At 72.2% G+C, this 57194-nt stretch carries 52 protein-coding genes (2 of these 52 cut by a window edge); 37 read left to right on the top strand and 15 right to left on the bottom strand.

What is annotated here, in order from left to right; all coding sequences use genetic code 11:
• On the bottom strand, positions 1-1239 hold the 5' portion of the coding sequence (locus AB0B02_RS26995) for an AAA family ATPase (protein WP_357304853.1). It extends 690 nt beyond the left edge of the window; the window shows 1239 of its 1929 coding nt (coding positions 1-1239); the start codon lies at positions 1237-1239; its stop codon lies off the left edge, out of view.
• A gap of 283 nt (positions 1240-1522) precedes the next feature.
• Positions 1523-2812 carry a hypothetical protein gene (locus tag AB0B02_RS27000; RefSeq protein ID WP_357304856.1) on the bottom strand — a complete coding sequence of 430 codons (1290 nt, stop codon included), beginning with the start codon at positions 2810-2812 and terminating at the stop codon, positions 1523-1525.
• Positions 2813-3059: 247 nt separating this feature from the next.
• Between AB0B02_RS27000 and AB0B02_RS27005 the strand changes: the two genes are divergently transcribed.
• From AB0B02_RS27005 to AB0B02_RS27015, 3 genes are all read left to right on the top strand, one after another.
• Positions 3060-3641 carry a helix-turn-helix domain-containing protein gene (locus tag AB0B02_RS27005; RefSeq protein WP_357304859.1) on the top strand — a complete coding sequence of 194 codons (582 nt, stop codon included), beginning with the start codon at positions 3060-3062 and terminating at the stop codon, positions 3639-3641.
• Positions 3642-3684: 43 nt separating this feature from the next.
• Positions 3685-4932 (top strand): MFS transporter, encoded by a 1248-nt coding sequence (locus AB0B02_RS27010; RefSeq protein WP_357304862.1) that lies wholly within the window; start codon positions 3685-3687, stop codon positions 4930-4932.
• Positions 4933-5054: 122 nt separating this feature from the next.
• Complete coding sequence (locus AB0B02_RS27015) at positions 5055-5906, top strand: menaquinone biosynthesis protein (RefSeq protein ID WP_107154657.1); 852 nt, start codon at positions 5055-5057, stop codon at positions 5904-5906.
• A 33-nt stretch (positions 5907-5939) separates the two neighbouring features.
• Here the strand turns inward: AB0B02_RS27015 and AB0B02_RS27020 are convergent, their stop codons facing one another.
• Positions 5940-6875 carry a hypothetical protein gene (locus AB0B02_RS27020; RefSeq protein ID WP_357304866.1) on the bottom strand — a complete coding sequence of 312 codons (936 nt, stop codon included), beginning with the start codon at positions 6873-6875 and terminating at the stop codon, positions 5940-5942.
• Positions 6875-7867: a hypothetical protein gene (locus AB0B02_RS27025; protein ID WP_281943630.1), complete on the bottom strand. Its 993-nt coding sequence runs from the start codon at positions 7865-7867 to the stop codon at positions 6875-6877. Before AB0B02_RS27025 ends, AB0B02_RS27020 begins: the two co-directional genes overlap by 1 nt.
• 369 nt (positions 7868-8236) lie before the next feature.
• On the opposite strand from AB0B02_RS27025, the gene paaA reads away from it, so the two are divergent.
• From paaA to AB0B02_RS27160, 27 genes are all read left to right on the top strand, one after another.
• On the top strand, positions 8237-9304 hold the full coding sequence (gene paaA, locus AB0B02_RS27030) for a 1,2-phenylacetyl-CoA epoxidase subunit PaaA (protein WP_281943628.1): 1068 nt from the start codon (positions 8237-8239) through the stop codon (positions 9302-9304).
• Between the two features lie 53 nt (positions 9305-9357).
• Positions 9358-9645 carry a 1,2-phenylacetyl-CoA epoxidase subunit PaaB gene (gene paaB / locus AB0B02_RS27035; RefSeq protein WP_281943822.1) on the top strand — a complete coding sequence of 96 codons (288 nt, stop codon included), beginning with the start codon at positions 9358-9360 and terminating at the stop codon, positions 9643-9645.
• 80 nt (positions 9646-9725) lie between these two features.
• Positions 9726-10487 carry a 1,2-phenylacetyl-CoA epoxidase subunit PaaC gene (gene paaC / locus AB0B02_RS27040; RefSeq protein ID WP_281943821.1) on the top strand — a complete coding sequence of 254 codons (762 nt, stop codon included), beginning with the start codon at positions 9726-9728 and terminating at the stop codon, positions 10485-10487.
• Between the two features lie 55 nt (positions 10488-10542).
• Complete coding sequence (gene paaD / locus AB0B02_RS27045; protein ID WP_357304870.1) at positions 10543-11019, top strand: 1,2-phenylacetyl-CoA epoxidase subunit PaaD; 477 nt, start codon at positions 10543-10545, stop codon at positions 11017-11019.
• Positions 11016-12137 carry a 1,2-phenylacetyl-CoA epoxidase subunit PaaE gene (paaE, locus tag AB0B02_RS27050; protein ID WP_357304873.1) on the top strand — a complete coding sequence of 374 codons (1122 nt, stop codon included), beginning with the start codon at positions 11016-11018 and terminating at the stop codon, positions 12135-12137. Before paaD ends, paaE begins: the two co-directional genes overlap by 4 nt.
• An 81-nt stretch (positions 12138-12218) precedes the next feature.
• Positions 12219-12497, top strand: a complete 279-nt coding sequence (locus AB0B02_RS27055; protein ID WP_357304876.1) for a type II toxin-antitoxin system prevent-host-death family antitoxin — start codon at positions 12219-12221, stop codon at positions 12495-12497.
• The gene (locus AB0B02_RS27060) at positions 12494-12904 is read left to right on the top strand and encodes a PIN domain-containing protein (RefSeq protein WP_281943620.1); all 411 of its coding nucleotides are present in this window, start codon (positions 12494-12496) and stop codon (positions 12902-12904) included. The genes AB0B02_RS27055 and AB0B02_RS27060 overlap by 4 nt, the downstream gene beginning before the upstream one ends.
• A 76-nt stretch (positions 12905-12980) precedes the next feature.
• Positions 12981-14171 (top strand): cyclic dehypoxanthinyl futalosine synthase, encoded by a 1191-nt coding sequence (gene mqnC / locus AB0B02_RS27065; protein ID WP_281943618.1) that lies wholly within the window; start codon positions 12981-12983, stop codon positions 14169-14171.
• A 424-nt stretch (positions 14172-14595) separates the two neighbouring features.
• Positions 14596-15849, top strand: a complete 1254-nt coding sequence (locus AB0B02_RS27070; protein ID WP_357304881.1) for a cell wall anchor protein — start codon at positions 14596-14598, stop codon at positions 15847-15849.
• A 90-nt stretch (positions 15850-15939) separates the two neighbouring features.
• Positions 15940-16650, top strand: a complete 711-nt coding sequence (locus AB0B02_RS27075; RefSeq protein WP_357304884.1) for a demethylmenaquinone methyltransferase — start codon at positions 15940-15942, stop codon at positions 16648-16650.
• Positions 16651-16722: 72 nt separating this feature from the next.
• Positions 16723-16944: a hypothetical protein gene (locus AB0B02_RS27080; protein ID WP_281943613.1), complete on the top strand. Its 222-nt coding sequence runs from the start codon at positions 16723-16725 to the stop codon at positions 16942-16944.
• A gap of 134 nt (positions 16945-17078) precedes the next feature.
• Positions 17079-18353, top strand: coding sequence for a geranylgeranyl reductase family protein (locus AB0B02_RS27085; RefSeq protein WP_357304889.1), 1275 nt, complete (start codon positions 17079-17081; stop codon positions 18351-18353).
• Positions 18354-18486: 133 nt separating this feature from the next.
• Positions 18487-18852 (top strand): NADH-quinone oxidoreductase subunit A, encoded by a 366-nt coding sequence (locus AB0B02_RS27090; RefSeq protein ID WP_089154551.1) that lies wholly within the window; start codon positions 18487-18489, stop codon positions 18850-18852.
• An 11-nt stretch (positions 18853-18863) separates the two neighbouring features.
• Positions 18864-19541, top strand: a complete 678-nt coding sequence (locus AB0B02_RS27095) for an NADH-quinone oxidoreductase subunit B family protein (protein WP_343443986.1) — start codon at positions 18864-18866, stop codon at positions 19539-19541.
• Positions 19538-20275, top strand: coding sequence for an NADH-quinone oxidoreductase subunit C (locus AB0B02_RS27100; RefSeq protein WP_357304894.1), 738 nt, complete (start codon positions 19538-19540; stop codon positions 20273-20275). Before AB0B02_RS27095 ends, AB0B02_RS27100 begins: the two co-directional genes overlap by 4 nt.
• Positions 20272-21597 (top strand): NADH-quinone oxidoreductase subunit D, encoded by a 1326-nt coding sequence (locus AB0B02_RS27105; RefSeq protein ID WP_357304897.1) that lies wholly within the window; start codon positions 20272-20274, stop codon positions 21595-21597. Before AB0B02_RS27100 ends, AB0B02_RS27105 begins: the two co-directional genes overlap by 4 nt.
• A complete protein-coding gene (nuoE, locus tag AB0B02_RS27110) occupies positions 21594-22754 on the top strand; it encodes an NADH-quinone oxidoreductase subunit NuoE (protein WP_357304900.1) in 1161 nt (386 codons plus the stop codon). Before AB0B02_RS27105 ends, nuoE begins: the two co-directional genes overlap by 4 nt.
• A complete protein-coding gene (gene nuoF / locus AB0B02_RS27115; RefSeq protein WP_281943604.1) occupies positions 22751-24067 on the top strand; it encodes an NADH-quinone oxidoreductase subunit NuoF in 1317 nt (438 codons plus the stop codon). Before nuoE ends, nuoF begins: the two co-directional genes overlap by 4 nt.
• Complete coding sequence (locus AB0B02_RS27120) at positions 24067-26580, top strand: NADH-quinone oxidoreductase subunit G (protein WP_281943603.1); 2514 nt, start codon at positions 24067-24069, stop codon at positions 26578-26580. The genes nuoF and AB0B02_RS27120 overlap by 1 nt, the downstream gene beginning before the upstream one ends.
• On the top strand, positions 26577-27932 hold the full coding sequence (gene nuoH / locus AB0B02_RS27125) for an NADH-quinone oxidoreductase subunit NuoH (protein ID WP_281943601.1): 1356 nt from the start codon (positions 26577-26579) through the stop codon (positions 27930-27932). Before AB0B02_RS27120 ends, nuoH begins: the two co-directional genes overlap by 4 nt.
• A 1-nt stretch (position 27933) precedes the next feature.
• Positions 27934-28572 (top strand): NADH-quinone oxidoreductase subunit NuoI, encoded by a 639-nt coding sequence (gene nuoI, locus AB0B02_RS27130; RefSeq protein ID WP_281943599.1) that lies wholly within the window; start codon positions 27934-27936, stop codon positions 28570-28572.
• Complete coding sequence (locus tag AB0B02_RS27135) at positions 28569-29339, top strand: NADH-quinone oxidoreductase subunit J (protein WP_281943597.1); 771 nt, start codon at positions 28569-28571, stop codon at positions 29337-29339. Before nuoI ends, AB0B02_RS27135 begins: the two co-directional genes overlap by 4 nt.
• A complete protein-coding gene (gene nuoK, locus AB0B02_RS27140) occupies positions 29336-29635 on the top strand; it encodes an NADH-quinone oxidoreductase subunit NuoK (RefSeq protein WP_089154544.1) in 300 nt (99 codons plus the stop codon). The genes AB0B02_RS27135 and nuoK overlap by 4 nt, the downstream gene beginning before the upstream one ends.
• 10 nt (positions 29636-29645) lie before the next feature.
• Positions 29646-31574, top strand: a complete 1929-nt coding sequence (gene nuoL / locus AB0B02_RS27145) for an NADH-quinone oxidoreductase subunit L (RefSeq protein WP_281943594.1) — start codon at positions 29646-29648, stop codon at positions 31572-31574.
• A 64-nt stretch (positions 31575-31638) separates the two neighbouring features.
• Positions 31639-33171: an NADH-quinone oxidoreductase subunit M gene (locus AB0B02_RS27150; protein WP_107154680.1), complete on the top strand. Its 1533-nt coding sequence runs from the start codon at positions 31639-31641 to the stop codon at positions 33169-33171.
• Complete coding sequence (nuoN, locus tag AB0B02_RS27155; protein ID WP_281943593.1) at positions 33168-34721, top strand: NADH-quinone oxidoreductase subunit NuoN; 1554 nt, start codon at positions 33168-33170, stop codon at positions 34719-34721. Before AB0B02_RS27150 ends, nuoN begins: the two co-directional genes overlap by 4 nt.
• Before the next feature lie 93 nt (positions 34722-34814).
• A complete protein-coding gene (locus AB0B02_RS27160; RefSeq protein WP_281943592.1) occupies positions 34815-35855 on the top strand; it encodes a polyprenyl synthetase family protein in 1041 nt (346 codons plus the stop codon).
• 278 nt (positions 35856-36133) lie between these two features.
• Here the strand turns inward: AB0B02_RS27160 and AB0B02_RS27165 are convergent, their stop codons facing one another.
• Positions 36134-37315: an MFS transporter gene (locus tag AB0B02_RS27165; RefSeq protein WP_357304910.1), complete on the bottom strand. Its 1182-nt coding sequence runs from the start codon at positions 37313-37315 to the stop codon at positions 36134-36136.
• A 152-nt stretch (positions 37316-37467) separates the two neighbouring features.
• Between AB0B02_RS27165 and AB0B02_RS27170 the strand changes: the two genes are divergently transcribed.
• Positions 37468-38250 carry a helix-turn-helix domain-containing protein gene (locus tag AB0B02_RS27170; protein WP_281943589.1) on the top strand — a complete coding sequence of 261 codons (783 nt, stop codon included), beginning with the start codon at positions 37468-37470 and terminating at the stop codon, positions 38248-38250.
• Positions 38251-38321: 71 nt separating this feature from the next.
• Here the strand turns inward: AB0B02_RS27170 and AB0B02_RS27175 are convergent, their stop codons facing one another.
• Complete coding sequence (locus AB0B02_RS27175; RefSeq protein ID WP_357304914.1) at positions 38322-40445, bottom strand: PhoX family phosphatase; 2124 nt, start codon at positions 40443-40445, stop codon at positions 38322-38324.
• 252 nt (positions 40446-40697) lie between these two features.
• Between AB0B02_RS27175 and AB0B02_RS27180 the strand changes: the two genes are divergently transcribed.
• Positions 40698-41213, top strand: a complete 516-nt coding sequence (locus AB0B02_RS27180; protein WP_107154686.1) for a sigma-70 family RNA polymerase sigma factor — start codon at positions 40698-40700, stop codon at positions 41211-41213.
• On the top strand, positions 41210-41899 hold the full coding sequence (locus tag AB0B02_RS27185) for a zf-HC2 domain-containing protein (protein ID WP_357304917.1): 690 nt from the start codon (positions 41210-41212) through the stop codon (positions 41897-41899). Before AB0B02_RS27180 ends, AB0B02_RS27185 begins: the two co-directional genes overlap by 4 nt.
• On the opposite strand, the gene rarD is transcribed toward AB0B02_RS27185, so the two are convergent.
• From rarD to eccE, 4 genes are all read right to left on the bottom strand, one after another.
• Entirely contained in the window at positions 41884-42825 is a 942-nt protein-coding gene (rarD, locus tag AB0B02_RS27190) for an EamA family transporter RarD (protein ID WP_281943583.1), read from the bottom strand. The genes AB0B02_RS27185 and rarD overlap by 16 nt on opposite strands.
• Before the next feature lie 52 nt (positions 42826-42877).
• Positions 42878-43309, bottom strand: a complete 432-nt coding sequence (locus AB0B02_RS27195; protein WP_281943581.1) for a GNAT family N-acetyltransferase — start codon at positions 43307-43309, stop codon at positions 42878-42880.
• Positions 43310-43409: 100 nt separating this feature from the next.
• Positions 43410-43796 carry a phage holin family protein gene (locus tag AB0B02_RS27200; protein ID WP_281943579.1) on the bottom strand — a complete coding sequence of 129 codons (387 nt, stop codon included), beginning with the start codon at positions 43794-43796 and terminating at the stop codon, positions 43410-43412.
• 47 nt (positions 43797-43843) lie between these two features.
• Positions 43844-45682, bottom strand: a complete 1839-nt coding sequence (gene eccE / locus AB0B02_RS27205) for a type VII secretion protein EccE (RefSeq protein WP_357304921.1) — start codon at positions 45680-45682, stop codon at positions 43844-43846.
• Positions 45683-45885: 203 nt separating this feature from the next.
• Between eccE and AB0B02_RS27210 the strand changes: the two genes are divergently transcribed.
• Positions 45886-46203, top strand: a complete 318-nt coding sequence (locus tag AB0B02_RS27210) for a WXG100 family type VII secretion target (RefSeq protein ID WP_281943575.1) — start codon at positions 45886-45888, stop codon at positions 46201-46203.
• A 21-nt stretch (positions 46204-46224) separates the two neighbouring features.
• Positions 46225-46518 carry a WXG100 family type VII secretion target gene (locus AB0B02_RS27215; RefSeq protein ID WP_281943574.1) on the top strand — a complete coding sequence of 98 codons (294 nt, stop codon included), beginning with the start codon at positions 46225-46227 and terminating at the stop codon, positions 46516-46518.
• A gap of 176 nt (positions 46519-46694) precedes the next feature.
• Here the strand turns inward: AB0B02_RS27215 and mycP are convergent, their stop codons facing one another.
• The gene (gene mycP / locus AB0B02_RS27220) at positions 46695-47903 is read right to left on the bottom strand and encodes a type VII secretion-associated serine protease mycosin (protein ID WP_357304924.1); all 1209 of its coding nucleotides are present in this window, start codon (positions 47901-47903) and stop codon (positions 46695-46697) included.
• A gap of 153 nt (positions 47904-48056) precedes the next feature.
• Here mycP and AB0B02_RS27225 point away from each other — a divergent pair, with 153 nt between their 5' ends.
• Positions 48057-51968 carry an SseB family protein gene (locus AB0B02_RS27225; RefSeq protein WP_357304927.1) on the top strand — a complete coding sequence of 1304 codons (3912 nt, stop codon included), beginning with the start codon at positions 48057-48059 and terminating at the stop codon, positions 51966-51968.
• Positions 51965-52330: a hypothetical protein gene (locus AB0B02_RS27230; RefSeq protein WP_281943568.1), complete on the top strand. Its 366-nt coding sequence runs from the start codon at positions 51965-51967 to the stop codon at positions 52328-52330. Before AB0B02_RS27225 ends, AB0B02_RS27230 begins: the two co-directional genes overlap by 4 nt.
• Position 52331: 1 nt before the next feature.
• Here the strand turns inward: AB0B02_RS27230 and AB0B02_RS27235 are convergent, their stop codons facing one another.
• From AB0B02_RS27235 to AB0B02_RS27250, 4 genes are all read right to left on the bottom strand, one after another.
• Positions 52332-53264 (bottom strand): alpha/beta hydrolase, encoded by a 933-nt coding sequence (locus AB0B02_RS27235; RefSeq protein WP_357304931.1) that lies wholly within the window; start codon positions 53262-53264, stop codon positions 52332-52334.
• Between the two features lie 86 nt (positions 53265-53350).
• Positions 53351-53785, bottom strand: a complete 435-nt coding sequence (locus AB0B02_RS27240) for a hypothetical protein (protein ID WP_357304934.1) — start codon at positions 53783-53785, stop codon at positions 53351-53353.
• 202 nt (positions 53786-53987) lie between these two features.
• A complete protein-coding gene (locus tag AB0B02_RS27245) occupies positions 53988-56390 on the bottom strand; it encodes an immune inhibitor A domain-containing protein (protein ID WP_281943820.1) in 2403 nt (800 codons plus the stop codon).
• Between the two features lie 350 nt (positions 56391-56740).
• Positions 56741-57194: the 3' portion of an immune inhibitor A domain-containing protein gene (locus AB0B02_RS27250; protein ID WP_357304937.1), read on the bottom strand. It continues 2339 nt past the right edge of the window; the window shows 454 of its 2793 coding nt (coding positions 2340-2793); its start codon lies beyond the right edge, outside the window — the gene reads right to left on this strand; it ends in the stop codon at positions 56741-56743.

Here is a 57194-nt window from a genome sequence, read left to right on the forward strand (position 1 = left end):
CCCGGCGACCTCGTCGAGGAGGACCGCGTCGGCGGCGGTCCACCGGGTCGCCTTCGCGGTTCGCCCGACCTTGCCGGCGCGGAACAGCTCCTGCTCGTCGGCGCTGAGCAGCCCGTCGGCGGCGGCGGCGAGCGCTTCGGCGTCGGTCCGCAGCCGGTGCAGCAGCCCGTCCGGGGTGAGCGCCGGCCAGACCGCGTCGAGCAGGTCGGTGACCGGCTTGATCCGGCTCATCCGGCGCAGCCAGGCGTCCGACGGCGACTCGGCGCGGCGGGCCTCGGCCTGGCGTTGCAGCAGCCCCACCACCCGGGCCCGGACCCGTTCCCGGCCGGTGGCGTAGGGCAGCCCCTCCTGCCGCGTCTCGGTGACCAGGCGGTGCAGCGGGTCGAGCCCGATCCGCCAGCGGTACGAGCCGTCCGAGACCATGATCGGCTCGGTGGGCGTACCGATGTGGGCCTCGACGGCGCGACGCAGCACCTCGGCCATCCGGATGTCGTGCTTGAGCGCGGCGGCGGCCGGTTCGTCGACCGCGCGGACCGGCACGCGGGCGACCAGGTCCTCGACGGTGGCCTGCTCGACCTCGACCTCCCCGAGCGCCGGCAGCACCGCCGCGATGTACGACAGGAACGCCCGGTTCGGCCCGACGATCAGCACACCCGAGCGGCGCAGCCGTTCCCGGTGCAGATAGAGCAGGTACGCGGCGCGGTGCAGCCCGACCGCGGTCTTCCCGGTGCCCGGCGCGCCCTGCACGCAGATCGAGTCGGCCAGGTCGGCCCGGACCAGCTCGTCCTGCTCGGGCTGGATGGTGGCGACGATGTCCCGCATCGGGCCGACGCGGGGGCGTTCGATCTCGGCGGTGAGGATGCGGCTGGCCGTGCCGAGTTCCTCGCCCCGGTCGAGGTGTTCGTCCTCGAAGCTGGTCAGCGTGCCGGCGCTGAACCCGAACCGCCGGCGGGTCCTGACGTTCTGCGGGTCCTTGACGCTGGCCTGATAGAACTTTCGCGAGATCGGCGCCCGCCAGTCCAGCACCATCGGCTCGCCAGCCACGTCTGTGACGTGCCGCCGGCCCACGTGGAACTTCTCCTCGTCGATGTCGAGCTTGCCGAAGAACAGCGGGGTGTCGGGGCTGTCCGCCAGCTCGGCGATCCGCCGGGCCAGGTGCCGCCCGAGCGTCTCCGCCGCGAACGCGTCGCCAGCGACCTGATCCCCGGTCGAGAACAGTCTCTCGGCATGCTCCCGCATCCGCCGGAGCGCTTCGCGGGAGGCTTCCAGATGCACTCGCTCAGCGGCGAGCTCGTCTTCCAGTGCGGGCACGTGGATTTCCTTCAGGGAATCTCAGCTGCTGCTCGCTCGCGTATCCGGGGTGACCCGGCGCGTCGGGACGTCCGCTGCGGTGCCTGTCTCACCTCGGCCGTCAAGCGGCCCACCACTTTACGCGCCGCCGTGGGTGGGCTCCACCGAATTTACGAGAAGCCGGGCACCGGGAGCGTGTGACGGCGCTCCTGGTGCCCGGCTGACAGGCTGGTCAGATCACCTCGACCTTGGTGCTGACCGCGGTCTGGTAGAAGTCGGGCTGACTGGCGAAGCGGGCCCGCCAGAACCCGGACTGCGTCGACGGGATGGTGGCGCTGAACTCGTAGCTCCAGTCGGTCTCGACCACGCGGACCGTGGTCCAGGGTGCCTTGCCGTCGGGCGAGTACTGGATGTCGACCATCGCCGTCTGGGGCGAGAACGGGCTGAACTCCATGCGCCCGCTGACCGAGACGCCGGTGCCGTCCGCGGTGCGGGCGGCGGAGAACGACGAGAACGAGGCCGGCTGAAGCACCGTGATGCTTCCCGTCTGCGCGCTCGGCGAGACGATGAACGGATCGTCCGAACTCACACTGACCCGGTAGAAGCCGGTCTGGTACGGCGCGACCTCGATCTGGTAGCGGCCTTCGGCGTCGGTCGTCGGGTAGTCCGACCAGGGGCACGTCGACTCGTCGTAGCAGAACAGCACCCCGAACTGCTTGTTGGCGAAGGGCCGCCAGCCGTCCGGAGAGCGCCAGGTGAGCTGGCCAGTCAGGGTGACCGTCTCGCCGGCCTTGACCTTGGCCCGGTTCGCCGTGACGGTGGCCCGGGCGGAGGCCGGGGAGATGCCGACCGGCAGTTCGGCGGAGTTGCCGCTCAGGTAGCCGATGTGGTCGTTGTCGTAGGAGTAGTAGGCGTAGACGGAACCGGCGTCGTCGAGGTGCAGCGGCCCCGAGAAGGTGCCGTCGGCCCGCGTGGTGGCCGCGCCGAAGTCGCCGGGATACGACGAGAGGTTGACCGGGAAACCGGCCAGCGGCTCGATGTGGCCGTCGCCGGGCCAGCGGCCGAGCAGGCGCCCGCTGAGCGTGACCTCGCGTCGGGCGTAGGTCACGGTCGCCGGCTTGACCACGACGCGGTCGAACGACGTAGCCACGAAGTAGGCCAGGCTGCCGGCATCGGTTCGTGACGTGTGCTGCCCGTCGTTGTCGGTGACCTCGATGTCGACCCGGTAGCCGCCCAGCTGGGCCAGCTGGAACCGATCGGTGGTGAACCAGGTGCTCGTGTCTCCGTCGCTCGACTCGATCTCGAAGCCGTCGGTGTTCGCGACCTGCTGCTGAGTCGCGTAGGACACGATGTGTGCGCGGATCGAGGCGACGCCGCTGTCGGACGTCACCGAGACCCGCAGGCGGCCCAGGTCGTTGTCGATGCTGTTGGCCCAGTTGACGACGGGTGGATCGGCAGCGGCGGCCGGTGCCGAGAGCCCGGTCGCGCCGACCATCGCTGCGGTTGCCGTGACAATTGCCATCCTGAATCGCCGCACAGCTTCCTCCCCCATGAGTGCAGTCGCGAAGATTTTAGGCTCGGCGTCCGTACCGTGATGTCCCGTGAACCGGTGTGTGCCGATGGTGCGGCCGAATGGGTAAGCGGATCCACCGAACGTGGCGGCCGGGACGGAGCTTCGCCCCTGTCGGCTGGCTTTTCGGTCGTCGCCGCCACCTCGCCTGCCGGTGGGCCAGTCCCGCCGCGGAGGTGCGGGCGGCAATCATGGAGGCATGACCGAGGCGCGTTCCGAGAAGCACCGGGTGACGATCAGCGACCCGCAGGTGATGCGGGCGCTCGCCCATCCCGCCCGGATGGCGATCATGGAGCATCTCAGCGCGGTGGAGGGCGGTGCGACCGCCACCGAGTGCGCCGAGATCGCCGGGTTGTCGCCGAGCGCGACCAGCTACCACCTGCGCGAGTTGGCGAAGTTCGGCCTGGTTCAACAGGCGCCGGGCCGCGGTGACGCGCGGGAGCGGGTGTGGCAGGCGGTGAACCCGTCGTACTCCGTCGAGGCGGCGCCGGACGCCGACCCGGACACGCGTGCCGCCGAGGCGGCGCTGGTCGAGGCGCACCTGGTCCGGGACGCCCAGCGGGTCCGGGACTGGATGCGCCGCGCGCCGGACGAGCCGCGCGAGTGGTACGAGGCGACCTGGCTCAGCGACAGCGTGCTGCTGCTGACCGCGGAGGAGTTGGTCGAGCTGAACGAGGCGGTCCGGGCACTCACGTCTCGGTACCGGCAACGGAACCGGACCGACCCGCCGGTGGGGGCGCGCAAGGTGGCGGTGCAGTACCGGGCGATGCCGATCGACTGATCCGGGGTTGCGCGCACCAGTTATGAAGGATTATTTTCGAAGTATGTCCTTCACAACTGGTGCGTCGCGCTGGCCGGACGTCTGGCTCGCCGCCACCGCCCGAGGCGTCTCGAGCTGCGGGGACTTCCTCGCGGCCACCGCGCTGACGCTCGCGCTCCAGTCCGCCGGCGCGGGCGGCCTCGCCGTCTCCGGGCTGCTGCTCGCCGCGACGCTGCCGCTCGTCGCGCTCGCCCCGCTGACCGGCCGCCTCGCCGACCGGGTGGACAGCCGGACCCTGCTGATCGTCGCCGGCCTGGCCCAGTCCGCGATCTGCGCGGCGCTGGCGTACGCGACGACGCCGGCCCTGGTCCTCGCGCTGGTGGCGCTGCTGGCGACCGGGCTCGCGGTCACCCAGCCGGTGCTCGCCGCGCTGGTGCCGGTCATGGTCCGGGCCGAGGACCTGCCCCGGGCCGGCGCGCTCAACCAGACCGCCGGCACGCTGGGCGCACTCGCCGGGCCCGCGCTGGCCGGGCTGCTCGTCGGGCAGTTCGGCACCCGGGTGCCGCTGCTCGTCGACGCGGTCAGCTACCTCGCGCTGGTGGTGGCCGCGCTGCTCATCCGTACCCGACGGGGTGGCCGGGCCACGGCGGCGGCCGGCGTCGCCGTGGCCACGCCCGCCTGGCGGCTGCGTCGCGACCCGATGCTGCTGGTCATGGTCGGCAGCGTGGCCGCGGTGGTCGGCGCGGTGGGGGCGATCAACGTGATCGAGGTCTTCTTCATCCGCGAGACACTGAACAGCTCCACCACCGTGTACGGCCTGGTCACCGGCGCCTGGACGGCCGGCATCGTGCTCGGCGCCTGGCTGTTCGCCCGGTTCGCCCGCCGGCTCGCGGACGACGGTGCGCTGCTCGGGGCCGGGCTGGTGCTGCTCGGCGGCTGCTGCCTGGCGGTGCTCGTCTCGGCGGCGGTGCCGTCGGCGTGGCTGCTCGTGCCGATCTGGCTGGTGGGGGGCACCGCCAACGGCGGCGACAACGTCTTCAACAACCTGCTGCTGGCCCGCCGGGTGCCGGAGGCGGCCCGGGGGCGCGCGTTCGCGGTCTTCGGGGCGGCGGTGCAGGGCGCCGCGATGGGCGGCTACCTGGTCGGCGGCCTGCTGTTGGCGGTGGCCGACCCCCGACCGCTGGTCGTCGGCTGCGGGGTGGTCGGCCTGCTGGTCGTGGCGGCGCTGGCCGGGCCGGTCCGCCGCGCGGTACGCGCCGAGCGCGCCGCGGTCGTTCCCGCGCCGCAGCCCGCCGTCGGGATGGGGCGGTGAGGAGGGGCCCCTTCTCTACCGGACGCGTTAACAGGGGGCCCTTCCTTCCATCCGGTGCGGGATGGGCCACTCCCGCGGCTCCCTGCGGGGCGGGGAGTCCTGGGCGGGGATACGGTCGGGTCATGGCCGACCGCATCGCCCGCCCCCGGGTGGGGCACATCCAGTTCCTCAACTGCCTCCCGATCTACTGGGGGCTGATGCGGTCCGGCGCGCTGCTCGACGTCGACCTGCACAAGGACTCACCGGACCGGCTGAGCGCCGACCTGGTCCGGGGCGACCTCGACATCGGCCCGATCACGCTCGTGGAGTTCCTGAAGCACGCCGACGAGCTGCTGCTCCTGCCCGACCTGGCGGTCGGCAGCGACGGCCCGGTGCTCTCGGTCAACATGGTCTCCACCCGGCCGCTGACCGAGCTGGACGGCGGCAAGGTGGCGCTGGGCTCCACCTCGCGTACCGGGGTGCTGCTGGCCCAGGTGCTGCTCGCCGAGCGGTACGGGGTGCGTCCGGAGTACTTCCGCTGCCCGCCCGACCTGACCCAGATGCTGCTGGAGGCCGACGCCGGCGTGCTGATCGGCGACGTGGCGCTGCGTGCGCTCTACGAGGCGCCCGGCAAGGGCCTCGCGGTGACCGACCTCGGGCAGGCGTGGCACGAGTGGACCGGAATGCCGATGGTGTTCGCCGTCTGGGCGGTCCGCCGCGACTTCGCCGCCGCCCACCCGGGGCTGGTCAAGGAGGTGCACGAGGCGTTCCTGCGCTCGCGTGACCTCTGCCTGGCCGAGCTGGACCAGGTGGCCGAGGCGGCGGCCCGCTGGGAGCCGTTCGACGCGGCGACGCTGGCGACCTACTTCCGCACGCTCGACTTCTCGCTGGGCGAGCGGCAGGTGGCCGGGCTGCGCGAGTTCGCCCGCCGCGCCGCCGCGTACGGGGAGGTGCCGGCGCTGCCGCCGGGCGGCCCGGAGTTCTTCCACCGCTGACCGGGTGCGGCGGTCAGCGCCGCCGCGCCGGGATCAGGTCGGCTCGCGCAGCAGCGCCTCGGTGATCTGCTCGCACGCCTTCATGCCGTAGTCCCACCCGCCGACGCTGAACGGGCTCTTGACCATCACGCCCATCGTCCAGGTGTCGCCGATCGCCAGGCAGTTGACGTGGTACTCCTGTTCCTTCTCCCGGTCGATCCAGCCGTTCTTGATGGCGATCTTCTTCTGCTCGGCGGCCGGGAACGCCTTGCGGATGCCGAAGTCGCCGGAGCCGCGCACCAGGCGCATCTCGTTGAGCAGCCACTTGGTCCACTTCGGCCCGGCCGCCCGGCCGTCGTCGATGCAGAGGCCGAGCCGGGCGGTGTCCCGCGGGGACAGCAGCGTACGGCTCCAGCCGCCGTCGGCGGCGACCTTGCTGTCGGTCAGCTTGCAGATCGAGATCAGCCGCCTGATCGAGGCGGCGCTGCCCACGCTCTCGTAGAACTGCTGGGCGCGGGTGTTGTCGCTGTCGCGGATGATCCGCGTGGCGTCGTCGAGCTTGGCGTCGCTCGGGGTCTTTCCCGCCTCGGCGCTGCGGCGCAGGTAGTCGGCGACCACCCAGGACTTGATCAGGGACGCGGTGGTGCTGGTCTCGCCCATGTTCTTCGAGCCGATGATCTGCCCGGTCCGCTTGTCCAGCACGGACCAGGCGTACCAGCCCTTGAGGTCGAGGTCGTCGAGCTTCCTGGCCTGGAACGGCAGCGGCTCCAGCGACGGCGACGGGGCCGGTGCCGGCCGGTCGCTACGGTCGGTGGGCTGCGTGGTGGACCGGTCACCCGCCACGTCGGGATGCGAGGCGGCGGTCGGCCGCAGCGGCGAACCGGGGACCAGTCGGAGCGAGAGGACCAGCAGGCCGACCAGGGCCACCGCCACCGCGCTGAACGCCAGCGGGCGGCGGTGACTGCCGGGCCGTCGCCGGGCGCCGGCCATCAGAGCTTCCCGATCGGCTGCTGCGGCACCTTGAGCGCCGCGCCGGGCTGCGGGGTGACGAGCTGCGTGGCGACGCTCGCGCAGAGCTTCGACCCGTACCACAGGCCGACGGCGCCCGGATAGCGCATCATCACCGCGAGGCTCCACTTGTCGGTGACTGCCAGGCAGTTGACGTGCCAGTTGCCGTCGTAGGCGAGCCGGGTCCAGCCGTTCTTGATGCTCACCGGGCCCTGGGCCTTGATCGAGGCGGGCAGGCCGTCGATGATGCCCCACTTGCCGCCGCCGGACTTCTCCTGCTGGCTCTTGATGCTGCCCCGGACGTTGGCCATCTCGTTCATGACCCACTTCGTCCACTTCGGCCCGGCGGCCTTGCCGTCGGCGATGCAGTCGCCGAGCCGGACCGCGTCCCGGGGGGACATCTCGGTGAAGCTCCACCAACCCAGGTACGCGGGCACGGTGCCGGCCCTGGTGTCGGTCAGGCCGCAGATCTTGACGGCGCGCTGGAGCACCGGGTTCAGCTTGTTGCCCGGCTGCTTCTGGTAGGAGCCGCCGGCCGCCCGGTAGACCCGGTTCGCGCCGTCGTCGTTGCTGTCCCGGATGGCCACGCTCGCCGCCTTCTTCAGCTCGGCGGTGGGCTCCTTGTCGCCGAGTTGGCGCAGGTAGTCGGAGACGATCCAGGTCTTGAGCATCGACTCGGTGGAGCTGGTCCGGTTCATGTTCTTCGCGCCGGTGACGGTGCCGGTCGTGCGGTCCATCAGCGCCCAGGAGAAGAAGTCGCCCCGGAAGTCCACCGAGACCGGGGCGTCGGCGAGCGTCGGGGACGGGGGCGCGCTCGGGGCGGGCGCCGGCACCTGCTCGGTGCCGCCGCCGAAGCCGCCGAGGCTGCTCGGGCCGTCTCCGCCGGAGAGCTGGGCGTACGCGGCGGGCACCAGCATGCCGCCGCCGACGAGCACTGCCACGACGGCGAGCACCATGGTCACGCGAGGTCGCATGAGTGGGTGAACTCCAGATGTATGGCCGGGGGGACCGGCTTCCGCATGTGTTCGGCCCGATGACCACGAGGCCGGGGGACGGTGGCCTGAAAGGTGGCGATCAACGGCAGCCGATCGGTGTGCCGGGGGAAGTCTACTTCCGGACTGGCATTCCGCCAGATCCCGACACCCGGCGACTCGCCGGGTGGGCGGGATATTGAGCAGATATGCGGCTCGTGGGGGGTTTCATTTCCGGCGAGTGGTCGACGTCACAAACGTTTCCCCAGCTCAGGGGCGACCACCCTCGGCTTCCGCGTGGCCACCGGAGGTGATTGCGGAATCCTGTTACACCCTCTGGTGTCATGCGTCGCGAGCTGTAACACTGGCCTCATGTATGGCAACGACTTCGCCCCGCCCGAGGACGCTCCGGGCGGCGGCCTGCTCGGCGAGGTGGAAGCCGCGGAGGCGGCGCTGCGCGAGGCCGCGGCGCGGGCCCGCCGGGGCGGCCCCGGGCCGGACGAAGACTTCGAGGCGTACTTCGCCGACGTGATCGACGCCGACCAGAAGATCGAACCCCGGGACTGGATGCCCGAGGCGTACCGGAAGACGCTGATCCGGCAGATCGCCCAGCACGCCCACTCCGAGATCATCGGCATGCAGCCGGAGGGGAACTGGATCAGCCGGGCCCCCTCGCTCAAGCGCAAGGCCATCCTGCTGGCCAAGGTGCAGGACGAGGCCGGCCACGGGCTCTACCTGTACGCGGCGGCCGAGACGCTCGGCATCAGCCGCGACGAGCTGGTGGAGCTGCTGCTCGACGGCCGGCAGAAGTACAGCTCGATCTTCAACTACCCCACGCTGACCTGGGCCGACGTGGGCGCCATCGGCTGGCTGGTGGACGGCGCCGCGATCGTCAACCAGGTGCCGCTGTGCCGCTGCTCCTACGGCCCGTACGCCCGCGCCATGATCCGGGTCTGCAAGGAGGAGTCGTTCCACCAGCGTCAGGGCTACGAGATCCTGCACACGCTGGCACACGGCACCGGAGCCCAGAAGGCGATGGCCCAGGACGCGCTGGACCGCTGGTGGTACCCGTCACTGGCGATGTTCGGCCCGCCGGACGGCGACTCCACGCACAGCGCGCAGTCCATGGCCTGGAAGATCAAGCGCTTCTCCAACGACGAGCTGCGCCAGCGCTTCGTCGACATGTGCGTCGGCCAGGCGGAGGTGCTCGGCCTGACCATCCCCGACCCGGGCCTGCGCTGGAACGACGAGCGGCAGGCGTACGACTACACGCAGCCCGACTACGCCGAGCTGATGCGGGTGATCAAGGGTGACGGGCCGTGCAACCGGGAGCGGATGGCGCACCGGCAGCGGGCCCACGCCGACGGCGCGTGGGTACGGGAGGCCGCCGCGGCGTACGCCGCGAAGCGGGTGGAGCGGAAGGAACCGGTGGCGGCATGAGCGAACGCACCGAGCGAAGCGAGGGCCGTGAGGGCATGCCCGGTCAGCACGGCATGAGTGGTCAGTCCTCGCCCCTGTGGGAGGTGTTCGTGCGGGCCCGGCGCGGCCTGTCGCACACCCACGTCGGCAGCCTGCACGCCCCCGACGCCGAGTTGGCGCTGCGCAACGCCCGCGACCTCTACACCCGCCGGCAGGAGGGTGTCTCCATCTGGGTGGTGCCGGCGGGCGCGATCACCGCGTCCAGCCCGGACGAGAAGGACGCGTTCTTCGACCCGGCGGCCGACAAGGTCTACCGCCACCCCACGTTCTACGAGGTGCCGGACGGGGTGTCGCACCTGTGAGCGCGAGGAGTGAGCCGGTTTTGCGAGCCCCGCAGTCGCGAACGGAAGGCGGCCCTGTGAGCGCGAGGAGTGAGCCGGTTTTGCGAGCCCCGCAGTCGCGAACGGAAGGCGGCCCTGTGAGCGGCCTCTTCGACTTCACGCTCGCCCTCGGCGACGACGCGCTGATCGCGGCGCAGCGGCTCGGCGAGTGGACCACCCGCGCGCCGGAGATGGAAGAGGACATCGCGCTGGCCAACATCGCCCTCGACCAGTTGGGCGCGGCCCGGCTGCTGCTCACGTACGCGGGCGAGCTGGAGGGCGCCGGCCGGGACGAGGACGACCTGGCCTACCTGCGCGACGACCGGGAGTTCCGCAACTGTCTGCTGGTCGAGCTGCCCAACGGCGACTTCGGCGTGACCGTGGCGAAGCTTTTCTTCCTGGCCGCCTGGCAGCTTCCGCTCTACACCGCGCTCGCCGGCTGCGGGGACGACCGGCTGGCCGCGGTCGGCGCGAAGGCGCGTAAGGAGTCGGCGTACCACCTGGACCACGCCTCGCTCTGGGTGAAGCGGCTCGGCGACGGCACCGACGAGTCGCACCGTCGCATGCAGGACGCGGTCGACCAGGTCTGGCCGTACGTCCACGAGCTGTTCACCAGCGACCCGGCGGCGCCGGTCGACCCGGCCACGCTGCGGGCCGACTTCGACGCCACCGTGGCCGCGGTGCTGGACGAGGCCACGCTGACCCGGCCGGAGACTCGCTGGACGCCCGGCGGGGGACGGGACGGCGTGCACACCGAGCACCTCTCCTACCTGCTGGCCGAGATGCAGGTGCTGCACCGAGCCCACCCCGGAGCGCACTGGTGAGCGCGAGGAGTGCAGCGCGGCGGAGCCCCGCAGTCGCGAACAGAGGGTGGCACTGGTGACCGACCCCAGGGCGGCCGTGGCGGCGGTGGTGGATCCGGAGATCCGGGTCATCACCATCGATGAGCTGGGCATCCTGCGCGCGGTCGAGGAGGAGCCGGCCACCGGCCGGGTCGTCGTCACCATCACCCCCACCTACACCGGCTGCCCGGCCATGGACGTGATCCGCGCGGACATCCGCCGGGCGCTCGCCGCCGCCGGGCATCCGGACGCCGAGGTTCGCACCGTCTACGCACCGGCCTGGTCCACCGACTGGATCTCCGACGCCGGCCGGGCCAAACTGGCCGCCGCCGGCATCGCCCCGCCCGCCCCGCGCGGCGACGAGACGGTGGTGCCGCTGACCCTGGCGGTCCGCTGCCCGCGCTGCGGATCACCGGAGACCACGCAGGTCAGCCGGTTCGGCTCCACCGCCTGCAAGGCGCTGTGGCGCTGCCGCTCCTGTGCCGAACCCTTCGACCACCTGAAGGCGCTGTGACTGTCACCATCACCCGGCCGGTCCGCCGCCGGCCGGTCTTCCACCCGCTGCCGGTCGCCGCTGTCGACCGGCTCACCGACGACTCCGTGTCGATCACCTTCGCGGTGCCGGAGGAGCTGCGGGAGACGTTCGCGTTCTCCGCCGGGCAGCACCTCACGGTCCGCCGTCCGGCCGTCGCCGACGACCCGGAGTCCGCGGAGGCGCGACGGTCGTACTCGATCTGTTCCACCCCGGACGAGCTGGCCCGGCACGGCCGGTTGCGGATCGGGGTGCGCGAGGTCCCGGGCGGGGCGTTCTCCGGATATGCCTGCGGCGCGCTGCGCGACGGGGACACCGTCGAGGTGCTGCCGCCGCTCGGGCACTTCACCTCCGCGTTCACGCCGGACCGGGTCCGCCGGTACGGCGCGGTGGTCGCCGGTTCCGGCATCACGCCGGTGCTCGGCCTGGTCGCGACCGCGCTGGCCGTCGAGCCGCAGAGCACCTTCACCCTGGTGTACGGCAACCGCACGGCGAACACGGTGATGTTCGCCGAGGAGTTGGCCGACCTGAAGGACCGCTACCCGACCCGGCTGCACCTGGTGCACGTGCTGAGCCGCGAGATGGGCGAGTCGGCGCTGCTGTCCGGGCGGATCGACGCGGACCGGTTGACCCGGCTGCTGGACACCGTGGTGCCGGGCGACCAGATCGAGGAGTGGTTCCTCTGCGGCCCGTACGGCATGGTGGTGGACGCCAGGGCGGTGCTGGCCGGGCGCGGCGTGCCCGACGCGGCGGTGCACACCGAGCTGTTCCACGTGGACGCCCCGCCGGAGCCGGTGCGCCGCCCGGTCGAGCAGCCGGGCGCGGGCGCCGAGGTGACGATCGTGCTGGACGGGCGCTCGTCGAGTTTCACCATGCGCCGGGACGAGCGGGTGCTGGACGCCGCGCTCCGGGTGCGGGGCGAGCTGCCGTACGCGTGCAAGGGCGGGGTCTGCTCGACCTGCCGGGCCCGGGTCACCTCCGGTGAGGTGACGATGGCCCGCAACTATGCGCTGGAGCCGGACGAGGTGGCCGCCGGTTACGTCCTGACCTGCCAGTCCAGCCCGGTGACCGAGCAGCTGACGGTCGACTACGACGCGTGACGCCACGAGTGTGTGCGCGGCGCGGGTCGCGCCGCGGTCGGGGACGATGCCGGGTAGAACGATTCGTTCTACACTTTGTTGATGGAGCAGATCTCGATACGAGAGCTGAACCAGCACACCAGCCGGGTGTTGGCGCGGGTACGCGCGGGTGAGACGGTCGAGGTGACCGACCGCGGTGAGCCCATCGCCCGTCTGGTTCCGGTGCTGGCCGGCGATGCCCTCCTGGGTCGACTCGTCGCCGAAGGGCGCGCCTCGGCACCGACGGCGGTCGGCCCGGTGCCCATGCCTCCGGTTCTCGGTGATGCGTCGGTGGACGTTGTGGCGGCCCTGGTCGAGGCGCGCGATGAGGAGCGCTGGTGATCTACCTCGACTCCGCGGCGGTCATCAAGATGCTCCGACGCGAGGAGGAGACGCCGGATCTGATCGGCTGGTTGAACGACCGTTCCGGGACTGCCCTGGTCTCGTCGGTGCTGGTCGAGGTCGAGGTGCCAAGGGCGCTGCGTCGGGCCGCTCCGCAGGCGCTGGTGGGTGTCCCGTCGGTGCTGGGCCGGCTCTACCGGGTCGAGATCGACGCGGCGGTGCGGGCGACCGCCGGCGCGTACGCCGAACCGACGCTGCGCAGCCTGGACGCGATCCACCTGGCCACCGCGGAGATTCTGGCCCGCCAGGCGGTCACGGAGTTCGAGGCCTTCGTGACGTACGACCGGCGTCTGTTGCAGGCGGCCAAGGCTGTGGGACTGCCGGTGGCGAGCCCGGGACTCGCCTGATTCGGCGACTGCGGCCCTCGTCACCTGGCCGAGGTGGGCGTGTCCGCCGTTGGGACCGCGACGTAGGCTCGGTGGCGTGACGGCGAACCGGGAGATCGACGACATCCTGCAGCGCGGCGCGGACGGCGGGCGGATCACGCCCGAGGAGGCGCTGCTGCTCTACACCGAGGCGCCCTTCCACGCGCTGGGCGAGGCGGCCGACGCGGTACGGCGGCGCCGGTACCCGGACAACATCGTCACCTACCTGATCGACCGCAACATCAACTACACGAACGTCTGCGTGACGGCGTGCAAGTTCTGCGCGTTCTACCGGGCCCCCAAGCACGCCGAGGGCTGGACCCACCCGACCGAGGAGATCCTGCGCCGCTGCGGCGAGGCGGTCGAGCTGGGCGCCACCCAGGTCATGCTCCAGGGCGGCCACCACCCGGACTACGGCGTGGACTACTACGAGGAGCTGTTCTCCTCGGTCAAGCGGGCCTACCCGCAGCTCGCCATCCACTCGATCGGCCCGAGCGAGATCCTGCACATGGCGAAGGTCTCCGGCGTGAGCCTGGACGAGGCCATCGCCCGGATCAAGGCGGCCGGCCTGGACTCGATCGCCGGCGCCGGCGCCGAGATGCTGCCGGACCGGCCGCGTAAGGCGATCGCGCCGCTGAAGGAGTCGGGCGCCCGGTGGCTCGAGGTGATGGAGCTGGCGCACCGGCAGGGCCTGGAGTCGACCGCGACGATGATGATGGGCACCGGCGAGACCAACGCGGAGCGCATCGAGCACCTGCGGATGATCCGGGACGTGCAGGACCGCACCGGCGGCTTCCGGGCCTTCATCCCGTGGACGTACCAGCCGGAGAACAACCACCTGAAGGGCCGCACCCAGGCCACCGCGCTGGAATACCTGCGCCTGGTCGCGGTGGCCCGGCTCTTCTTCGAGACGGTGCCGCACCTCCAGGCCTCCTGGCTGACCACGGGCAAGGACGTCGGGCAGCTCGCGCTGCACATGGGCGTGGACGACCTGGGCTCGATCATGCTGGAGGAGAACGTCATCTCCTCGGCCGGCGCCCGGCACCGGTCCAACCTGCACGAGCTGATCGGCATGATCCGGTCGGCGGACCGGATCCCGGCCCAGCGGGACACGCTCTACCGCCGGCTCGCGGTGCACCGCACGCCCGCCGACGACCCGAGCGACGACCGCGTGGTCTCGCACTTCTCCTCGATCGCGCTGCCGGGCGGCGGCGTCGGGAAGTCGTTGCCGCTGGTGGAGGCGAGCTGACCGGTCCACCGTTCGGTCGGTCGGGGGCGTCGTGCGGCCGGGTGTCGTCACGTTTCCGGTGGAGCTTCGGCGTGGCCCTCGACGGGCCTGATCGGGAGCCGCTAACGTCCCCGCTCGACACCGCCCATCCGGGCCGCGAGCTGCCAGGTAACAGGTCGGCGGCGACCCGGGCGAGCGTGGCCACGCTGGTCGTCCTCGCGGCTACGCTGGCGGCGTTCGGCGGACCGTCGTCCTCCATCGGCCCATGAGGGCCGTTCACATAACGCACCGCGGCCAGGGGCGGGATGGGTGACCATCCCGCCCCTGCTGTCGGTCGGGGACGGTGGCAATTCCCACCCGTGGGACGCTGGCGCCGCGCCGCGTCGCTCCGGTACCGTCCGTTCGTTCCGTGCCTGATCGGCACGTCCCTACCCCCGGGGGAACCATGACCTTCCGATACCGATCCACTCTGGCGCGTGCCGGTGTGGTGGCGCTGTTCTCCACCGCCGGTCTCGCCGCCGTCGCCGGCCCGGCGCACGCCGCCGACGAGGCCGACCTTCAGCTCGTCCCGCTCAGCTACCAGCTCGCCAAGGGCGTCGACGAGGCCCGGGCCAAGCCGTTCAAGTTCCAGGTGGACAACACCACCGGCGCCGTCGACGCGAAGGGCGTCCGGGTCACGGTGGAGACGAAGGGCCTGAAGGACCGCAAGGTCGGCGTGCTGGTCCCGGAGGGCTGCGAGGTGACCGGCACCTCCTTCACCTGCCTGCTCGGCGACCTCGCCGCGGGCACCACCGAGGACTTCGGCATCCCGCTCTTCTCCACCGGCGGCAAGGGCGCGGCCGGCACGCTGAAGGTCTCCATCAGCGCGGCCACCGCCGACCCCGACCTGGAGAACAACTCGGTCGAGCACGACATCACCGTGACCGCCCCCGGCTACGACCTCACCACCTGGGTGCAGGACGTGTACGCCGGCGTGCAGGTCGACGGCGACGAGGTCGGTGAGGCGAATCTGCGTCCGGTCCGGCCGGGCGAGACCGTGCCGCTGGACTGGGCCGTGTTCAACGACGGCAGCCGCAAGGCCACCGGCGTCGCGTACGGCATCACGCTGCCGGCCGGCGTCACCTTCGCCGAACTGCCCGAGGGCTGCGTCGAGCAGGACCTGGGCGGCTTCGCGCGGGCGTACTGCGAGGACCGGGGCGCGGTGCTGAAGCCCGGCCAGTTCTACACCGCCGACGTGCGGGTGATGGTCGGCGCGGACGTGACCGAGAAGCTGCTCCGGCCCGGCTTCGTCTGGGCCGAGGGCCTGGACGCCGCATCCGGCCAGCCCGAGGAGGAGCCGCGGGTCGCCAGCTCGACGCAGCGCCGCGCCTTCGCCGAGGTCGACGACGACGACAACATCGCCCAGTTCGACGTCTTCGTCGACCCGAGCGGGCAGCCGACGCCGAACCCGACGCCGTCCGGCACCCCGACCGCCGGGCCCACCCCGAGCGGTGGCGCGACCGCGGTCCCGACCCCGACCACGGGTGGCGGCAGCGGCGGTGGCTCCGGTGACGGCGGCCTGCCGGTGACCGGTATGCAGGTCGGCCTGATCGGCGGCATCGGCGCGCTCGTGCTGGCCGCCGGCGCGGCGCTGGTGGTGCTGTCCCGCCGCCGCAGGGTGGTCCTGGTCGCCCCGACCGACGAGCGCACCGGGGACTGAGCCGGACGCTCCGGACACGGCGGGGGCGGGGTGGGCGACCACCTCGCCCCCGCGCCGTACCCGGGTCGGTGCGGCTGGCAGAGTGGAGGGGTGAGCCGTACCCCGCAGGGCCGACGCGCCAGCCTGGAGAAGCAGCCGCACGAGGTCGCCGCCATGTTCGACGGCGTGGCGGCCCGCTACGACCTGACCAACACCGTGCTCTCCTTCGGGCAGGACCGGTCCTGGCGGCGGGCCACCCGGGCGGCGCTCGGGCTGCGCCCCGGCGAGCGGGTGCTGGACGTGGGCGCCGGCACCGGCGTCTCGACCGAGGAGCTGGCCCACTCCGGGGCGTACGCGGTCGGCGCGGACCTGTCGCTGGGCATGCTGCACGCCGGCAAGCGCACCCGGCCGGCGGTGCCGTTGCTGGCCGGCGACGCGCTGCGGCTGCCGTTCGCGGACGCCAGCTTCGACGCGGTGACCATCTCCTTCGCGTTGCGCAACGTGAACGACACCGACGCCGCCCTGCGTGAACTGGCCCGGGTCACCCGGCCGGGCGGGCGGCTGGTGGTCTGTGAGTTCTCCACCCCGGTCAACCCGGCGTTCCGCACGGTCTACCTGTCGTACCTGATGCGGTCGTTGCCGACGGTGGCGCGCGCGGTCTCCAGCAACCCTGACGCCTACGTCTATCTCGCCGAGTCGATCCGGGCCTGGCCGGACCAGGCGGCGCTGGCGGCGCGCGTCGGCGTGGCCGGCTGGGGTCGGGTGGCGTGGCGGAACCTGACCGGCGGCGTCGTCGCGCTGCACCGGGCCGTCCGGAACTGATCGGTCCGGCTCGCGGCCGGGCATTTCGTGAATGTCCGGCTTGAGGATGATTCGCGCCGTAGGCTCGCGCCCATGACGGGACCCGACCACGCCGCCGCCAACGACGACGACGCCGCGGAGCTGATCGCGCAGCTCAAGGAGCTGGCCGGCGCGGATCCCACCGAGGTCCGCCAGGTGGTCGCCGAGGTGCTGGCGGCACTGGACCGGGCGGCCGGAGGCGCGTTGCGTGACCATCTGCCCGAGACCATCCGGCTCGACGCCGGGCTGGGACCGGCCGCACCGGCCCGCCCGTGACCGATCTCCGCTCCCTTACCAGCCGGTTTCCGGGAAGTTAGGACCCCCTCAGCGCATACAGGTGTAACGCCGGTCATAGACTCCAACCCGATCGGCTTGTGAAGCATTTCACGAGCATGCGGGAGGAGGCGCGGATGACCGCGGTGGAGAACGACGCCGACGTCATCGTCGTGGGCGCCGGTCCCGGAGGATCGGCCACGGCATACCACCTGGCGCGGCACGGCGTACGCGTGCTGCTGCTGGAGAAGACGGAGTTCCCCCGGGAGAAGGTCTGCGGCGACGGGCTCACGCCCCGCGCCGTACGGCAGCTCGTCCGGATGGGTGTGGACACCTCGCCCGAGGCCGGCTGGCTGCACAACAAGGGCCTGCGGGTGATCGGCGGCGGGGTACGCCTGGAGCTGGACTGGCCCGACCTGGCCAGCTTCCCCAACTACGGCCTGGTCCGGACCCGGCTCGACTTCGACGACCTGCTCGCCCAGCGGGCCGTCGCCGCCGGCGCGAAGCTGCGCACCGGCGTCAACGTCCTCGCCCCGGTGCTCGACGCCGACGACCGGGTGACCGGCGTGCAGGCCGAGGTCGGCCCGGACAAGGAGCCGGCCACCTTCCACGCGCCACTGGTGGTCGCCGCGGACGGCGTCTCCGGACGGTTCCCGCTCGCGCTCGGCATGGCCAAGCGGGAGGACCGGCCGATCGGGGTGGCGGTCCGCCGCTACTACCGCTCACCCGCCAAGCACGACGACGACTACCTGGAGTCCTGGCTGGAGTTGCGCGCCAAGGGCAACGACGCGCTGCTGCCCGGCTACGGCTGGATCTTCGGTCTCGGCGACGGCCGGGTGAACGTCGGCCTCGGCGTGCTCAACTCCTCCACGGCGTTCGGCAGGACGAACTACCGCCGGCTGCTCACCGACTGGTTGGCCAACACCCCGGAGGACTGGGGGATGACCGACGAGGCCAACGCGGACGGGCCGATCCTCGGCGCCGCGCTGCCGATGGGCTTCAACCGGGTCCCGCACTACAGCCGCGGCGTGCTGCTGGTCGGCGACTCCGGCGGCATGGTCAACCCGTTCAACGGCGAGGGCATCGCGTACGCGATGGAGTCCGGCGAGCTGGCCGCCGAGGTCGCCGTGCAGGCGCTCGCCCGCCCGGCCGGCGCGGAGCGGGAACGGGCGCTGATGGCGTACCCGCAGGAGCTGAAGGCCCGCTTCGGCGGCTACTACCGGCTCGGCGGGATCTTCGTGAAGCTGATCGGTCGGCCCGAGGTGATGCGGATGGCCACCAAGCACGGCATGCCGCACCCGATGTTGATGCGCTTCGTGCTGAAGCTGCTGGCGAACCTGACCGACCCGCGCGGCGGGGACGCGATGGACCGGGTCATCAACGCCATGACGAAGGTGGCCCCGGCCGTGTGAGGAGACCACCGGCCCGCGGTCGACCGACCACGGAGCGGAGAGATCGACCCCCGCCGACCGCTGTCGTCAGGGACGTGAATAGTGTGATTTTGGCCAACCACCGAGGTCAGGGAAGGACGAGCAGGGGACAACGATGACGCTCTCTCCTTATGCACCCATCATCGGGCTGTTCGCCCTCGCCGCGGGGTTCGCGCTGTTCTCCGTGGCCGCTGCCCGATTCGCCGGCCCCCGGCGTCTGAACAAGGCCAAGCTCGAGGCGTACGAGTGTGGCATCGAGCCGAGCCCGCAGCCGGTCGGCGGCGGCCGGTTCCCGATCAAGTTCTACCTGACGGCGATGCTCTTCATCGTCTTCGACATCGAGATCATCTTCCTCTACCCCTGGGCGGTCTCCTTCGACGCCCTGCCGATCTTCGGCTTCGTGGAGATGGTCATGTTCATCGTCGCGGTCTTCGTCGCCTACGCCTACGTGTGGCGGCGCGGCGGCCTGGACTGGGACTGAGGAGGTAGCAGATGGGCATCGAGGAGAAGCTTCCCTCCGGCGTCCTGCTCACCAGCGTCGAGAAGCTGGTGAACTGGTCGCGGAAGTCGTCCGTCTGGGGCGCCACCTTCGGTCTGGCCTGCTGCGCCATCGAGATGATGGCCGCCGGTGGCCCGCACTACGACATGGGCCGGTGGGGCATGGAGGTCTTCCGCGCCTCGCCCCGGCAGGCGGACCTGATGATCGTGGCCGGCCGGGTCAGCCAGAAGATGGCCCCGGTGCTGCGGCAGATCTACGACCAGATGGCCGAGCCCCGCTGGGTCATCTCGATGGGCGTCTGCGCCAGCAGCGGCGGCATGTTCAACAACTACGCCATCGTGCAGGGCGTCGACCACGTCGTCCCGGTCGACATGTACCTTCCCGGCTGCCCGCCCCGGCCGGAGATGCTCATCGACGCGGTGCTCAAGCTGCGCGAGAAGATCATGTACGAGCCGCTGGGCCCGAACGGCCGCAAGATGCACGAGGCCCGCAAGGAGCGCGGTGACGTGCCCGTCGTGCCGTACGGCTCGATGCCGTCGTCGTACCGCAACGACAAGGCCCGGCGTGCCGAGTGGACGAAGGCGGTCCGCGAGGGACGCGAGGAACAGTTGCGGATCGAGAACTGGATGAAGGCGCAGAACCACCTCCAGACGCAGGGGGGCCCGAAATGACCTCGCCGAACGACAGGAACAACGACGGCGGGGTCCCGGTGCCGACCACTCCCGCCGGGGCCAGCAGCACCGCGCCGGCGGAGTACCCGCCGGCCAGCCCGGCCGGGCGGGGCATGTTCGGCAACCAGGGCACCGGTGACGTCTCCGGCTACGGCGGCCTGGTCCGCCAGCGCAAGCCGATCGAGGAGGCCACCCGGCCGTACGGGGGCTACTTCGACGAGGTGCGGGACGCGCTGGAGGAGGCGTACCCGGCCTTCGGTGACGCGATCGAGAAGGTCGTGGTCGACCGGGGCGAGCTGACCCTGCACGTCCGCCCGGAGCGGATCGCCGAGGTCTGCCAGGTGATGCGCGACGACATGTCGCTCCGCTTCGAGCTGCTCTCCTCGGTGTCCGGGGTGGACTACCTGGGCGCCGACGCGCGTCGGCTGCACGTGGTCTACCAGCTCACCTCGATGACCTACCGGCGGCAGGTCCGGCTGGAGGCCGCGGTCTCCGTCGAGGAGCCGCACCTGCCGAGCGTCACCGCCGTCTACCCGACCGCCGACTGGCAGGAGCGGGAGACGTACGACATGTTCGGCATCGTCTTCGACGGCCACCCCAACCTGACCCGGATCCTGATGCCGGACGACTGGGAGGGGCACCCGCAGCGCAAGGACTACCCGCTCGGCGGCGTACCCGTCGAGTACAAGGGTGCGGAAATTCCCCCGCCGGACCGTAGGAGGTCCTACCAGTGACCACGTCGAACTACGCGACCGAGCGCGAGACCACCGAGGGCAAGGTCTTCACCGTCACCGGTGGGGACTGGGACCAGGTCGTCTCCGGCACCGACCCGATCAACGACGAGCGGATCGTCGTCAACATGGGTCCGCAGCACCCGTCCACGCACGGCGTGCTCCGGCTGATCCTGGAGCTGGAGGGCGAGACGGTCCGCGAGGCCCGCTCCGTCGTCGGCTACCTGCACACCGGCATCGAGAAGAACCTGGAGTACCGCAACTGGGTCCAGGGCTCGACGTTCGTGACCCGGATGGACTACCTCTCGCCGATCTTCAACGAGACGGCGTACGCGCTCGCGGTGGAGAAGCTGCTCGGCGTCACGGACGACGTCACCGAGCGGGCCACCACCATCCGGGTGCTGATGATGGAGCTCAACCGGATCTCCTCGCACCTGGTCTGGCTGGCCACCACCGGCATGGAGCTGGGCGCGATCAACATGATGTTGTACGGCTTCCGCGAGCGGGAGTACATCCTCGACATCTTCGAGACCATCACCGGCCTGCGGATGAACCACGCGTACGTGCGGCCGGGCGGGGTGGCGCAGGACGTGCCGGACGACGCGATCCGCAAGATCCGCGACTTCCTGGTGCTGATGCCGAAGAAGCTCAAGGAGTACGAGAACCTGCTCTCCGGCCAGCCGATCTGGATCGAGCGCACCACGAACGTCGCGGTGCTCGACGTGACCGCCTGCGTGGCGCTCGGCATCACCGGCCCGGTGCTCCGCTCGGCGGGGCTCGCCTGGGACCTGCGCAAGACCATGCCGTACTGCGGGTACGAGACGTACGAGTTCGACGTGCCGACCCACACCGACGGCGACGTGTGGGGCCGCTACCTGGTCCGGCTGGCCGAGATCCGGGAGTCGCTGAAGCTCGTCGAGCAGGCGCTGGACCGGTTGAAGCCGGGCCCGGTGATGGTCTCCGACAAGAAGATCGCCTGGCCGGCGCAGCTCGCCATCGGCGTCGACGGCATGGGCAACTCGCTGGAGCACGTCGCCAAGATCATGGGTCAGTCGATGGAGTCGCTGATCCACCACTTCAAGCTCGTCACCGAGGGCTTCCGGGTCCCGCCGGGCCAGGTCTACGTCGGCATCGAGTCGCCCCGCGGCGAGCTGGGCGTGCACGCGGTCTCCGACGGCGGCACCCGGCCCTACCGGGTGCACTACCGGGAGCCGAGCTTCGTCAACCTCCAGGCCCTCCCGGCGATGGCCGAGGGCGGCCTGATCGCCGACGTGATCGCCGGTGGCGCCTCGCTGGACCCCGTGATGGGTGGTTGTGACCGATGAACGTGTTCACTGAGGAGACCCGGCTGCGGGCGCGGGAGATCATCGCCCGGTACCCGGCGGACCGGTCCCGTTCGGCGCTGCTGCCGCTGCTGCACCTGGTGCAGTCCGAGGAGGGGTACGTCTCCCCGGCCGGCGTCGAGTTCTGCGCCGAGGTGCTCGGGCTGAACAAGGCCCAGGTCGGCGCCGTCGCCACCTTCTACACCATGTACAAGCGCAAGCCGACCGGTGACTACCTGGTCAGCGTCTGCACCAACACGATGTGCGACGTGTTGGGCGGTCAGGCGGTCTACGACACGCTCGCCGAGCACCTGGGCGTCGGGCACGAGGAGACCACCGCCGACGGGAAGATCACCCTGGAGCACGCCGAGTGTTTGGCGGCGTGCGACTACGGCCCGGTGATGACCGTCAACTACGACTTCTTCGACAACGTGGAGCCGCAGGGCGCGCTCGGCGTGGTGCAGGAGTTGCAGGCCGGCGGTCGTCCGATGCCGACCCGGGGCGCGCGGCTCTGCACGCTCAAGGAGATGGCGGTCCAGCTCGCCGGCTTCGCCGACGAGCGGGACGGCGCGGTGGCCGACGGCGGGCCGGGCGAGCCGAGCCTGCGCGGCCTGCGCCTGGCCGAGCAGCACGGCATCTCGGTGCCGGGCTTCGACCCGAGGACGCCGATCCGCAGCAAGGCCGAGGCCGACCGGGCCGCCGCCGAGGCGAAGGCGAAGGCCGAGGCCGAGAATCCGGCCCCCGCGCCGGCGAAGGCCGATGCCACGGGCACTCCGGCCAAGGCCGCCACCCCGGGCAACGCGGGCGCGGCCGAGCCGGCGACGCCGGAGGCGGCCAGCGGCAGCACCGCGCCGGACGTGAAGGCGCCGGACGACAAGTCGCCGCAGGTGCGTACCGCCGAGACCCGGCAGCCGGACGCGCGGACCCCGGTCGCGGACGCGCCCGGCACCAAGGTCCCGACGGACGGCCCGGCCCCGGCGCCCCGCGACGCGCGGGCGGCGGAGGCGGCCGGCGTGGCGGCGAACCCGCCGGCCGGCGACGGCAAGCCCGCCGGCGACGCGGCCGGCGCCCAGGAGCGCAACCTCAAGGACGCCGCAGCCGGTACGGACGCCGACGGCGCCGACCCGGCGGACGCGAACGGAACGGGGGTCCGGAAGTGACCACTCCTCGGCCGGAGACGCTGGCCAAGCTCACGCCGGTGCTCACCAAGCGCTGGCTGTCGCCGGACGCCTGGCGGCTCGGCACCTACGAGAAGCTGGACGGCTACGCCGCCCTGCGCAAGGCGCTCAAGGCGCACCCGGACGACCTGATCCAGCTCATCAAGGACTCCGGGCTGCGCGGCCGGGGCGGTGCGGGCTTCCCGACCGGGCTCAAGTGGGGCTTCATCCCGCAGGGCGACGGGAAGCCGCACTACCTGGTGGTGAACGCCGACGAGGGCGAGCCGGGCACCTGCAAGGACCTGCCGCTGATGACCCACGACCCGCACTCGCTGGTCGAGGGCGTCATCATCGCCTCGTACGCGATCCGGGCCAACCGGGCCTACATCTACATCCGCGGCGAGGCCGTACACGCCGCCCGCCGGCTGCGCAGCGCGGTCGCCGAGGCGTACGCCAAGGGCTACCTCGGCCGGAACGTCCTCGGCTCGGGCTTCGACCTGGACCTGGTGGTGCACTCCGGCGCTGGGGCGTACATCTGCGGTGAGGAGACCGCGCTGCTGGACTCGCTGGAGGGCTTCCGGGGCCAGCCCCGGCTGCGCCCGCCGTTCCCGGCGACCCACGGCCTGTACGCGAGCCCGACCGTGGTCAACAACGTCGGCACCATCGCCAGCGTGCCGTACATCGTGCTGGGCGGCGCGGACTGGTGGAAGACCATGGGCACGGAGAAGTCGTCCGGCCCGATGATCTACTCGCTCTCCGGCCGGATCGCCAACCCCGGCCAGTACGAGGCCTCGATGGGCATCACGCTGCGCGAGCTGATCGAGCTGGCCGGCGGCATGCAGCCCGGGCACGAGCTGAAGTTCTGGACGCCGGGCGGCTCGTCGACGCCGCTGCTGACCGCCGAGCACCTGGACGTGCCGCTGGACTTCGAGGGGGTGGCGGCGGCCGGCTCGATCCTCGGCACCACGGCCACCCAGATCTTCTCGGACCAGGACTGCCCGGTGTACGCGACCTACCGGTGGCTGGAGTTCTACCACCACGAGTCGTGCGGCAAGTGCACCCCGTGCCGGGAGGGCAACTACTGGATGGTCCGGGTCTACCGGCGCATCCTGGCCGGCCAGGGCACCCACGAGGACCTGGACACCCTGCTCGACACCTGCGACAACATCCTCGGCCGTTCGTTCTGCGGTCTGGGTGACGGCGCGACCAGCTCGGTGACCTCGTCGCTGAAGTACTTCAAGCAGGACTACCTCGACTACATCGAGGGACGTACCGCACCGAAGCTGTCGGAGAAGACCCTGGTAGGGGCGCACTGATGACGGACGTAGCCAAGCAGACCGAGACCGTCACGCTGACCATCGACGGCGTCGAGGTCACCGCGCCGAAGGGGGCGCTGCTGATCCGGGTCGCCGAGCAGTTGGGCACCGAGATCCCGCGCTTCTGCGACCACCCGCTGCTGGCCCCGGCCGGCGCCTGCCGGCAGTGCCTGGTGGAGGTGGAGGGCCAGCGCAAGCCGGTCGCCTCCTGCACCCAGACCGTCGCCGACGGCATGGTGGTGCGGACCCAGCTCACCTCGCCGGTCGCGAAGAAGGCCCAGGAGGGGGTGATGGAGCTGCTGCTCCTGAACCACCCGCTGGACTGCCCGATGTGCGACAAGGGCGGCGAGTGCCCGCTCCAGAACCAGGCGATGTCCACCGGCCGGACGGACTCGCGCTTCCACGAGCACAAGCGGGAGTACCCGAAGCCGCTGCCGATCAGCACCCAGGTGCTGCTCGACCGCGAGCGCTGCGTGCTCTGCCAGCGGTGCACCCGGTTCTCCGAGGAGATCGCCGGCGACAAGTTCATCGACCTGATGGGACGCTCCTCGCACGAGGAGATCAACATCTACCGGGACGACGCGTACGGCGAGGACGGCGACGAGGGGGACGTCCCCTTCAACTCCTACTTCTCCGGCAACACCGTGCAGATCTGCCCGGTGGGCGCGCTGACCGGCTCGCAGTACCGCTTCCGGTCCCGCCCGTTCGACCTGGTCTCCTCGCCCAGCGTCTGCGAGCACTGCTCGGCCGGCTGCGCGCAGCGCACCGACTGGCGGCGGGGCAAGGTGCTGCGCCGGCTGGCCGGTGACGACCCGGCGGTGAACGAGGAGTGGAACTGCGACAAGGGCCGCTGGGGCTTCCAGTACGCCCGCGCGTTCGACCGCCTCACCACTCCGCTGGTGCGCGACGAGAAGACCGGTGAGCTGCGCGAGGCGTCCTGGAGCGAGGCGTTCACCCGGGCCGCCGAGGGGCTGCGCGCGGCCCGCGACGGCGCGACCGGCACGGCGGTGCTGACCGGCGGCCGGCTCACCGTCGAGGACGCCTACGCGTACGCCAAGTTCGCCCGCGTCGCGTTGCACACCAACGACATCGACTTCCGGGCCCGCCCGGTCTCCCGCGAGGAGGCCGACTTCCTGGCCAGCAGCGTCGCCGGGGTCACCGACGTGACCTACGCGGACGTGGAGAACGCGCCCGCCGTGGTGCTGGTCGGCCTGGAGCCGGAGGAGGAGTGCCCGATCCTCTTCCTGCGGCTGCGCAAGGCGTACCTGAAGAAGACGCTCACCGTGTACGCGATCGCGCCGTTCGCGACCCGCGGCCTGGAGAAGCTCGGGGCCAAGCTGGCCCGGGTGGTGCCGGGCGAGGAGGCCAGCGTGCTGGCCGAGCACGCCACGGTGGCCGAGGCGCTGGGGCAGCCGGGCGCGATCCTGATCGTCGGCGAGCGGCTGGGCGCGGTGCCCGGCGGCCTGTCGGCGGCGGCGGACGTGGCCCGGCGTACCGGTGCCCGGCTGGCCTGGGTGCCGCGGCGCGCGGGTGACCGCGGCGCGGTCGACGCGGGCTGCCTGCCGAACCTGCTGCCCGGCGGCCGGGTGGTCACCGAGCCGGCCGCCCGCGCGGAGTTGGGCGAGACGTGGGACCTGCCGGCCGGGGTGATCCCGAGCCAGGCGGGCCGGGACACCGACGGCATCCTCGCCGCGGCGGCCGACGGCAAGCTCGGCGCGCTGGTGGTGGCCGGCGTCGACCCGGCCGACCTGGCCGATCCGCGCCGGGCCGAGGAGGCCCTGGACGCGGTGCCGTTCCTGGTCAGCCTGGAACTGCGGTTGAGTGCGGTGGCCCGCCGGGCCGACGTGGTCTTCCCGGTCGCCCCGGTGGTCGAGAAGGCCGGCAGCTTCCTGGACTGGGAGGGCCGGCTGCGGACCTTCGAGCGGGTGCTGGACACCGGCGCGATGACCGACGGCCGGGTGCTGGACGCGATCGCCGCGCTGCTCGACGTCCGGCTCGGCACCGGCGACGTGCTGAGCGTGCGCCGCGAGCTGGGCGCGTTGCCCCGGACCCGCACCGAGCGGCCGTCCGCCCCCTCGGTCGAGCCGGCCACCGTGCCGCAGCCCGGTCCGGGCGAGGCCGTGCTGGCGACCTGGCACCAACTGCTCGACCTGGGCAGCCTCACCGACGGCGACGAGCACCTCGCCGGCACCGCCCGCCTGCCGGTCGTCCGGCTGGGCAAGGGCACCGCCGAGGCGCTCGGCGTGGCCGACGGCGACCCGGTCACGGTCGGCACCGACCGCGGCGCGGTCACCCTGCCGGCGGCGATCACCGAGATGCCGGACGGTGTCGTCTGGTTGCCGACCAACTCACCCGGTTCGACCGTGCGGCGCAGCCTCGGCGCGACGTCCGGTCATGTGGTGACGGTGACCGCGGGCTCCATCGACGGACCGGCCGTTCCGGCCGGACGCGTCGCCGCGGACGCCGCCGCACGGCCGGGTCCGCTCCTCAACGCAGGGGGTGCACACCAGTGAACGCGGTCTACCTCGCGGCGCAGGACCCGACGCTGGCCGACTTCGGCAAGGACCCGTGGTGGCTGGTCCTCGGGAAGATCGTCTTCGCGTTCGCGTTCGGCCTGCTGGCCACGCTGCTCGGCGTCTGGTTCGAGCGGCGGGTGGTCGGCCGGATGGCGGTGCGGCCCGGCCCGAACCAGGTCGGCCCGTTCGGCCTGCTCCAGACGCTCGCGGACGGCCTGAAGATGGCGTTCAAGGAGGACATCCTCCCGCGCGCCGCCGACAAGGTGGTCTTCTTCTTCGCACCGACCATCTCGGTGATCTCCGCGGTCACCGCGCTGTCGGTGATCCCGTTCGGCCCGAAGGTGAGCATCTTCGGCCACTGGACGCCGCTCCAGGTCACCGACGTGTCGGTGGCGGTGCTGGTGATCCTGGCCTGCTCCTCGATGGGCGTCTACGGGATCGTGCTCGGTGGCTGGGCCTCCGGCTCGACGTACCCGCTGCTCGGCGGTCTCCGCTCCAGCGCCCAGATGATCTCGTACGAGGTCGCCATGGGGCTGAGCATCGTGGCGGTCTTCATGACCGCCGGCACGATGTCGACGAGCGGGATCGTCGCCAAACAGGCCGACGGCACGCAGCTCAGCATCGGCGGCTTCGACCTGCCCACCCCGGGCTGGTACGCGATCCTGCTGCTGCCCAGCTTCATCATCTTCTTCATCGCCATGGTCGGTGAGACCAACCGGGCCCCGTTCGACCTGCCGGAGGCGGAGTCGGAGCTGGTCGCGGGCTTCATGACGGAGTACAGCTCGCTGAAGTTCGCGCTGTTCATGCTCTCCGAGTACGTCGCCATGGTGACCATGTCCGCGGTCACCACGACGCTGTTCCTCGGCGGCTGGCGGGCCCCCTGGCCGATCACGCTGTGGTCGGGCGCCAACGAGGGTTGGTGGCCGATGCTGTGGTTCTTCGGCAAGGTGATCCTGCTGGTCTTCGTGTTCGTCTGGCTGCGCGGCACGCTGCCCCGGCTCCGGTACGACCAGTTCATGCGCTTCGGTTGGAAGGTGCTGCTGCCGATCAACCTGGTCTGGATCCTGGTGCTCGCCGGGCTCCGCTCGATCGAGGACTGGCAGACCCGGGACCGGCTGCTCGTCACCGCCATCGGCGCGGGCGTGCTGCTGCTGGCCACGCTCTTCTGGCCGAGCCGGAAGAAGCAGCCGAAGCCGTCGCCCCAGGAGCAGGCGGACAGCCGGCCGTACGGCAGCTTCCCGCTGCCACCGATGGATCTTCAGGTTCCGCCGAGCCCGCGTACCAAGCGCGTGGTCGCCGAGCGGGAGCCGGCCAACGTCGTCGCCGGCTCCGAGTCCAGGGAGGTGTGACGTGGGCGCGATCACCGGAACGTTCAAGGGCTTCGGGGTCACCTTCTCGCACATGTTCAAGAAGGTCGTCACCACCGACTACCCGTTCAAGCCGCCGGTCTCGGCGCCGCGCTACCACGGGCGGCACATCCTCAACCGGCACCCGGACGGGCTGGAGAAGTGCATCGGCTGCGAGCTGTGCGCCTGGGCCTGCCCGGCCGACGCGATCTACGTGGAGGGTGGCGACAACACCGAGGAGCAGCGTTTCTCCCCGGGTGAGCGGTACGCCAGCAACTACCAGATCAACTACGCCCGGTGCATCTTCTGCGGGCTCTGCATCGAGGCCTGCCCGACCCGTTCGCTCACCATGAGCAACGAGTACGAGCTGGCCCGGGACAACCGGCAGGACCTGATCTTCACGAAGGAGCAGCTGCTCGCGCCGCTGCTCGAAGGCATGGAGCAGCCGCCGCACCCGATGCGGCTGGGCGACAGCGAGAAGGACTACTACGTCGGTGCGCTGACCAACCCGGGCACCTCGGCCGGTGCCGAGCACTCGCCTGCGGGCGGCCAGTATCCGGTGGAGGAACACCCCGGCGTGACCTTCCCCGGTGCCGAGCAGGCCGCGCAGCGGTCCGAGGCGGGCAAGGGAGCAGGGGTATGACCACTTCTACGGTGCTCGCCGCGGCGGGCGACGTGACCGGGGGCGAGGAGGTCACGTTCTGGATCCTCGCCCCGCTGGCCCTGATCGGGGCACTCGGCATGGTGTGGGCCCGCAACGCGGTGCACTCCGCGCTCTGGCTGGTGCTGACCATGCTCTGCCTGGGCGTGTTCTACGTGCTCCAGGCCGGCCCGTTCATCGGCATGGTGCAGATCATCGTCTACACCGGCGCGATCATGATGCTCTTCCTGTTCGTGCTGATGCTTGTCGGTCGCGACGCGTCCGACTCGCTGATCGAGACGCTGCGCGGCCAGCGGGTCGCCGCGGTGGTGCTCGGGCTCGGCTTCGCCGGCCTGGTCGGCACCGGTCTCTACCGCGCGCTCGACGGCGTGCGGGCGGTCGGGCTCGACCAGGCGAACGCCGAGGGCAACGTGCAGGGCATCGCCCGGCTGCTGTTCACCAAGTACGTCTTCGCCTTCGAGCTGACCTCGGCGCTGCTGATCACCGCCGCGGTGGGCGCGATGGTGCTGGCGCACGTGGAGCGGCGCAAGGAGGACCGGATGGACCAGGTCGCCACCATGAAGGCGCGGTTCCGTCCCGGTAACTACCCCGGCCCGAAGCCCGGCCCGGGCGTCTTCGCCACCTCCTCCTCGGTGGCCACGCCGGCCCGCCTGCCGGACGGCCGGCTGACCGACCGCGGCATCCCGGAGATCATGCCGGTGCGCGACATGACGTCGGAGGAGACCGCACTGAAGGGCACTGACAAATGACCCCGGACTACTACCTGATCCTCGCGGCGGTGCTGTTCACCATCGGCGCCGTGGGCGTGCTGGTCCGGCGCAACGCGATCGTGCTGTTCATGTGCGTCGAGCTGATGCTCAACGCGGCCAACCTGACCCTGGTCACGTTCAGCCGGATCAACGGTGACCTGAACGGCCAGATCATGGCGTTCTTCGTGATGGTGGTGGCGGCGGCCGAGGTCGTGGTCGGGCTCGCGATCATCATGGCGATCTTCCGGACCCGGCGCTCGGCCAGCGTCGACGACGCCAACCTGCTGAAGTACTGAGGGGCCAGTCGTGGAACAGACTGTGGAATTCGCTACGGCGGATGGGCTGCTGGGCAGTGTCTGGCTGCTGGTGGCGATCCCGCTGGTCAGCGCGGCGGTCCTGCTGCTGCTCGGCAAGCGGGCGGACCGCTGGGGCCACTGGCTGGGCGTGGCGGCCATCGGCGCCGCGTTCGTGCTCGGCCTGACGTACTTCTTCCAGCTCCGTGGCCTGGAGAACAAGCAGGTCCAGTCGAGTCTCTGGCAGTTCATCACGGTCGGCGACCTGAAGGTGGACTTCGGTCTGCTCTTCGACCCGCTGGCCGCGGTGTTCGTGCTGCTGATCACCGGGGTGGGCTTCCTGATCCACCTCTACGCCGTGGAGTACATGGCGCACGACGAGGGCCGGCGGCGGTTCTTCGGGTACTTCAACCTGTTCGTCGCCGCGATGCTGCTGCTGGTGCTCGGCAACAACTACGTGATGCTCTACTTCGGCTGGGAGGGCGTCGGCCTGGCGTCGTACCTGCTGATCTCCTTCTGGTACGGCCGGCCGAGCGCGGCCACCGCCGGCAAGAAGGCGTTCCTGATGAACCGGGTCGGCGATGCCGGCCTGGCCATCGGCATCTTCGTCATGTTCGCCATGCTCGGCACGACTCAGTACGACGAGGTGTTCAACGGGGTCGGCTCGCTGACCTCCACCACCGTGCTGGTGCTCGGCCTGCTGCTGCTCCTCGGCGCGGCCGGCAAGTCCGGCCAGTTCCCGCTCCAGGCGTGGCTGCCGGACGCGATGGAGGGCCCGACCCCGGTCTCCGCGCTCATCCACGCGGCGACCATGGTCACCGCCGGCGTCTACCTGATCGCCCGCTCCAACCCGATCTTCTCGGCGAACGAGACGCTCCAGCTCGTGGTGGTCAGCGTCGGTGCGCTCACGCTGCTGATGGGCTGCGTCATCGGCGCGGCGAAGGACGACATCAAGCGGGTGCTGGCCTGGTCCACGGTCAGCCAGATCGGCTACATGTTCCTCGGCGTCGGCCTCGGCGGCGGCGCGTACGCGCTGGCGATCATCCACCTGCTGGCGCACGGCTTCTTCAAGGCCAACATGTTCCTCGGTGCCGGCTCGGTCATGCACGGCATGAACGACCAGGTGGACATCCGCCGCTTCGGTGGGCTGTCGAAGTACATGAAGATCACCTGGTTGACGTTCATGATGGGCTGGCTGGCCATCATCGGAATCCCGCCGCTCTCCGGCTACTTCTCCAAGGAGCCGATCATCGCGTCCGCGTTCGAACGGGAGGGCTGGACCGCCTGGCTGTTCGGCGGGGCAGCGCTCCTCGGCGCCGGGCTCACCGCGTTCTACATGACCCGGCTCTTCGTGCTGACGTTCCACGGCCCGAAGCGGTGGACCGAGGACATCGAGCACCCGCACGAGTCGCCGAAGCTCATGACGATCCCGCTGATCCTGCTCGCCGCCGGCTCGGTGGTGGCCGGTGGTCTGATGACGCTCAACGACAGCGTGGTGTCGTGGTTGACCCCGGTGCTCGGCGAGGAGGCCGGTGGCGAGGCACACGGCGTGCTCTCGCACACCGTGATCACCATCCTCTCCATCCTGATCACCGTGCTCGGGGCCGGGCTGGCCTGGTTCCTGTTCCGCAACGGCACGGCCACCGAGCCGCAGCCGGCCGGCGTGCTGGTCACCGCCGCCCGCAAGAACCTCTACACGGACACCGTCAACGAGGCGGTCTTCGAGAAGCCGGGCATCTTCCTCACCCGGGCGCTCGTCTTCCTCGACAACCGGGGCGTCGACGGGCTGGTCAACGGCCTGGCCGCCGCGGTGGGCGGGGGCTCCGGCCGGCTCCGGCGGCTCCAGACCGGCTTCGTGCGGTCGTACGCGACCTCGATCCTGACCGGCGCGCTGCTCGTGGTGGCGGCGTTCCTGGCGGTACAGGCGGGGTGGCTGGCGTGATCGACCTCAACGCGGCCGCCCCCGCCGGCGGGCCACGCAGTCACGACGGAGGTAAGGCCGAATAATGTCCAACTTCCCGTTCCTCTCGGTGCTGACCGTGGCGCCGCTGGTCGGCGCGCTGGTGGTGGCGCTGCTGCCACGTCGGCGGCCGGACCTGGCCAAGCTGGTGGCGTTCGGCTGGTCGCTGTTGGTGCTGGTGCTCTCGGTGGTGATGTGGTTCGCCTTCTCCGCCGACGGTGACCGGTTCCAGTTCCGCGAGTCGTACGCGTGGATCCCGAACTGGGGTGTGCGGTTCACCTTCGAGGTGGACGGCATCGCGCTGGTCATGCTGATGCTGATCGCGATCCTGGTGCCGCTGGTGATCCTGGCGTCGTGGCACGACGCCGAGCAGTCGAAGCGTTCGGTGCCGGTCTACTTCGCGCTGCTGCTCGTCCTCGAGTGCACGATGATCGGCGTCTTCGCCGCCGCCGACGTCTTTCTGTTCTACGTGTTCTTCGAGGTCATGCTCGTCCCGATGTACTTCCTGATCGGCAGCTACGGCGGCCACCAGCGGCAGTACGCGGCGGTGAAGTTCTTCCTCTACTCGCTGGTCGGCGGCCTGTTCATGCTGGCCGCGGTGATCGGTCTCTGGGTGGTCGGCGGGAAGACGTTCGACTGGCAGGCGTTGAGCCAGGCCGAGTTCGCCACCAACACCGCCCGCTGGCTGTTCCTCGGCTTCTTCCTCGCGTTCGCGATCAAGGCGCCGTTCTTCCCGTTCCACACCTGGCTGCCGGACGCCGGTGGCGCCGCGCCGGCCGGTGCGGCGGCGCTGCTGGTCGGCGTGCTGGACAAGGTCGGCACGTTCGGCATCCTGCGCTACTGCCTCCCGCTGTTCCCGGAGGCGTCCCGCTGGTTCGCGCCGTACGCGCTGGCGCTCGGCGTGATCGGCATCATCTACGCGGCGCTGCTGGCGGTCGGGCAGAACGACCTGAAGCGGCTGGTGTCGTACACCTCGATCGCGCACTTCGGCTTCATCGGGGTGGGCATCTTCGCGTTCACCACCCAGGCCGGCACCGGCGCGGTGCTCTACATGCTCAACCACGGTCTCGCCACCGGCCTGCTCTTCCTGGTGGTCGGCATGCTGATCGCCCGGCGCGGCTCGGCGCTGATCAGCGACTTCGGCGGCGCGGGCAAGCTGGTGCCGGTGCTGGCCGGCGTGCTCTTCTTCGCCGGTCTGGCGTCGCTGGCGCTGCCCGGCACCGCGCCGTTCGTCTCCGAGTTCCTGGTGCTGATCGGCACGTTCACCGTCAACAAGCCGGTCGCGGTGATCGCCACGCTCGGCATCATCCTGGCGGCGGCGTACGTGCTGTGGATGGTGCAGCGCACCACCCAGGGCACGCTGAACCCGGCGCTCACCGAGGTCGAGGGCATGCGTCGGGACCTCAGCCTGCGCGAGAAGGTCGTCGTCGCGCCGTTGATCGCGCTGATCGTGCTGCTCGGCTTCTATCCCAAGCCGGTCACCGATGTCATCAACCCCGCCGTCCAGGCGACCATGCAGGACGTCGGCAAGTCCGATCCCGCCCCTGAGGTCGGCAGCGTCCAGGAGGCTTCAAAGTGAGTGAACTGAAGCTGCCGTCGATCGACTACGCGGCGCTCGCTCCCATCCTGATCATGTTGGGCGCCGCCCTGCTGGGCGTCCTGGTCGAGGCGTTCGTGCCGCGCCGGCTGCGCAACGCGGTACAGCTCGCGCTCGCCCTGGTGGCGGCGCTGGCCGCGATCACCATGGTGATCCTGAAGTCCGACGCCCGGCTGGTCACCGCCGGCGGCGCGATCGCGGTGGACGGGCCGACGCTCTTCCTCCAGGGCGCCATCCTGGTGCTGGCCGTGATGGCGCTGCTGCTGGTCGGCGAGCGCACGGTGGAGCGGGGCGGCGCATTCGTGGCGCACGCGGCGGTCACCGCCGAGTCGCCCGAGGACCGGAAGCAGGCCGACGGCGTCGGCGGGGCCACCGAGGTCTACCCGCTGATCTCGTTCGCGATCGGCGGCATGCTGATCTTCGTGGCGGCGAACGACCTGCTGACCATGTTCATCTCGCTCGAGGTCTTCTCGCTGCCGCTCTACCTGCTCTGCGCGCTGGCCCGCCGCCGGCGGCTGCTGAGCCAGGAGGCGGCGATGAAGTACTTCCTGCTCGGCGCGTACGCCTCGGCGTTCTTCCTGTTCGGTGTGGCCCTGATCTACGGCTTCACCTCCGGCATCCCGGGCCGTGGCGCCGGCGTCGACTTCGCCACCGTGCACGCCGCGGTCGGCGAGTCCTCGTCCAGCCAGGTGCTGCTCTTCGCCGGCATGGCGCTGCTCGCCATCGGTCTGCTCTTCAAGGCCGCCGCCGCGCCGTTCCACGTCTGGACGCCGGACGTCTACCAGGGCGCGCCGACGCCGGTGACCGGCTTCATGGCGGCCTGCACGAAGGTCGCCGCGTTCGGCGCGCTGCTGCGGGTGTTCCACGTCGCGTTCGCCGGGGCCTCCTGGGACTTCACGCCGGTGATCGGTGTGGTGGCGGTGCTGACCATGCTGGTCGGCGCCGTGCTGGCGGTCACCCAGACGGACATCAAGCGCCTGTTGGCGTACTCGTCGATCGCGAACGCCGGTTACCTGCTGGTGGGTGTGCTGGCCCCCAGCAAGGAAGGGCTGTCGGGCACGATGTTCTACCTGGCCGCGTACGGCTTCTCGGTGCTCGCCGCGTTCGCCGTGGTGACGCTGGTGCGGGACGCGGACGGCGAGGCCACCCACCTGTCCCGCTGGGCGGGGCTGGGCCGCCGCTCGCCGTTCTTCGCGGCGATCTTCACGTTCATCCTGCTGGCGTTCGCCGGCATCCCGCTCACCAGCGGCTTCACCAGCAAGTTCGCGGTCTTCGGCCCGGCGCTGGAGGCCGACCAGGCATGGCTGGTGATCGCCGGCGTGCTGACCAGCATGGTGCTGGCCTTCCCGTACCTGCGGGTCGTGGTGATGATGTGGCTGTCGGAGCCGGGCGAGGCGACCCCGACGGTGACCGTGCCGGGCGCGCTCACCTCGGCCGCCCTGATGATCGGCGTGCTCGCCACGCTCGTCCTCGGTGTGGTCCCCGGGCCTCTGCTGGACCTGACCACCGGTGCCGCCGAATTCGTCCGATGACGGAAGTGGTTCCACCCGGGGGGCCGGTACGCCGTGGCGTACCGGCCCCCCGGGTCCGTATCCCCCTCACCGAGCAGGTCGAACGGGTGTGGCATGGTTGAAGACGTGGTGAACCCGGCTGGCGAGCGTTCAGGTCAGTTCGGCGCGCTCGGCCTGCACCTCGCCGACCCGCGCGTCGAAGCGTCCGTGCTGGGCGTCCTCGACCGGGTCGAGGCCCAACTGTGGTCCGGCGTGGCCAGCGCCGACCCGTTGGTCACCGAGGCGGCCCGGCACCTGATGGAGGCCGGCGGCAAGCGGTTCCGGCCGCTGCTGGTGGCGTTGGGCGCCCAGTTCGGCGATCCGGAGGCCGCCCAGGTGGTCCCGGCCGCCGTGGTGATGGAACTCACCCACCTGGCCACGCTCTACCACGACGACGTGATGGACGAGGCGGCCGTGCGGCGGGGCGCGCCGAGCGCCAACTCCCGCTGGAGCAACTCGGTGGCCATCCTGGTCGGCGACTTCCTCTTCGCGCGGGCCGCGGACATCGCGGCCGACCTGGGCCCGGAGGCGGTCCGGTTGCAGGCGCGCACGTTCGCCCGCCTGGTGCACGGTCAGATCGCCGAGACGGTCGGCCCGCGCGGCACCGATCCGGTCGCGCACTACCTGCACGTGATCGCCGAGAAGACCGGTTCGCTGATCGCCACCTCGGCCCGCTTCGGCGGCATGTTCGGTGGCGCGTCCGCCGCGCACATCGAGGCACTGGCCGGGTACGGCGAGGTCATCGGCGTCGCGTTCCAACTCTCCGACGACCTGCTGGACATCGCCAGCGAGTCGGTGCAGTCCGGCAAGACGCCCGGTACCGACCTGCGCGAGGGCGTGCCCACGCTGCCGGTGCTCTACGCGCTGGCCGGCGACGACTCGGACGCGGCCAGCGTCCGGCTGCGGGAGATCCTGGCCACCGGCCCGCTCGTCGACGACGCGCTGCACGCCGAGGCGCTCACGCTGCTCCGTGAGTCCCCGGCGCTCAAGCGCGCCCGGGAGACGGTGCGCAGCTACGCCGAGGACGCCCGGGCCCACCTCGCCCCGCTCCCCGAGGGTCCCGCCCGCCGCGCCCTCGAATCCCTCTGCGACTACATCGCCGACCGCACCAGCTGACCCGGTTCCGGTCGCCAGGCGCGACCGATATCCGTGCGGCCGGGCCGCGGACGCCGGCGCTGTCCCGACCGTTACCGAACGTAGTCTCTGCCAGGAGTAGGCCGCAGTTGAGGCATATACCTCACGGTCATAAATATGACCCCTGGTCATAACCGTCCCCGGCGAAGTATCTTCCCCGGCGGCCCGGCGGCCCGGCGGCCCGGCGGCCCGGCGGCCCGGCGGCCCGGCGGCCCGGCGGCCCGGCGGCTGGGCGGCGCGTGTCGTGGCGGCGGTGGGGCTCAGGTGGGGCGGGACAGCAGGCGGGCGGCGAGGAGCATGAGCAGGGCCGCGAGGAGCATGGCGCCGGCCGCGGTCAGCCACATCGCCGGATAGCCGGCCGTGCCGGCCAGCGCGCCGAGACCGAGCGGGCCCAGGCAGCCGCCCGCGTACACGCCGGTCTGGGTGATCGAGGTGGCGGCGGCCGGGGCCCGCGGGTGGAGCCGGACCACCGCGAAGTTCAACAGCCCCGGCCAGGCCCAGCCGAGGCCGAAGCCGAGGACCACGCCGGCGACCAGCGGCACCGGACCGGCCACCGCGAGCAGGAGCAGCCCCACGGAGCCCGCCACCAGCAGCCCGGCGATCACGCCGACGTGCCCGCCGGCCCGCCGGTCGGCCAGCCACCCCACGCCGACCCGGGCGGACACGCACACCGCGCTGCCCAGGGTGAGCGTCAGGCCGGCCAGGCCGGGGGAGAGCCCTCGCGCGGCCGACGAGTCGACCAGGAACGTGCCCAGCGCGTTCGCCGCGCCGGCCGCGAGCGTCGCGGCCAGCCCGACCACCACCAGCGCGGCCCGGCCGCCGCCCCGGGCGGTGGAGGCGGACCGGGTACGCCGGTCCCGACCGGACCGGGGTACGGCCGGCAGCGCGGCCAGCGCGGCCCCGGCGGCCGCCACGAACGCCCAGCGCCAGCCGGCGGTCAGCGCGACGGTGGGGACCGCCGCGCCGGCCAGCAGCGTGGAGAGCGGGATGGCGGCCTGCTTCACGCCGAAGGAGAGCCCCTGCCGGTGGGCGGGCACGTGCTCGGCCAGCGCGGCGTTGCTGGCGAGCTGGCCGAGCGCGTTGCCGGCGGCGCTGAGCGCGAGCAGCGCCACCAGCATGGGGTACGACCGGGCGAGGCCGGCCACGGCCAGCAGCGAGCCGGCGGAGAGCACGATGGCGACGCGGGCCACCGGCGCCGGCCCGTACCGCTCGACCAGGGCGCCGGACGGCACCGAGGCGAGCGCGCTGATGCCGAAGTAGACCGAGACGGCCAGCCCCAGCCCGGCCGGGCTGAAGCCCAACTCGTCGCCGAGCTGCACGGCGAGGCCGCCGACCAGGAAGACGGGCAGGACGCAGGCGATCGTGGTGACGGTGGCGCCGGCACCGACCCGAACCGGTCGCCCGGCCGCCGGCCGACCGGTTCGCGAAATAGTTTCAGTCATTGTCGGTCAACCTACGCCGACCGCGTTTTCGCTGCTGATCGTGTCTGTCGATGCACGTTCTGTGCCCGGTGATCTGACATCCTCGACCCGAACAGGCATTTCGCACCCGGACCTTTTTTCATATGGTGTAAGCCCCGGCGGCGGAGGTGGTTGTGCGCGACCCTCTGGCGGAGCCTTCGGACCTGATCCGCAGCGTCTCCCGCGCGCTTCGAGTGCTCGAGTCGGTCGGCCGTGCGCCGAAGGGCCTCACCGTGAAGCAGATCGCCCGCCGCTGCGAACTGACCGTCGCCACCACCTACCATCTGGTGCGCACGCTCGCGTACGAGGGCTACGTGATCCGGCGCGAGGACGGGACGTACATCGTCGGGCTGGAGATCGCCGACCGCTACCGTGAGCTGGTCACCGCGTTCCGGGGCCCGCCCGCGGTCGGTGAGGCGTTGCGCCGGGCCGCCGCGGAGACCGGCTGGAGTCACTACCTCGGCCGTTTCGTCGGCGGGCAGGTGGCGGTCACCGCGTGTGCCGAGGGACCGCGCTCGCCGTACCTGGAGGATCTGGTGCCGGGCTTCGCCGAGGGCGCGCACGCCACCGCGCTCGGCAAGAGCCTGCTCGCCACGCTCACCGCCGAGCAGCGCTTCCGCTACCTGCGGGAGTACGGCATGCGGCCGTTCACCACCGCCACCCTGACCACGGTCGAGGCGTTCGAGGCCGACCTGGCCGCCGGCGACCGGCGCGGCATGCAGCTGGAACTGGGCCAGTTCCGGCAGGGCGTGGCGTGCGCCGCGGTGCTCGTCGCCCCGGACAAGGACATCGAGCGGCGGGTGGTGCTGGCCTGCGCGTTGCCGGCCAGCGAGATGATGACCTCGGCACGGGTGGTGCGGGCGAAACTGCTCACCGTCGCGCGGGCGATCGCCGACGGAATCGCCACCGAGACCTGAAACGGCCACCATCCTGGCCGGATGGTGGCCCTCCAGCGGGCGGTCCAGCGCCGGACCGCCCCGAGGTTGGCTCAGCTGCCGACCGGGCCGCCGTCGAGGCGCCAGGTGACCACCACGCCGGGCTTGGCGAAGTCACCGTCCGGCCAGGTGGAGGCCGGGTTCTCCACGGACGCGCCGGAGATCTCACCCGGGTGCTGCACGGCCACGAACACCGACCGGTTGTCCCGGGTGATGAACGGGCCGCAGGTCTCCGCGCCGAGCGGCACGGTGAGGAACTGCTTCAGGTGGCCCCGCTCCGGGCCCTCGACGGCGGTGGCGAACAGGCCGTCGTTGCTGCCCAACGCGTTGCCGTCGGTCGAGATCCAGAGGTTCCCGGTGGCGTCGAACGCGACGTTGTCCGGGCAGGAGATCGGCGACACCTTCGTCTTGTCGTACCCGGCGAAGTACGTCGAGGCGTCGGCCGGGTCACCGCAGACGATCGGCAGCGACCAGGTGAACGTCTCGGCGGTGTTGTCGCCGCGCTCCTCGACCAGCTCCAGGATCTGCCCGTGCTTGTTGGCGTTACGCGGGTTCGCCTCGTCGGCCGGCGCCTTGCCGGCCTTGCCCCGGTCGCTGTTGTTGGTCAACGCCACGTAGACCTTGCCGGTGAGCAGGCTCGGCTCGACGTCCTCGGGACGGTCCATCTTGGTCGCGCCGACCTTGTCACCGGCCAGCCGGGTGAACGTGAGCACGTCGGCGGCGGTCATCCCGTCGACGTACGAGCGGTTGCCGCTGACCAGCTTGATCCACCGCCCTTGGCCGCCGAAGCCGCCGTCGGCGGGGAGCGTGCCGCTGCCGTCGATCTCCCCGGCCGGGCTGTCGCCGGTCAGCGCGGCCACGTAGAGCGTGCCCGACTCCAGCAGCGTCAGGTTGTGCTTGCGGGCCACCCAGGAGTTGCCCGGCAGGAACTTCTTGTCCGACACGAACTTGTAGAGGTAGTCGAAACGCTCGTCGTCGCCCATGTACGCGACCACGTGCCCGCTGCGGGCCACGATGACGTTCGCGCCCTCGTGCTTCACCCGGCCCAGCGCGGTGTGCTTGCGCGGCCGGGCCTGCGGGTCGAACGGGTCGATCTCGACGACCCAGCCGAACCGGTGCGCCTCGTTCGGGTGCTTCGCCAGGTCGAACCGCTCGTCTGCCCGGTCCCACTTGCGGCTGCCGCTCGGGTAGCGCACGTCGGTCGGGATGCCGTAGCGGGCCAGCTTCGGCTTCAGCTCCTCCGGCGCGCCGTCGCCGCCGACGAAGTACTGGTTGAAGTTCTCCTCGCCGGAGAGCACGGTGCCCCACGGCGTGACGCCGCCGGCGCAGTTGTTCAGCGTGCCGACGACCGTGCGGCCCTTCGGGTCGGCGGCGGTCCGCAGCCACGCCGAGCCGGCGGCCGGGCCGGTCAGCTCGAACTTCGTGGCCAGCGCCGTGACCCGACGGTTGTACTCGCGCCGGCCCCGGCGTACCGGCCGCCACTGGCCGGTGTCCGTGACCCGCTCCAGCTCCACCACGGACATGCCGTGCGCGGCCATCGCCACCCGCACCTGCTCCACGGTCAGCGCGTCCTGGCCGGTGAAGCCGGGGAACATCAGGTCCTCGTTGGTGTACTCGTGGTTGACCACGAGCAGCGCGCGCCTGCGGTCGATCGGCAGCACGCCGACGAAGTCGTTGTTGTAGCCGAACTGCTTGGCCTGGGCGGCGGCGCTCTGCTGACGCACGTCGAACGCGGGCGCGCCGGGGACCACCTCGTCGCCCCACTTGATGACGACGGCGTGGTCGTACCCGTTCGGCACCACGAGCGTGTCGAGCTTGTTCGGCGGGATCGGCTTGAACGACAGCGCGCCGCTGCCCGGGCGGGCGGACGCGGCGACGGCCTCGTCCGTGCCCGGGGCGGTCGGGGTGGCGGGCGCGGCGGCGGCCGGCGCCGCGCCGGCGAGCGCGCCCGCGGCGGCGCCGCCGAAGCCGAGCACCAGCGTACCGACCGCACCGGCCCGGACCACGCCGCGGCGGGAGACCTCGGCGTCGACCAGGTCGCCGAAGTACGGGTTGTCGGAGGAGTTGGGCACCGGGTGGTCGCAGGCGTTGCCGCACCGGTACAGACAGGTCATCGCGTCGCGGCTGCCGTGGCGGGTGCCACCCAGCAGCGGAAGCAGGCGAGGACGTTCGCTCATGGGGTGGAGCCTCCTGGTCGGACGTCGGACGTCGGACGGCGTGCCGGGCGGTCGACCCGGACGCGTACCTGCCGGACGGTGCCAGCACGCGGTGAGCGCGCGTCGGCCCGAACATGAACCGGACGTGAACAGCTCCGGCGTGACCTGCGGCTGAACCGTTCGGCGGCCCGGCACGTATGGAAGAACGAACGCAACCGCCCGGACGGGCGAACGCATCGCCGGTCTCCCCGCCGCCGGAAGCGAGGTACCGCCATCAGCGACCACGACGCCCAACTGCTGCGCGCGCTGCACGACGAGCACGCCGACGCGCTGTTCGCGCACGCCCTGCGACTGGTCAACGGCGACCGGCCGCGCGCCGAGGACCTGGTGCAGGAGACGCTGCTGCGGGCCTGGCGGCACCCGGAGTCGCTGGACCCACGGCGTGGCTCGGTCCGCGCCTGGCTCTTCACCACCGCCCGGAACCTGGCCATCGACGCCTGGCGTCGCCGCTCCGCCCGGGTCGGCGAGGTCTACACCGACGAGCTGCCGGAAACCGCGGAGACGGTCGACGAGACGGAGCGCGCGGTGGAGGCGTGGACGGTGGCCGAGGCGCTCAACCGCCTCAGCCCGACCCACCGCGAGGTGCTCGTCGAATGCTTCTACCAGGGCCGGTCGGTGGCGGAGGCGGCTGCCCGGCTGGGCGTACCGCCGGGCACGGTGAAGTCGCGCACCCACTACGCGCTGCGCTCACTACGGTTGGCGCTGGCCGAGATGGGGGTGACCGGATGACCCGCTGCGAGTTCGCGCACGACGACGGCGCGTACGTGCTGGGTGCCCTCGCCCCGGCCGACCGCGCCGCCTACGAGCGGCACCTGGGCGGGTGCGCGCAGTGCCGGGAGGCGGTGGCCGAGATCGCCGTGCTGCCCGGCCTGCTGGGTCGGCTCGATCCGGCCGGGTTGGAGCAGTTCCTGGAGGTCGGCCCGGAGACCTCACGGCTGCCCGCGCTGCTCGACGCCGCGCGGGCGCGCAAGCGCCGCGACCGGTCGCGCGCCCGACGACGGTACGCGTCGACCGCGTTCGCCGCCGCCGCGCTCGCGGTGCTGGCCGGCGTGGGCGTGACGCTGATCCGGCCGCCGGCCGAGTCGGCTCCCCGGCCGGTGGCGCTCACCTCGATGCGGCCGGTCGCCGGAACCGCGCCGGTGCACGCCGAGGTGGGGCTGACCGAGACGCCGTGGGGCACCGAGGTCACCATGCACTGCGGCTACGACAGGCGGGCCGGGCACCGCGAGGCGTACACGTTCCGGCTGGTGGCGCACGGCCCGGACGGCGCGACCGAGCAGATCGGGTCCTGGCTCGCCGCGCCCGGCGACGACCTGCGTTTCTCCGGTGTCACCCGCTTCACCCGGGGTGACCTGGTCCGCCTGGAACTCCTCCGCGGCACCGACACCCCCATCCTCGCCTACGACCTCCGCTGACAGTCCACCTCGCCCCCGCCCCCGGCGGGGAGTGGGGTGCGGGTGCGGCGGGTCTGGCGGGTGTGGTTCAGGGCGTCGACGGTGAAGACGACGAGGGCGAGCCAGACCAGGGCGAAGCCGGCCAGGCGGGCCGGCGGCATCGGCTCGTGGAAGAGCAGCACGCCGCAGCCGAGCTGGAGGATCGGGGCCAGGTACTGCAACATGCCGATCGTGGACAGCGGCAGCCGGTTGGCCGCGCCGGCGAAGAACAGCAGCGGGATCGCGGTGGCGGCGCCGGCCAGCACCAGCAGCGCGGTGTGCCCGGCGGAGACGTGCCCGAACGTCGAGTCGCCGCGCGTGGCGAGCCAGCCCAGGTACGCCAGGGCGGGCAGCGCCAGCACCGCCGACTCGACGAAGAGCCCCTCGGCGGCGGGCAGGCCGAGCTGCTTCTTGACCAGGCCGTACCCGGCGAAGCTGAACGCGAGCGTGAGCGCCAGCCAGGGCAGCCGGCCGTAGTCGACGGTGAGCACCGCCACCGCGAGCGCGCCGACGCCGAGCGCCGCCCACTGCGCCGGGCGCAGCCGTTCCCGCAGCACCAGCACGCCGAGCAGCACCGACACCAGCGGGTTGATGAAGTAGCCGAGCGCGGTCTCCACCACCCGGTCGGAGTTCACGCCGTAGATGTAGGTGCCCCAGTTCACCGCGATCAGCGCGGCGGCGAACGCGATCCCGGCCAGCGCGCGGGGTCGCCGGGCCAGCGCCCGCAGGAAGTCGACGTGGCGCATGGCGGCCAGCAGCAGCGCCACGAACACCACCGACCAGATGATCCGGTGCGCGAGGATCTCCACCGGCCCGGCCGGCCGGAGCAGTTTCAGGTAGATCGGGAAGAAACCCCAGAGCAGGTACGCGCCGATGCCGTACAGATAGCCGAGGCGGAGCTGGTTCACGGCTCCACCGTAAGTGGTGAAGCCGGCTGTTGGTCCTTTCCGGTGACAGGCGTCACCGCTCGTCCAGCTCCATGTACCGGTCCGCCGCCACGGGCTGGAAGCCGAGCTTCCCGTACACGCCGTGCGCGTCCATGGTGGCCAGCACGATCCGGCGTACGCCCAGCTCGGCAACGTGGTCGCGGACGCCCGCGGTCAGCCAGGTGCCCAGCCCGCGGCCCCGCTCGGCCCGGTCGACGTAGACGTCGCACAGCCAGGCGAACGTGGCCCGGTCGGTCACCACCCGGCCGACCGCGACCTGCCGGCCGTCCCCGGGACGGTAGACGCCGAAGCCGATCGAGCCGGCGAAGGCACGCTCGACCGTCTCCCGCTCCCGCCCCCGCGCCCAGTACGCGTCCGTGGCGAGCCAGGTGTGCACGCGGCCCAGGTCGAGCCGGTCGGGGTCGGTGCTGAGCTGGTAGCCGTCGGCGCGCGTCAGGGTGAACACCCGGCCGAGGCTAGTGCCGCTCCGGGGGCCGCTCGCCAGCCAATTTCCGCGCACTGGCCTGCCCGCCCGGACGGAGTGCCGGGCGGGTGGCGAAGACGTCTCAGTCGCGGTCGAGGACCGCGCCCAGGATCCAGGTGACGATGCCGACGAGGAGCGCGCCGAGCACCGCCGCCGGCCAGAACCCGTCCACGTGGAAGGGCAGGCCGGCCTCCCCGGCGATCCAGCTCGTGAGCAGGAACAGCAGGCCGTTCACCACCAGTGCGATCAGCCCGAGGGTGAGCAGGTAGAAGCCGCACCCCACGGTCTTGATGATCGGCTGGAGCACCGCGTTGACCACGCCGAAGATCACCGCGACGAGCAGCAGCGTCGCCACCGTCTCGGTGACGGACCCGGAGTCGAGCGTGATGCCCGGGATGAGCAACGTGGCGAGCCAGAACGCCACCGCCGTCGACGCCACCCGGATCAGAAGACCCTTCAGGAAATCCATGGCCGGGATCGTGCCACGCCGCTCCCACCGGCGGAAGCGCGTACGCCTCAGCGGCGGACCGGACGACCGACCAACCGCGACTCGACAGGGGTCGGCGACAGCAGCGCCCACCGCAGCGCCCGCCGGTTGACCACCGCCACCATGTCGTCGCGGATCCGGGTGAGCCAGCCGGCGGAACCGCCGAGCCCCAGCGCGGTGCCGGCCAGTTCGGCCTCGGCCGGGTCGAGCGGCTGGAGAACGGCCAGGTCGGCGCGGGCCAGCGCCGGGGCGTCCGCCGGGGTCAGCTCGTCGCGAACCACCAGCACCGACTGCCAGGCCGCCGCCGGACCGACCTCCGGCGGCACCGGGCCGGCGTCGACCACCAGCAGCAGCGGCCGCAGCGGCGAGCCGGGCGCGCCGCCGACCGGCCGCCCCGGCGGGAGCAGCGGCACCCCGTCGCCGGGCCCGCCGACCCCGCGCGCGAACGCCTCCCAGGCGCGCGGCCTGGTGGTCTGCACCGCCACCCGGGCACCGAGCGCCAACGCCCGCAGCACCAGCAACTGCGCGGCGGGCACCCCGCCGACCAGCAGCACCCGGGTCGTCGCCGGACGGAACAGGCGGACGGTCAGCGGGCCGCCGCGCCGGTTGGCGCCCACCATCAGGCCGGACCCACCGACCGGCAGGTCCGGCGCGGCCGGCGGCGACCCGGCCGGAGGCGCCCCGCCGCCGGTCGCCGCCAGCGGCAGGGTGGCGGCCAACCCGGTGAGGTGCTCGCCGTCGAGGCGGTGCAGTTCCGCTCCCGCGTCCCCGGCCGCCCGACGGAGCGCCCGTTCGGCGACCGCCAACTCCGCCGCGCTCCCGGCGGCCACCCGGACGGTCAGCTCGGCCCGGGCCGGCGGGGCGTCGGCGCGGGGGCCGACGCAGAGCGCGACAGTGGTGGCGGTGGCCGGTACGGCCAGCAGCCGGGGCACCAGCCCCCGGGCGGCCTCGCCCCGTGGATCCGGCCAGCGACGCAGCCGCCAGGTGGCTTGTGTCAGCCCACCCACGGTGAGCAGCGGCCAGGTCTCCCGGGCCGGGGCGCCGGTCTCGTGATGGGCCAGCTCGTCGATCACCCGCAGGGCGGCCGGCGCGCCGAGCGGCCGGCCGTCGAGCGAACCGAGCCGGCGGACGATCCGCCGGACCGTCCCGGAGAGCGCCCGCAGCAGTTCCTCGTCCGACCAGCCGTCGGCCCGCAGCACCCGCACGGCCAGCACCACCCGCGCACGCCCGGCCAGCCGGCCGTCGGTGAGCTGGCGGTAGGACGTCCCGACCGGCCCGGACGCGACGGGCGGCACGGGGGCCGGCGAGGCCGAGAAGACCAGCTGGAGCCGGACCGGAGGGCTCTCCGGGCCGGCGGGCGGGAGCAGGTCGGGCGGAGCCGGGAGCGCCTGCGGGCGGTCGCCGATCAGGTCGTCCGGATCGCCGAGCTCCAGCAGCGCGGTCAGCCCGGCGGCGTCGTGCAGCACGGCGGCCGGACCGCCGGCCAACTCCGCGGCGTGCACCACCGTGCCCGGCCCGACCAGGCCCAGCAGCGCCGAGGGATCGGTGGCCGCCGGCAGGGCGCGGCGACGGCTCAGGTACGCCGCGCCGACGGTGAGCCACTCGTGCAGCCAACGGCCCCGGAACCGGACCCACGCGGCGGGCACCAGCAGTGCCGCGCAGCACAACGCCACGGCGGTCGGCGCGACGCCCCGCCCCAGGGCGGCCAGCAGGACGGCGGCCGCGACCTGCGTGGTCACGATCTGTCCGGCGCGGAGCCGCCGGAGCCTCCACTGTGGAAGTGGAGGCGGCGCGGGCGCGGGCCGCTCCGTCGTGCTCGCGGTCACCGCACCTCCTCGTCGGGCCGCCGGGTGACGCCGCCGTGGCACATCGTAGTGGCGTCGTTGTCCACAGGGGAGGCCCCGGGGGTAGCAGAACCGGACTGGGACCGCTACCGTCAGCGACGAAAATCGTTGCGCGTGCGCCCGCCGTCTCCCTCCCCCTTCCGGCGGCCGCGAGCGCCGCGCCGACGAGTCCACGGTGGTCACCCCGGGTGGCCAGCCACGACCGAGGAGACGAGGTGACGTCCGGGATGTCCCAGACCCAGGCAGAAGCCGCGGTGATGCAGCAGACCGCCGCGAAGTTCGAGCACGTCGACCAGTCGCTGCAGACCATGCTCAGCGGCCTGATGGCCGAGCTGGAGGTGCTGCAACAAGCGTGGCGAGGCGCCGGCGGGCGCTCGTTCGCGCAGGTCAAGCAGCAGTGGGCGCAGGATCAGGCGGCCCTGCAACGGGCCCTGCGCGAAACCGCCACCGCGATCCGCACCGCCGGCCGCCAGTACGACGTCTCCGACACCGAGGCCGCCGGCCGGGTGGCCGGCACCAACCGCGGCATCCAGCTGCCGCTCTAGACCATCGGAAGGATCGAACCCATGGAGCACGGTGTGCTGGTCGTCAACTTCGCCGCCCTGCAACAGGCCGGCGCCGACATCCAACGGGCGCTGACCACCCTGGAGAGCCAGCTCGGGCAGCTCGAACGGGACGCGGCACCGCTGGTGGCGAGCTGGAACGGTGAGGCGCGCGAGGCGTACGAGCAGCGGCAGTCCCGCTGGCGGGCCGCCTCGCAGGACATGCAGGCGATGCTGCGCGACATCAAGCTCGCGGTGGAGGACTCCGCGGCCGACTACCTCGACACCGAGAAGCGCAACACCAACCTGTTCCACTGAGACCGGCGGGTACGGCCCGGGTGCCCGTCACCCGGGCCGCCCCCACCCTCCCGGCCCTCCCCGGCCCCCACCCCGCTTCCGCGATCTTGCACTTTCGGCCCTCGGCTCAGGCGTCTTGCCCGTTTCGTCCGGGCACCAACTGCAAGATCGGGCGCGCGGGGGCGGGTGTGGGGGGGTCAGGTGGGGTTGGCGGGGTGCCAGCGTCGGCGGGCTCCCCGGGGTAGCACCACGGCCAGCAGCGCCACGAGCGCCGCCGCGCCACCCGTCACGCCGGCCACCAGGAGCGCCCGGTCCCGGGCCGTGGCCCGGCGGGACTGGCGGGCGAGCGTGGCCGGGTCCGGGCGGTCCGCCGGGAGCGCGACCGCACGCCCGGGCCGGACGTCCGCCCCGCCGGGCGACTCGGTCACCGCGCGGTACGGGTTGAGCACCCCGGCGCCGTAGCCCTCGCCCCGCCCCGGTGCCGGGTCGGTGCCGGCCACGATCCGCCCGGCGACCTCGGTCGCGTGCAGCCCGGGGCGATACTGCCGCAGTAACGCGGCGGTGCCGGCGACGAACGGCGTGGCGTAACTGGTGCCCTCCGCCCGGCGATGGCCCTGCCGGGGCGCCGCCATCAGCACCTCGCTGCCCGGGGCGACCAGGTCGACGTACGGGCCGGTCTGGGAGAACGCGGCACGCGTCCCGTCCCGCCCGATCGCGCCGACGCCGAGCACCCCGTCGTACGCGGCCGGAAAGGGGCGGGGGTCACCGCTGTCGTGCAGGTTGCCGGCGGCGGCCACCACCACCACGTCCCGCCGCACCGCGTAGGCGACCGCGGCGCGCACCGCCGGGTCGTCCGCGTACAGCACGACCGAGAGGTTGAGCACGTCGGCGTCGTGGTCCACGGCCCAGCGGACGGCCCGGGCGAAGTCGGCCGCGTCGACCGTACGCCCCGACTCCCGCCCGTCGACCACCTGCTGTTCACTGACGCGTACCGGCAGGATGCGCGCGCCCGGCGCGAGGCCCCGGAACGCGACACCCGGCCGTGGCGTGGCGGCGATGATGCTCGCCACGCCGGTGCCGTGCCCGGCGCAGTCGCGGGTGCCGTCCCCGCCCGGGTCGAGGAAGTCGGCGCCGGCCAGCACCCGACCGGCGAGCTGCGGATGGGACCGGTCCACCCCCGAGTCGACCACCGCCACCACCACGCCCGCGCCGGTCGCGAGCGGGGCCAGCCGCTCCGGCGCGTACCGTTGCTGGGGCCACGGCTGCTCGGCCACCGGGCGGGCCGGCGCGGGCGGCGTGGCGCAGCCGGACGGCGCGCGGGCCGCTGCCGCCGGGGCCGCCGGCAGACCGGAGACGAGGAGGGTCGCCAGCGCGACCGCGGTGGAGCGCGCGAGGGGCCGGGGCATCGACGACCTCCGTAACGTGTCGACTCCGGAACGGGATGTTAGCGCCTCGCCGACGCCACGGCCGACCGTCGATGGCCAGGCATTGTGATCTTGTTACCACCTTGTAGGTTGTAGGCGATGCCTGTGGCCTGTGCGCGGAAGGAGAGGTGGCCCGTGACCGGATGGGAGCCGGCCACCGAGGCCGAGGTGGCGATGCGGGACGCGCTACGAGCGCAGGACCAGCAGCAATACTTCCGCGTGCTGACCCATGTCGATCTGGTGCTGCCGATCGCCGGCGGCCCGACCGCGGGGTGGGGCACCTGGACCTCCGAGGGCCGCACGCACGTGCTGGCGTTCACGTCGGTCGCCGCGCTGCGCGCCAGCCTGGGCGAGAACGCCGGCGCCACGCGTCTCGTCGCGTACCCGGACCTGGCCGCCGCCTGGCCCAACCAGGAGTGGTGGCTGGCGGTGAACCCGGGCCTGCCGATCGAGGGCTACCTGCCCGCCTGGTACGTCGCCCAGCTCGCCCGGGGCGACGTCCGGCTGCCCGGCCGGACCATGGGCGCCCGAGCCCGTCTGGAGCGGGTGGAGAGCGCCGCCCGGGCCGCCCGCGACGGCGTCCTGGGGCCGGCGCGTGACAGCGTTCCCGGGCCGGTGCGTGACGGCGTCCCCGGTTCGGTGCGCGACGTCGGCGCCGAATCCGGCCGCTTCGCTGTCCCGGAACCCGCCCGCGAGGCGCCGTCCGTTCCGGTTCCGGCCGCCGCGACACCCCCGGCCCCGTCGGGCCGTGGCGGGCGGGTGGCGGAGGTCGAGGAGCCCGCCACCGTACCCATGCGATCCGTTCCCCTCCTCGGCCGCCGCGCCCCGACGGCGCCGCACCGCCGCCCGGCGTCCGGTGACCACGGCCGCGCCGGGGCGGGCGACGGGGCCGACCCGGACGCGCTCGACGGCTGGCTCACCGACCTGCGTCGCCGTCCCGACGAGCCGGACCCGTTCGCGGCCGGCCGTGCGACGCCGGACGAGCCGCCGACGCCGCCGGCCCCACCGCCGGCCCGTTCCTTCTTCGAGCCCACCTCGGGCCGCGCGACCCGGCGGCCCTCGCCGCTGGACACCCCCAGGCGATCCGGCGAGCGGGCGACGCCGCCCTCCCGGTTCGCCGGCGGCCAACCGTTCCCTCGGCGCCGGCCGCTGAACGAGCCGGTGCGTGAGGACCAGACCCGACCGTTCCGGGTGGGAGCGGACGAGCCCGCGCCGACGCCGGCCGAACCGACAGCGCCGTTCCGGCCGGCCCGGCCGCCCGAGGACACGCCTCGGACACTGCCCCGCCGGCACTCCGGCCCGCCCGCTCCCGACCGGTGGGCCGGAACGCGTACCGACCGCGACGCGCCGGGCTGGACCCCGCTCGACGATCCGGCGGAAGCCGAGGCGCTGCCACCGTCGATGGCCGAGCCGGTGTCCGCTCCGCCCGCGCCGCGCCGGGACTTCACGCCGATCGTCATCGAGGGCACCGTCATCGAGGCTCGTGACCTGACCGCACCCGCGGCGACCGGGCCAGCTTCCGAGGGGTACGCCGCCACCGGCCCCGTCCTCTCCCGGGTGGACGCCGCCGAGCCGGCCGGGTCGCCGGCCGTCGACGTCGACGAGCCCGCGTGGACTGACGACCGCAGGGCGCCCGAACCATTCGTCACCGAGCCGTCTGTCGCCGGGCTGTCTGTCTCCGAGCCGTTTGTCTCCGAGTCGTCCGTTGCCGAGGCGTTTGTCGCCGAGCCGTTTGTCACCGAGCCGTTTGTCACCGAGCCGTCTGTTGCCGCGCCGTCCCTTGGCGGGCCGAAGTCGACCGCGCCGTTCTCCACCGGGTCGTTCGCCACGGGACCGATGGCCGCCGAGCCGTTCGACGTCGGGTCATCGGCCACCGAGCCGTTCGACGCCGGCTCATCGGCCAGCGAGCCGTTTGCCACCCAGCCGTCGGCCACCGACTCGTTCGACGCCGGTTCATCGGCCCCCACCGAGCCGTTCGCCACCGGGTCGCGCTCGGACCGGGTCGGGTCGGCGTGGGAGACGACGACGGCACCGCTCTCGCCGGCCGCCGCCGAGCCGTTCCCGTCCCCGGCCAGCGAGCCGACCAGCTCGGTGTTCGATCCGCTCCGACCGGCGGCCGAGGCGTCCGTCCCGGCGGACGCGGCACCGCTGCCGACCGGACCGGACGAGCCGACGGTGTCGCTCGCCCGGCCGGCCAGGCACCCGGACGAGCCGACGGTGTCGTTGTTCGAGCCGACCACACCGCTGTTCACGCCTTCGCCGACGCCTTCGTCTTCGCCGTCTCAGCCCACGTCGCCAGCATCGGCGTCGCCGTCGGACGAGCCGGGCACCCCGGTGACGTCCTCCGCCGGGGAACCCACCAGGTCGCTGTTCGAGCCGTTGTCCTCCCCGGCCGCGCCCGCCCCGGCCGAACCGACGGTGTCCCTGTCCACGCCGGTCACGGAAGAGCCGACGACGTCCCTGTCCAGCCCGGTCCCGGACGAGCCGACGACGTCCCTGTTCGCGCCGGTCGCGGCGGAGCCGACGGTGTCCCTGCCCGCGCCGGCAACCTCGGACGAGGTGACCACGTCGTTGTTCGCGCCGGCCGGGGACGAGGTGACCACGTCGCCGTCCGTGCCGGGCGCAGCCGAGCCGACGGTGTCCCTGTTCGCGCCGGCAACCTCGGACGAGCCGACCACGTCGTTGTTCGCGCCGGTCAGCCGCCCGGCGGCGGACGAGCCGACCACCTCATTGTTCTCGTCGGTGGCGGACGAGGCGACCACGTCACTCTTCGCGCCGGCGGCGGACGAGGCCACCACGTCACTCTTCGCGCCGGCCAGCCGGCCGGCGGCGGATGAGCCGACCACGTCGCTCTTCGCGCCGGCGGCGGACGAGGCCACCACGTCACTCTTCGCGCCGGCCAGCCGGCCGGCGGCGGATGAGCCGACCACGTCGCTCTTCGCGGTGTCGCCGTCCGAGGAGCCGTCCCCGTCGTCGGAGACGGGGCTGGAGACGGAGACGATCCCGTACGTCACCGCCGAGGAGCCGCGCGTCGAGCCGGTGACCGACGGCACCGGTCGCCCGGCCGTGGAGCCGGACTTCGTGCCGGCGAACGAGGTGGAGGAGGAGCTGCTGGCGGCCGCCGCCAGCGGTAACACCGACGGCTTTCTCACCACGCTGCTGCTGGCCCGGGTGATGTTGCCGGTCGCGTTCGACTCGGCGGCGGGCAGCCGGCCCGGCGATCCGGGTTTCTCCTGGCGTACCGAGACGGTCGACGGGGTGCGGTACGTGGTGGTCTACACCTCGCCGGAGCGGCTCGCCGATCACGCCGGAGGGCCGGTCGACACGGTACGGGTCAAGTTCGTCCAGCTCATCCGTCAGTGGCCGGACGTGGCCTGGTCGTTCCGGGTCAACCCGGACACGCCGGTCGGCGCGGCGTACCCGGGGGAGCAGGTCCTGGCGCTTGCCAACTGGGCCGCCGAGGTGGGGCTCGGCGACGACCCGGAGACCGAGCCCGAGCCGCCCGCCACCGGACCGGCGCCCACGGCCGAGCCGCGGCCGGACGCACCGGCGGCGAAGCCGACCCGGCCGGTGGTCATGCAGAAGGCCATCGCGGCGAGCCAGCTCGCCTACTACCTGGAGCGTGGCTACGACCGGGTGTCCGGCTTCGTGCACCGGGCCGGCGAGCTGGCCCACCTGCGTACGCCGGCGGAGCTGTTCGACGCGCTCGGTCTCGGCCATCCCGGGTCCCCGTTCTCCCGGGACGCCGAGGAGCTGTACCTGCTGCGCTGGCCGGCCTACCGGCCGAGCCTCTACCGGATCCCGTACGGCGGGCAGAACGAGGCCGCGATGCGGGCGATGGAGGGCTGGGTCATCGAGCGGTACCCGTTCCGGGGCAACGGCTTCGCGCCGGGCGAGAGCAGCGACGTGATCGCCGAGTTCAAGGTGGACAGTGCCCGGCTGCCGCACGGCGCCGAGCTGTGGCGGGTCGCCGCCGACGGCGATGCCCGGCTGGTCGCGGTGCTGGACACCGACGCGTTGCTGTGGCGGAAGGCGGACGGGGCGTGAGCCGCGACGGTTACGTGGCCCGGTGGCGCGGCCGGGAGTACCAGGCCAGCCCGGACGGTGACGACGTGCGGCTCTACCAGCCCGAACCCGACGAGGGCTTCACGGAGGCGCGCCCCGGCCGGTACGTCCGGGTGGTGCCGGCGGCCGAGGTCGACGACCTGGCGTACGTGCGGACCACCTGCACCTGGCAGGGGCAGCCGTTCATCGTGCTGGCCGAGCACGAGGGCTGGCTGCGGGTGGAGTACACCGGTGGGCGCTGGCCGGTGGCGGAGGCGATGGGGCTGGAGGCGTTCGACTTCGGCGTCTACCAGGGCTGGGCGCCCGCGACCGAGGTGGCCGGGCTGGGCGAGCAGCGGGTCTGAGTCAGGACTTCGCCCACCGCAGGATCTCGCCGAGCACCACGTCCCGCGCCTCCACGTGCGGGAAGTGGCCCACCCCGTCGAGCAGCCGCCACTCGTACGGGGCGCTGACGTACCGGCCGGAGCCCTGCGCCGTGCGGGGGAGCGAGGCCCGGTCCAGCGCGCCGTGCAGTTGCAGGGTCGGGGTGACCAGCGGCTTCTGCATCAGCTTGACGAACCGGTAGCCGTGCAGCCGCAGCACCGACCGGAACGCCCAGCGGTAGCCCTCCAGGGCGCAGAACGCGGCCTGCGGGATCTGCATCGCCACCCGGCAGCACCGGGCGTAGTCGTCGAAGTCCGGGCCGTCGACCCACGCCGGCCCGCCCCAGCGGCGCAGCATCTCCGCCACCTCGGCGGCGCCGTCCCGGGTCAGTACGTGCTCGTAGCGGGGGAGCTGGAACTTCAGCGTGGCCGTGGCGGATGCGAACTGGCCGCGCGGGTCGGCGACGATGGCGGCCCGCAGCCGCAGCGGGTGCGGTGCGCCGAGCACCACGAGCCGGCGGACCAGCGTGGGGTGGAACGAGGCGGCGGTCCAGCCGATGAGGCCGCCCGCGCCGGTGCCGACCACGGTGGCGGACCGCTCACCGAGCGCGCGGATCAGGCCGGCCACGTCGGCGGCGAGCGTGTAGCCGTCGTACCCCCGGGGTGGCTTGTCGCTCGCGCCGTAACCGCGCAGGTCGACGGCGACCGCGCGGAAGCCGGCGTCGGCGACCGCCGGCAGCATCTCGTGCCAGGCGTACCAGTATTCCGGGAAGCCGTGCAGGAAGAGCACCATCGGGCCGGTGCCCGCCTCGACGACGTGGAACCGGCTGCCGTTGGCGCCGACGAACCGGTGCGTCCACGGCCCTTCGGGCAGGACGCAGGATTCGTCGGCGAACCCGCCGCGCTGGTCGGTCATGGGGCACAGCCTAGGGCCGCCGGTCGCCCGCCGGCCCCGTAGGTGCCCAGGATCAGGGGATTCTCCGGGACAGGGCGTCGAGCGGGTCAGCCCACGCGTTCGATGCGCAGCAGGCCGACCAGCCGTCCCGGTCCGCACTCCACACCCGCCGGCGGCGGGCCCACGGTGACCCGGACCCAGGTGCCGGTGGGCCAGCTGCCCTGGTCCGGGCCGTACAGGGCGTGTTCCTGGCCGTCGTCGGTGACCAGCGTGTAGCAGGGGCCGCTCCCGCCGTGGCTGAGCCGGCCGGCGAGGACGTTCGGCTTGCGTTGGTCGGTGGGCTGCCGTGGTGGACCGGTCGGCGGCCGGAGCGTCGGCAGATCGGTCGCGGAGAGCGGGGGCCGGCCGGTGGAGGCGGCCGGGGCCGGTGCGGTCGGCGTCGGCGCGGTCGTGCGCGGTGCGGTCGGGGACGAGGGCTGCGGCGTGGCGCCGACGGGTCCGGTGGGTACGCCGGGACCGGCGGGGGGTTCGGACGCGGACACGTCTCCTCCGTTTTCCGGGTTCGCGCAGCCGGCCAGCGCCAGGGCCAGCGGCAGTGCGAGGACCGCGGCGAGGCGGCGGTCGAGGGTTGTGGTCACCCGCTTGGGACGCGCCGCGGGTCGCGACGGTTCCCGCCCGGCACAGGGCGAGGCCCGGGCAGGTGACCTGCCCGGGCCTCGTCGTGGTGTCGCGTGGATCAGTGGCTCAGGAGAAGCGGACCTTCAGCGAGGTGCCGTCCTGCTCCAGGACCTTGATCTTGGTGCCGGTGGCCGGGAGCTTGACGCCGTGGTTCGGCAGCTCCGGGTACCAGTACTGCTTGGTGTCGTCGAACAGCGGCTGCGCGGCCTGGCCACGGATGTACTGCGGCTGGCTGTTGAGGTGCAGCGTGAACGAGTCCGCCTTCTTCAGGCCGAACGGCGCGTCGTAGACCTGGACGCGGGCCCGCCAGGGCGCCCCGGTCAGGTTGTAGATCGGCCGCGGGTGGGCGTCGATGATCATGTTCCGACCCTCACCCGGGTGCACGAACGTGTCGTTGTCCGCCCACCGGAGGTTCCAGTAGGAGATCAGCAGACCCTCCTGGTACGCGTAGTGGTCCACGTAGTCCGGGCGGGTGTTCGCGTAACCGAAGAAGTACGGGCCGGTCTTGAGGTACTTGTCGTACGAGACGTACGACCGGTTACCGGCGATGTAGTAGTTGTCGAACAGACGGGTGTAGGTCTCCTCGACGATGCTCCAGCCGTTGAGCGTCCAGCCGGGGGCACCGGCCTCGGCGCCATCGGTGAGCAGCGTCTGACCGTCGGCGGTCACGGTGAGGGCGTCACCGTAGAAGCCGCCCTCGGACACGCCACCGTCGGTCTGGTAGCGGAGCCGGAACTGCACGGCCTTGCCGACGACCGAGTCCAGGTTGACGTTGACGTCGACCCAGTTGCCGTCGCTGGAGCCGTCCAGGGCGTAACGCCCGGGGGAGATCTCCTTCAGGGCCTGGCCGTTGGCCGTGCCCGGGAGCGAGACCCAGTTCTGGCCACCGTCGGTGGAGGCCTCGAAGAAGAGGTAGTCGAAGTCCGCCTCGATGCTGTAACGACCCTTCATCGACACCGCGGCGCTGCTCTTCCCCGTGAGGTCGATGCTCCGCGTCATCGTGGTGTTCAGGTCGTCCTCGTTGCCCGAGAAGAACTGCTTCGTACCCTCGAACGGCTTGCCGTTCTGGAACTCGTAAGCCCGCTGCGGCAGCACCACCACGGCGCCCTGCGCCTTGGCGGAGTTGTACTCCTGCGGGCCCAGCTCCAGGGTGCGCTTCTGACCGGCGACGACCACCTCGTAGTCGAGCCAGCCGAGCTGGAGCTTGTTCCAGGCGCCGAGGTCGCCGCCGCGGTCGCCGATGCCGGCGTCGTTCTTGGCGCCGAGCCGGCTCTGGGCCATCAGGGTCCAGTGCTCGTTGTTGTTGTCCCCACCACTGGTGACGTTGTAGTCGTCCGGCAGACCGAGGTCGTGGCCGTACTCGTGGTAGAAGACGCTCCGGCCACCGTTCTCCGGCTGGATCGTGTAGTCACCGATCCAGACGCCGGTGTTGCCGATCTGGGTGCCGCCGGCCGGGAAGTTCTCCGGACCGGTGTTGCCCTGGTCGCTGGCGAACGCGTACCAGCGGTGGCTCCAGATCGCGTCCTCACCCTGGATCGGGTCACCGTCGGCCTGGTCGCCGCCGGCGTGGACGATCTGGAAGTGGTCGATGTACCCGTCCGGCTCGTTGAAGTTGCCGTCGCCGTCGAAGTCGTAACGGTCCCACTCGTCCATCGACTTGACGTCGGCCGCGATCTCCTCGTCGGAGCGGCCCTGGGCCTTCTGGTCGGCGACCCACTGGTTCGCGGCGTCGCGGACCAGCGCCCAGGTGTTGTTGCAGACGTTCGAGGCGCACGGGTAGCCGTTGGAACGGCCGTAGCGGGCCTCGTTGTACTTGACCTTCACCCAGTTGGTGACCTCGCCGTCGACGCTGTACCGACCCGACGACTGGGCCTCGTAGTACTGCTTCAGCGACTCGTCACCCGGCTTGGTGCCGAAGTAGACCTGCCGGAAGTGGTCGGCGCTGAAGTCCGGCTGCCAGATCGTGGAGTTGTCCACAGCCCGGTTGGGCTCGGGGATCTGGTTGACGCGCGGCCCGTCGAACCGGGTCGGACCCGGCACGGCCGGGGCGGTGTCCTGGTCCGGGTAGTTCGGGTGCCGCTCGTCGCCGAACTCCGCGAGGATGACGAAGATCTTGTCGGTCTTCTCGCGGGAGAGCTCGACGTACTGGTCCTCGGTGGGACCCTTGCCGGCCTTGGTGCTCCGGGCGGCCTTGCCCGCCGCGGCACCCTCGGCAGCCTTCTCGCCAACCTTGACGACGGTGCTGCCGTTGATCTTCTGGGCCTTCGCCCGGCCCGACAGGACCTCGCTCAGGCCCTCCTGGCGCAGTGCGCGCCGCTTGTCCTCGAGCGGGTTGGGCAGGTCGTGCTCAGCCTGCGCAGGCTCGGCCACCGACGGGGCGGCGGCTGGCAGCTTCGGCGTCGGCGCGGCGCTGGCGGACGTGCCCGCCATCAGCCCCGTTGCGGTCAGCGAAAGCCCGAGCAGACCCACTGCGACTTTGCGCACGTGGTACCTCCGGTGTGAGGGAACCGGCCCCATGGGGGTACGGGCCGGCGGTGGAACGTCCCACAAGTGGGACCCACGGTGAACATAGACACTGCTGGGACTGCTGTGAAGATGCGTGCGTCGATTTGTAGCAACTTTTTGTTGGGGTTGACTTTCGCCGTCACACTCTGCTTCGTAACCAAGGCGTTGACCAGCGGCGATGGCCGTTCGGCCGAAGGCAGCGAAACGGATGGATATACGGAACGGGCCGGGAGCGCTACCGCTCCCGGCCCGTCCGTCAGCCGGCTCGTTCGGCCCGTATTCCGGGCATTCCGGTTCCGGTTTGAAGGTGTCGATCAGCTCCGCGGCGGAACCACGTACACCTGGGCGTACGAGTTGTCCTTGGCGGCGCGCTTGATGATGATCGACGTGCCGTACCCGACGCCCGCGTCACCCGGGTTGCCGGTGCCGAGCACGATCGCCCCGCCACCCAGCGTCGAACCGTAGTAGTCGGTCGCCGGGGTGCCGTCCGGGTTCACCACCCGGGTCGTGTACTGCTGGTTGCCCTTCGACGGGACCACCACCGAGGCGTCGTTGTCCCGCGCGTACGGCGAACCGTCGCGGATCTCGATGCCCGGGTACCAGCCCTTGTTGTCGGTGAAGCCCCGCACCGGCGCCTGCGCGCCGAACTTCGTGCAGTACTCGCTGTACGGCTCGTCGGCCGCCTCCAGGCACTCCTTGAACGGGTAGGTCTTCGTCAACCCGAACGCGGCGTTCGAGGACTGCGGCCGGCTGGGCAGGTTGTCCAGC

The organism is Micromonospora sp. NPDC049240 (genome assembly GCF_040647835.1).
GTDB lineage: Bacteria > Actinomycetota > Actinomycetes > Mycobacteriales > Micromonosporaceae > Micromonospora.

What these genes read in the sequence shown, in the direction of transcription:
- AB0B02_RS27000 (WP_357304856.1), bottom strand. Translation starts at nt 2,812, where the DNA reads ATGGCAATTGTCACGGCAACCGCAGCGATGGTCGGCGCGACCGGGCTC.
- AB0B02_RS27005 (WP_357304859.1), top strand. Translation starts at nt 3,060, where the DNA reads ATGACCGAGGCGCGTTCCGAGAAGCACCGGGTGACGATCAGCGACCCG.
- AB0B02_RS27010 (WP_357304862.1), top strand. Translation starts at nt 3,685, where the DNA reads ATGTCCTTCACAACTGGTGCGTCGCGCTGGCCGGACGTCTGGCTCGCC.
- AB0B02_RS27015 (WP_107154657.1), top strand. Translation starts at nt 5,055, where the DNA reads ATGGCCGACCGCATCGCCCGCCCCCGGGTGGGGCACATCCAGTTCCTC.
- AB0B02_RS27020 (WP_357304866.1), bottom strand. Translation starts at nt 6,875, where the DNA reads ATGGCCGGCGCCCGGCGACGGCCCGGCAGTCACCGCCGCCCGCTGGCG.
- AB0B02_RS27025 (WP_281943630.1), bottom strand. Translation starts at nt 7,867, where the DNA reads ATGCGACCTCGCGTGACCATGGTGCTCGCCGTCGTGGCAGTGCTCGTC.
- paaA (WP_281943628.1), top strand. Translation starts at nt 8,237, where the DNA reads ATGTATGGCAACGACTTCGCCCCGCCCGAGGACGCTCCGGGCGGCGGC.
- paaB (WP_281943822.1), top strand. Translation starts at nt 9,358, where the DNA reads ATGAGTGGTCAGTCCTCGCCCCTGTGGGAGGTGTTCGTGCGGGCCCGG.
- AB0B02_RS27055 (WP_357304876.1), top strand. Translation starts at nt 12,219, where the DNA reads ATGGAGCAGATCTCGATACGAGAGCTGAACCAGCACACCAGCCGGGTG.
- AB0B02_RS27070 (WP_357304881.1), top strand. Translation starts at nt 14,596, where the DNA reads ATGACCTTCCGATACCGATCCACTCTGGCGCGTGCCGGTGTGGTGGCG.
- AB0B02_RS27080 (WP_281943613.1), top strand. Translation starts at nt 16,723, where the DNA reads ATGACGGGACCCGACCACGCCGCCGCCAACGACGACGACGCCGCGGAG.
- AB0B02_RS27085 (WP_357304889.1), top strand. Translation starts at nt 17,079, where the DNA reads ATGACCGCGGTGGAGAACGACGCCGACGTCATCGTCGTGGGCGCCGGT.
- AB0B02_RS27090 (WP_089154551.1), top strand. Translation starts at nt 18,487, where the DNA reads ATGACGCTCTCTCCTTATGCACCCATCATCGGGCTGTTCGCCCTCGCC.
- AB0B02_RS27095 (WP_343443986.1), top strand. Translation starts at nt 18,864, where the DNA reads ATGGGCATCGAGGAGAAGCTTCCCTCCGGCGTCCTGCTCACCAGCGTC.
- AB0B02_RS27100 (WP_357304894.1), top strand. Translation starts at nt 19,538, where the DNA reads ATGACCTCGCCGAACGACAGGAACAACGACGGCGGGGTCCCGGTGCCG.
- nuoE (WP_357304900.1), top strand. Translation starts at nt 21,594, where the DNA reads ATGAACGTGTTCACTGAGGAGACCCGGCTGCGGGCGCGGGAGATCATC.
- AB0B02_RS27120 (WP_281943603.1), top strand. Translation starts at nt 24,067, where the DNA reads ATGACGGACGTAGCCAAGCAGACCGAGACCGTCACGCTGACCATCGAC.
- AB0B02_RS27135 (WP_281943597.1), top strand. Translation starts at nt 28,569, where the DNA reads ATGACCACTTCTACGGTGCTCGCCGCGGCGGGCGACGTGACCGGGGGC.
- nuoK (WP_089154544.1), top strand. Translation starts at nt 29,336, where the DNA reads ATGACCCCGGACTACTACCTGATCCTCGCGGCGGTGCTGTTCACCATC.
- AB0B02_RS27150 (WP_107154680.1), top strand. Translation starts at nt 31,639, where the DNA reads ATGTCCAACTTCCCGTTCCTCTCGGTGCTGACCGTGGCGCCGCTGGTC.
- AB0B02_RS27160 (WP_281943592.1), top strand. Translation starts at nt 34,815, where the DNA reads ATGGTTGAAGACGTGGTGAACCCGGCTGGCGAGCGTTCAGGTCAGTTC.
- AB0B02_RS27165 (WP_357304910.1), bottom strand. Translation starts at nt 37,315, where the DNA reads ATGACTGAAACTATTTCGCGAACCGGTCGGCCGGCGGCCGGGCGACCG.
- AB0B02_RS27175 (WP_357304914.1), bottom strand. Translation starts at nt 40,445, where the DNA reads ATGAGCGAACGTCCTCGCCTGCTTCCGCTGCTGGGTGGCACCCGCCAC.
- AB0B02_RS27185 (WP_357304917.1), top strand. Translation starts at nt 41,210, where the DNA reads ATGACCCGCTGCGAGTTCGCGCACGACGACGGCGCGTACGTGCTGGGT.
- AB0B02_RS27200 (WP_281943579.1), bottom strand. Translation starts at nt 43,796, where the DNA reads ATGGATTTCCTGAAGGGTCTTCTGATCCGGGTGGCGTCGACGGCGGTG.
- AB0B02_RS27210 (WP_281943575.1), top strand. Translation starts at nt 45,886, where the DNA reads ATGTCCCAGACCCAGGCAGAAGCCGCGGTGATGCAGCAGACCGCCGCG.
- AB0B02_RS27215 (WP_281943574.1), top strand. Translation starts at nt 46,225, where the DNA reads ATGGAGCACGGTGTGCTGGTCGTCAACTTCGCCGCCCTGCAACAGGCC.
- mycP (WP_357304924.1), bottom strand. Translation starts at nt 47,903, where the DNA reads ATGCCCCGGCCCCTCGCGCGCTCCACCGCGGTCGCGCTGGCGACCCTC.
- AB0B02_RS27235 (WP_357304931.1), bottom strand. Translation starts at nt 53,264, where the DNA reads ATGACCGACCAGCGCGGCGGGTTCGCCGACGAATCCTGCGTCCTGCCC.